The organism is Anaerosolibacter carboniphilus (assembly GCF_014205875.1).
Classification (GTDB): Bacteria; Bacillota; Clostridia; order Peptostreptococcales; family Thermotaleaceae; genus Anaerosolibacter; species Anaerosolibacter carboniphilus.
Genome location: NZ_JACHEN010000004.1, coordinates 115,343 through 172,683, shown reverse-complemented (window position 1 = coordinate 172,683; position 57,341 = coordinate 115,343). Strand labels below are relative to the sequence as shown.

Sequence of the window (57,341 nt, the reverse complement as noted above, 5' to 3'; positions counted from 1 at the left end):
GATTTCGATTCTGAGGTTGTAGAAAGGCCTGGTCCAGCGACTATAATCCTTAATACCTGGGACAAACGAGTACAGGCCATCATGGCAAAGATAGCCAGTGGCTTGAATTTTGAATTGAATGGGAATATGGTGGTGAACCTTTTAGGTAGGGATGGGGATTGTGAGGATATAAGTAAATGGGCAGTGGCTAATGCAACTAGAGCCTTGACTAGTGGAAGTAAGGTGTTCGGCACTTATGGTATTGAGGTAACCAGTGCCACAGCGAGCGCCACAGCTATTAGAGCGGCGTCACCATTTCAAATAAGTAATTCTAAATATTACTTCCTAAGTGCGTATGCAAAGAATGTAAATTATACTTCATTAGATTTATATGCTACTAAAGGTAGTGCAACGTCAACAGGAATAAAAAATGTTGGTTTCCAGTTAAGTACGACTGATTTTAAAAGGGCCGGATTAAAGTTATCACCTACAGATCTAGGAACAGAAACTTCAATTTATCCGTATATTCATGGAATCCCTGGTGCCATAGGTAACAAGCATATCATAGATGGCGTTATGTTAATTGAAATAACCGCAGACGAATACAACAATATGACGGTAGATCAACTATTAGAGAAATACCCTTACGTCAATTCTGCCCAACCAACGCTGAACCCTGTAATTGATATAGCAGGGAAAAATTTGATAGATATAAATGATATTCAGAATGGCGGGATAAGTACAGCAAATGGGGTAGAATTTAGTGATAGCACTTACGTACGTGGTCGTAGCTTTATTCCAGTAAAGCCTAATACTCAATATATAAAGAGCATCAACTCTGCTTATCGTTTTCCTGCTATATTTTACTATGACAAAGATAGAAACTATATAGGGTATTCGGTAGTAAGTGACCAAGTTTTTACAACACCGCAAAATTGCAGGCTTATACGCTACTGGGTGTCAAGATTAGATTCTGCCACCATAGACTTAACGGAGTTTAAATTAAATGCAAATCTTCAAATTGAAGAAGGAACAACCGCCACGACATACGAACCATTCCGAGGGACTAAGACAATCGTCCCCACGATGCTAGGGAAAATAGGCAGCTACGTTGACAAATTGAAGTATGAAAATGGTGTATTTAAGAAGATCAAGAAAGTCGAAAAATTGATTTTAGATGGTAGTCTTACATGGTCGTTCAGTGCTGATTATGCTGGATTTAAGCGAGTATCGATACCAAATACATTTAACTTATTCGATAATAATTTATTGATTACTAAGTATAACGGAGCGATTCTACTTGGTTTTACTTCGACATGGGATAAAGCTGATATGCACGGGTATGGGTCTTACTTAAATATTACCGTAGCAGACACAGACACAGGCTGGGGCGAATCTTATACCCCTACAGCCGACGAGATAAAGGCGTTTTTCATGGGTTGGAAGATGTATGATAGTGCAGCTAATCCTAATGGTACCGTACCGTATAACGGCACAGGTACAAAGGCATGGGCTTACAGAAGAGAATCAGATGGTGCATTAACAGGAGGAACCACTACTTTACCAACTACGCAAGCCCCTATAAATAATTATTGGCAACCTTACACCCTATACTACGCCCTAGCCCAACCAGTGGAAGAAATAATTAACATTCCTTCTATCTGTGAATTGCCGACGCTTTCAGAAGGTATTAACACGATAGCTGTATCTAGTGGGTTGGTGTATGAAAAAGTAAATCCTGCTTTAAATTCTGGATATTACCATATTAATTATGCAGGTTTATCTTCCCAGCTTAAAAATAAACCTAAAAATATATTAAAGGTTATTCGAGTAAAAGATGGAGTAATGACCGATGATACCCAAAATTGGATATTTCTATATGTATCCACGGCATATGGGGGAGTAGTAAGGTGCTATATTACACAAACAACCTATGATTCTTTAGATAGAGTCGGTGCAGAATACTGGGTACTATACGAAGTCCTACCCGAAGAATATAATTGCCAACTATTCGAAGGCACAGGCACACACGCCGAGAACCTTAGAACCGCCCACGAAATGGCACAGGAGACTGTTAAAAACCTACAGAAACAGGCTGTAAGGCAGATAGGGGACATACCTGCTATTGTTAAAAATATGAAGCATAAAGGGGCTAGAGTGAAATTATCTAGCAACCAAAGTATTCCGAATGATACGCTAACTATTCTATCGTTTGCTAGTGAAGGCTATGATACAAATGATTTTTGGAATATCTACAGCCCTACAAAACTTGTGATACCGCAAGGCGTATCAAAAATACGGGTGTCTGCTTGCGTTGTATGGGCAACAAGTACCGCAGGTTATAGATTATTAAGAGTATTAAAAAATGGTGTGTCTTTTGAAGGTATGCCATATAGTCAGTTTGGACCGTCTACAGATGTCGGAGATGTAAGACAAAATGTTGTTTCATCCATAGTAGACGTGGTAGCGGGTGATTATTTCGAAGTGCAAGTAAGACAAAGGTCTGGCGGGGCATTAAACGTGCTGAGTGATAGCGCCACGTGGTTTTCATTGGAGGTGACCGAATGATAAAACTAGAAATCACAAAAGAAGTAAATTCAAGTAAGTTAATGGACGAATTATTAGCACAAGGCTTGATCAATCCACTTTGTGAAGATGGGACCAGTACAATACGAGATAATAGTGTATTTATAGATGATGAGGAAAATATAGAAGCAGTACAACAGATCATAGATGCCCATGATCCTACACCATTACCTCAACCACTATCTGAGATAGAGCAATTAAAACTAGAGAAAAATATACTTGCTCAAAGTATATATGATTTGACAACAATCATAGAAGCAATCTTACTAGGGGGTATTGAATAATGACAAAAGAAGAGATGCTTCAAAAGCTTGCAGAAATTAAAAATAAAGCAAAGGAGATGATGGAGAATGGCAGCTCTACTGGAAATGTTGAAGAAAATTAGAGATGCAGTAGCGAAACTATTTACAGAATAGTTGTGACATAGACACCTGAGGGTGTTATTTTTATGTCTGAAAGGAGAGAGGAACCATGTCGACGATTATTATAGATCCTGGTCATGGCGGAGCAGATCCAGGAGGAGGCACAAACCAATACTGGAAAGAAAAAGATTTAGTATTACAGATATCACAGTATCAGGAGCGAAGATTCAAAGAACTAGGCATATCCGTCAGCCTCACAAGAGCAACAGATATCACCCTTACATCCGGACAGAGAACCAACCTTGTAAAAGCGTCAGGGGCAAAGTACTGTATCTCAAACCATATTAATGCTGGAGGCGGCGAAGGAGCAGAGACTATTTACAGTATTTATGGGGACGGAAAATTGGCGAATGGGATTTTAGATGCCATTGCTGCAGCTGGCCAGAAAAAGAGAAGGGTATTTACCAGAACCCTTCCTTCTAACCCGTCAAAGGATTATTATTTCATGCACCGAGAGACAGGCAACGTACAAACAGTAATTGTGGAGTATGGCTTCGCTGACAATGCGAATGATACACAACGGTTACTGGAGCATTGGCAAGAGTATGCAGAGGCCGTTGTAAAAGCTTTCTGTCAGCATATAGGGCATCCATATAAGGCACCTCAAAAGGAGAAAACGGCCTTAGAAAAGGCACTCGATGTTTTTATCCAGGAAGGAATCACCACAACACCCGACTATTGGTTACAAAATGCGGTGCCAGGTGAAGTTGTTAAAGGAGAATATGCAGCAATCATGATCGAAAAAGCGGCAGCAAGGATCAATCAATTAAGAAAGTAGGTGCTATATGGACCCTATACAGCAGCAAATATTAGAAAGACTGGTGAGGCTAGAAACCAAAATTGATGGCTATAACAGTGTGAGAGAAAAGCTTGAACAGACCCATAGTACAGCGATTCAAAATGAAAAAGATATTGCGGAGATTAAGGATAATCAAAAATGGCTCTGGCGGACAATCGCTGGAGCTATTATTGTGGGGCTAATCGCCGCATTAATACAATATAAATAGGAGGAGATAACATGCAAGAGTTAAATAATGTCATTATCATTTTACAGGAAGTACTTAAGAATCCATGGATGCTTATGTTTGCAGCTCTTTGGGTGTTGGGGTATATGTTGAAGGAGCATACAACCTTAAATAATAAGATCATCCCATGGGTGATATGGGTTGCAGCTGGGACCCTTGGGTGGGTCTTGATCGAGGCATCCATTGCAGGAGCAATCATCGGATTCGTGATAGGCTGGATCATCATAGGGTTTTATGAACACATCAAGAATACATTCGAGATATTCAAGAAAGATAATGCCGGGGCTTAGTGCTCCGGCTTTTTTTATTTTTTGACTTCTTTTACCACAGAAACTAAATCACCTATATCACAATTTAAATATGTGGCTATTTTTTCCAATGTCTTCAATGTCAAGTATTCGTTTTTATTGATCTTAGAGATGGTTGCCCACGCAATACCTAGATCATTTTCTAAATCTTGCAATTGTCTATCGTTTTTAACGAGCTGTATTTTAAGTCCTTTATATGATATTGACATAATAGCTAAACCCCCTTTATAACTACTATACATGAATATTATTCCGTATTCAAATAGAGATAACCTTTAAAAAAATGAAGAAAATTTTGTAGTGGACATGCAATAATCTAAAATTGGCAGCATAAGTTAGAAGTAAGTTAACCTATAAGTCAGATAGAAGTCAATAACTTACAAAAGAATAGCTATATTACTATGCTAGAGATACTTTTTGAGGAAAGTATAAGCGGAGCGGAACGAAGTGGAGCGAAGCAGGGGGATGGTAAAGGGGGTGAGCCAAACCAAAAACAGGAAGACGAGAGGGAAGATAGAATAAAGTGAAAATGTTGGAGGTGGTTAGGTGTTCACACTGACAATCGGTAGTATAGGTTTGGGATTAGGGTATTTGATGTTTTCTGGAATGGAATACGCTAACTGGAAAACTCTGTTTAAAAATTGTGGCTTGTACAAAGATGAGATGTATCCAAAATTGCAAGAGAAAAAAAGAACGCTCTATGGATACTGTTTGCGCTTTACGCTACCTCTAGGACTCGGTTGCGACGATTTCTTAAGGAAGCAGCAGGCCATAGAGCAATACTTGAATAGAAAAATTGATATCAAATATTCGAATAAGAATATTCTTATTGAAGTATATGAGACAGAATTAGAAATATGTGAATTTAAAGCGACTGAGACAAGAGGACCTGTAGATCTCGTAATTGGATATACCCACGGTGGGAAGTTATTAAAAATAGATCTAGCAGATGGCGCACCTCATGTATTAATAGCTGGGGAAACTGGAAGCGGAAAAAGTACTGTGCTGCGTAGCATTATCACAAACCTCATATTGACAAAGAAAAGAAGAGATATAAAGTTACACCTCATCGATTTGAAGAAGGGGGCAGAGTTTGGGATATTTCGAAAGTGCGGCATGGTAGAGAACTTCGCCAGGGATCGAGGAGAAGCAGAGAAACTACTGCATAAATTATCATGTGAAGTTGATCGAAGGTATGATTTATTCTTCAAGAACGATGTAGTAGACATTAAAGAATACAATCAGCGATTTAAAAATAAGAAGCTAGATTACCAGATAGTCTTCGTAGATGAATTTGCGGACCTTAGAAGAGAAAAGGAAAGTCAAAATATCTTATTAGAGTTGGCATCAAAAGCGCGGGCATGTGGCATTCATTTAGTAGTTTCAACCCAGCGGCCTAGCGCAAAGATAATTGACGGAGATATCCGAGCCAATATTCCAATTATTGTTGGACTAAAAACAGCTACCGAAATCAATAGTCGGATCATCATTGAAGAGAATGGGTTAGAGAAGTTAAGAGGGAAAGGACATGGATTTCTTAAGGCTGGTAAGCTGAAAGAGTTTCAGTCTATGAATCTTACGCCAGAGAGAGCCCGGGATTTACTAAAGTCTTTTTATGTTGAGCAGAATCAGGAACACATTGAAAAGGATGATATCAGCGGAGAAGTAAAAGACTTTTCATTCTTAGAGGTGATTAAATGATTACTTCAAGGGATTTAAGTGTTATAGATGCTATAGAAAAATATAAGATCATGCGTACAAGCACAATAGCAAAACTATACTTTCCATCTTTGTTGATGGCTCAAAAAAGATTGAAAACCATGGTCGAGAATAAAGAGGTAAAAAGGATGCGGGATCTAACGACAAAAGAGTACTGCTACTATATCAGGAAGCCTAAGCAGTGGCGGCATAGCCTATTGACAACAGATTTCTATGCAGCTGCTAGTGAACTTATAGACATTGTGAGCTTTCAAAGTGAAGTTACAATCGAGCATCTTAGGTGTGATGGATTGATCGCTTATAGGCATAGAGGGAAAGGTTATGTGGCCTTTCTGGAGGTGCAGATATCAAACACACCTCTTGATGTGGAGAAGTACAAGAAACTACTATACAGTGGAGCCTATAAACAGTATTTTGGAGGAGTGTTTCCTAGGATCATAGCTGTGACAAATCGAAACATACCCCAAATAAATGACCTAACGATTATCCAGGTCAAAGAGGATCTTAGTAATATCGAGGATATATTAAGAAAATAAGGGGGAAGATCCATGAAAGGTAAATTTATAATTACTATGACAGTGGCAGCAATGTTGGCCATGAATAGCGCAGCATATGGTGCAGATCAGGATGTGGTAGGTAAGCTCTGGAAGGAAACACAGATAGAGTATGCAGAAAAGAAAATAGATGAATACATGAGCAGCGGATGGGATCTATTGGGTTGGAGAGGAGAGAAAATATATTTTCAGCTCAGGGATGACTATTCTCGAGGCAGTATTATAAAGCAAATAGAATTTGAAATGCAGACTGCTGGGAAGCAATTCCGCATGATCGAAAAGAATTATAAAGACAATGATTTAATCTATGATGCATTCTTATTGACTTGCCTCGGTGGAAAGACGATATCTAAATACTTCAAGGTTGGTAAAGTTACACGCGCTAAAAATAAGGCTCAGGTGGTTAAAAACTTTAAGAAATCTAAAGGTGAAATAATTAAAAAGGTTATAAGTGGATTGAAATAAATGTCATAATAAAAGCCTAGCTATAAAACGTTAGGCTTTTATTATGTTCTCTATAAAGCTATTTTACAATCAAACTGTCGAATTTTGTCCCGATATTTCGGTGTAAATTTTTAAAGAATTTTGGTATTATCTAGATAAATAAAAATGTTGGGAGGATTTACATATGGAGATTATGCCATTAAAAGATATTATTTTCGCCATGGTGCCAGAGGTAATTTTTGCGATTGCTTTTCCGCTTGTTTTATTTGAAGGCAAAGAAATAAAAAAAATGTTCTCCATAAAGATGGCATTGAAGTTGATTATCTCTATAGCATTTATAACCTACACAGCTTTCAAAATCAGAACAATCACAAGCAATATTGTTTATATTAATCTTTCTAGTACATTTACAATAGCCCTGGTCTATGGATTTCTTGGTTTCAATATAAGGAGATCGTTATTTTCTGCCGGAATTACTATGATGCTCGTTATGGTTTTAGAGACATTTGTGGTCCCAGCTTTCACATTAATATTTAAGGAAGGCGTGCAACAAAACGGAATTTTATACTATCGGCTCCAGCTGTCAATTATTAATAGAACTATTTCATTCCTGATCATATGTTTTCTTTATCTAAAAGATATTAGGCTCAAGAGGAATGTGTTCTTTAGAAAAAAATGGGACGACCTTACCCCTGGATCTAAATATACGGCTTTCACTTTGATAACATTTCTACTATGCTCGTTGTTTATTAATACTAGATTTTCGGATATATACATTCGCCAAAAAGACTTCCAGAGCATCACCTTCACAGAAATGGATTTATTAATACTTTTTATAATCGTTATATATTTTTTATACTCCAATGTAAGTCTTTTACGTAGGACACTGAACTATGAGACTTTCATGGAGCTTTATGACAAGGAGCCAATAGACTTACATAAAGAAATGCTGTTGGTCAGCAGTAATGAAGAGATAGAAGAATATTACAATCAAATCATTGCTGAAAAACTCAAAAGGAAGGGAGTGAAGGAGGATGAAAAAGAACATAGCAGGTAAATTATTAGCTCATTTTTTTACTTTTTCGGCTATCGTTTTATTTGTAAGCGCATTAGCATCAAAAGCAGCTGAAGCATGTTTATCTGGATTATATCAAGAAGAAATGCCTGAGGAATTACTGTAGAGAGAGAGGGGATTTTTCCCTTTTCTCTAAAAAGAAGGTGATAAAACAAGATGATCTACATAGTTGATGATAACTTTCAATTTGCTGAAATTACAAAAGAATATCTCGAAAGTATATATAAAAATATCACAATAAAGGCATTTTATAATCCTAGAGTGGTACTTAAGAATGTGTTTATAGATAGACCAGAATTAATAATAACAGATAAAGGGCTTCCAATTGTTGATGGGATCGCATTATTGGAAAACATCAACCAAGTTTACAGACCTAAAGCCATCATGGTAAGCAGTATGGCAAATAATATTATGAGTGATCTAGTCGATGAGTACATGGTTAAACCTTGCGATTATAAGATCTTGGTCATGATCATTGACAAACTCCTTAAAATTGAAGTAGAAAATGAGATAACAATATCTGAACAAACTATCAATCATATACTTCAAAATCTAAAAGGTACTTTTGCAGACAGATTGCTGATAAAGCAAATTCTATATGCATATAAAGATATTAAGGATTTGAGTATAACTCAAGTGTATGATTATATGTCTGAGATTAATGGCAAAAGCCCATATGCAATCAAAGAACAGATTTCAAAAATAAGAAAAATGAATTTTAGCATAGTCAAAATAAACTCAATTGAAAGATCTGGTAATAAAGAATTTTTAGATAGCATTTTCAATTTATACTGTGGTAAGGAGGCATGGTAGGTGCAATGGGGAATGTAAAACTTTCAGATTATCTTCCTGAGAAATATAGGGGTGGGTATTCAGATGAATCGATAGAGCGAATTATTCAATTCGGCAAAGTGACAAGTTTTGAGAAGATAAAGTGGGTTGGAATCTCCGTTCTTCTGACCATTCCGATACATACATGGGATTTAACTTTAGCATTTGTATTTACTTATATGTTACTGAGAAGATGCTTTGGTGGGTTCCATTTTCAAAATAAAAATCTATGTTTTGCTGTTACAGTTGGCTTTACAGTTTTATTTAGTTTCTTGTCTGCTAAGATTCAACTGGACACCATAAATATTATATTAATTTATGTATTCGCCTTTGCCACTATAAAAACGCAGGGCGTAGTGGCGAACCCCAAGCGACCTATCAAGCCATCACTGGAGGCAAAACTTCTTAGACACGGGAAAGTTACAATCCTATTAATTATGATAATCCAGATCGTACTATATCGATATGGACGGATCGATGTTAGCAATGCAATACTGTTTGGAATTATTGCAGCTTTTGCCAATCTTTATATCAAAAACGAATAAGAAGCCGTTACCTGGAAGCGGCGGCCTCTTATTTGCAAACAACGACTAAATATATGGTAGTTGTTATATACAGTATATCAGTATATGCGGCCACCTGCAAGAAGATAAAAGGGGGGTGGAAGTAAATATGTCGAAAGAATTATACAACGATTTATTGACAAAACTCTTTAGTGATCAAGAGTATAAGAGATTATTTGACGCAAAGGCTGACGCTCAAAATTTACTTTTAGAAAAAATTGCAAATACTACTTCTAAAATAGATGAAAAAGATATTAGTAAATTGATAGATGCTGTTGAGAATCTTGAAAAATATAAATGCGCTTTTGTACATGATAGCTTTTATCAGATAGCAAACATAATAACTTTCGATATTTGATTATGTAATCTTACAATAAAAAACCTACCTAATTTCTTAGGTAGGTTTTTGTTAGGTTTTTGACCTTTTTAAATTGGTGCCGAAGGAGGGACTTGAACCCTCACGGGTGTTACCCCGCCGGATTTTGAGTCCGGTGCGTCTGCCATTCCACCACTTCGGCGCGTTACAAGTATTATATTACCATATAGAAATATAGAATGCAAGCACTTTTTTAATAGACATAATTATCTAAATATATTGATGTGCGCAGAACATTATGGTAAACTAAAGTGAACAAAATTTGATGTGGTGGTGAATAAAATGGATCCAGTTACCCATGGTGTTATCGGGTTAGCTATTTCAGCTTTTAGCGGAAACCCGGTAGCCCTAAGCAATCCAGTAAGCTTGGGTTGCGCCATCGGAGCCATGGCTCCTGATATTGATGTTATTGGAAAAGTTTGGGGAGATTATGTTTATTTAAAACACCATAGAGGAATCTCCCATTCGATACCAGCCTTAGTTGGATTAGCTGCAATCATTACTGGGGGATTATCTTTCTTCTATTACGATTTTCCAACCTTACAAGTGTTTTTATGGACGTTTATAGGCTGCTTGTCCCATACAATCTTCGATATTTTGAATTCCTATGGAGCGAAGCTTTTTATGCCTTTTACCAGGAAAAAGAGTAAGGTGAGCATTTTGATGCTGTATGATCCTGTGGTGACCCTATTGGCATTCTTATTAATATTTAATAAGCAAAGCACGACTTGGTTTTATTTACTGATTTCGATCGTTTTTATGGTGTATTTATATTCAAGGTGGCTAATGAAACAGCGAGCAATGCAATTGGTTGAAAAGCATTATTCTCATGGATATAAAATAATAAATATTGAAATATTGCCAGCCTTGATGGCATTTTATAAGTGGGATTTTATTGTTAATACAAACAGTCACAATATTGTTGGGCAGATTAACATGATAAATCAAAAAATTAGTGAAAGGAAGAAATTTAAAAGACCTGATCAAGAGACTGTTGAGTTATTTGAAGATACGAACATTGGTAAGTATTTTAAAGAGTTTTCAACGAACTATCATGTGTTACGTTTTAATGAAGGTGAACATATTGTTTTAAAATCCATAGATTTGAGATATTTCTTAAGAAATAATTTTATGCATCATGCTACCGCCGTTTATGATAGAGAGCAGAATATCATTCACTCTTTCTTTCATCCCTATAAAATTCATCGGAGAATACTTGTAACCGAAGTCGAATAATCATAGCAAATCTACTGGAAACAGTAGATTTGTTGCATATTTAACCCTGTTCCCTGTTTGAATATTTGAATGAACAGTATGAGATGCATTGGAAGCCATATGAGACAAATCTATTGTTAAATGAAACCGAAATTGTTCTAAGAAAGAAATGAGACGAACAAGGAGAAATACTAGGGAGATAGTGTTTCTCCTTATTTATTGTGTAAAAAAGAGGGCATATTATAATTAAATTCAGACAAATATTTAAAGGAAATGGAACTTTTTTAGAGAATATACGTCTAATGCATTGGTAATTTTTTAGGAAAGGAGTGAACGCAAATGGAAGAATTTGAAATCAATCTTATTGAAAAGAGCAAGCAGGGAGATGTTGAAAGCTTTGAAATGCTGATTAAATCGTATCAGACCCTTGCTTATAATATTGCCTTTAGAATGCTAGGAAATGTTGAAGATGCCAGTGATGCTACTCAAGAAGCCTTGGTTAAGGTTTTTAAATCAATACATTCTTTTCAAGGACAATCTAGTTTTTCTACCTGGTTGTATAGGATTGTAACAAATACTTGTTTAGATGAGTTGCGGAAAAGAAAACGGCAAAAAGTTTATTCATACCATAATCCAGTGGAAATGGAAGACGGAGAAATTGATAGAGATGTGGTTGATCCAAATAGCAGCACAGAAGAAATCTTTGAAAAGAAAGAAGAGATTAAAAGTATACAGGATGCAATTCAAGCATTGCCTGAACAACATAAAACAGTGATTATTCTCAGAGATATTAAAGGTTTAAGCTATGAACAGATTTCTGAAATATTAGACTGCCCTCAGGGAACGATTAAATCAAGAATAAGTCGAGCCAGGTTGGCTTTAAAGGATATTATAACAAATAGGGAACTTTATCAAAAACCGCACGTCTAAAACATAGAAAGGAGGGTTTATATGAACTGTACAGAAATTACTGAGTTAATATCTCTTTATATAGATGACCTATTGGATGAGCATACAGCAAATATGCTACAAAAGCATTTAAAAGAATGTGAAGTATGTAAACAGGAATATGAGGAGCTTTTAAGCATAAAAAATATGTGCAATGAACTACCTATGATAGAATTGCCTTCCAACTTTGAAGCGAGTTTGCATGAAAAATTGATTAGAGCGAAAGAAGATCATGCAAATGTGATCGAAATAGGGGATAGCAGCCCTAGCAAGAAGAAACATAATTGGAAAAATTGGAAAGTATATACATCCATCGCGGCATTATTTATTGTGTTGATTCTTTCTAATTCTATAAATGAAATGAGATTTAATAATAGTGAGATGCGAGAAAATAGGAGCATGGAATCTACTGACACGGAATTATCTAAAACTACCCCTGCTCCCGCCGCTCCTGAATTAAAAATGGATACCACCTCAGACGGTGGGGGGGATACCGTTGAAGAATATGGTTTAAAAGCACAGCAAAACAGAGGTTTTGTGGAAGAACGCATTGCTGATCAAAACGGTCAAAATATCCAAACGGCAGATATGCAAGCTGAATCAGATCGGAAAGTTATCAAGAGCGGATATGTTGATTTAAATGTTGATGAATATGATGAGAAATTTAGTCAGATCACGAGGATTGTTTCTGATAGTGGAGGTTTTATAGAAAGCAGTAATACCCAATATAAGCAATACAATGAGGCAAATCCTGAAGAATCTTTAAAGTTTGGAAGTGTATTGATCCGCATTCCTGAGAATCGCTTTGTCGAGGTGCTAGATCAAATCAAATCTTTAGGCGTTGTTACAAACATCAGTATTAGTGGACAGGATATAACAAAGGAATATAGAAGTACAGTGGATGAGATCGAAAACCTAAAGATTCAAGAAAAAAGCCTTAGAGGAATTATGGAAAAGGCATCCAATGTAAAGGATATTCTAGAAGTCGAAAGAGAGCTTTCTAGAGTTCGAGGTGAAATCAATCGAATGACAGGAGATGTGAAGCGTTGGGATGATTTGGTGAGTTTATCAACTATCCAGATCACTCTTAACGAGATGTCTCCAAAAGATAAAGAAATATATCCAATTCGAGATAATGTATGGCTAAAAGCGCAAAAAGGATTCATCAAAACAGTAAATGAAATTATACAGTTTGCGGAGAATGGTTTCATCAAAATCGTTAGCATACTGCCTGTGCTGCTAGTTTTCTTGGTGATCGGAATCCCCTTGGGTATCTATGTATTTAGACGAATCAAGGGGCAAAAGAATAAACAAAAATAAATAGATGAAACCTATTAAAAATAACTCTTCCATAGGGAAGAGTTATTTTTATGAAAAGATATTGTTTACAACAAAATTTAATCATGATTTTCTAATATCAACGACTTGTCCGCCATTGGCATCTAAAAGAACTTTGGGTGAGATTCGAACAAGTGAATTCTGGGAACCGCCACCTGTATAGACAATGGTATTTTCCATAACTCTTGTATCTATGAGAAAAGTCGCTTTGTAACCAAATGAGGGAACGCCACCGCAAATATATCCCGAATGTTCTAGGATCTCATCAGCAGTTGCAGTTCTGAGTTTCTTAACTCCTAATAGGGATTTGATTTTTGAAAGATCAGTTTTGTCTTCGCCTTTGATAATTGCGACAATCAGTTGGCCCTGCTCGTCGATAATACAAATATTTTTAACAATATCCTGAGCTGTTGCATTAGCTGCCATCGCAGCCTCTTCCACCGAATGGCAAGATTCTTTGAAAATAAGGTGTTCTGCTTCAACATTGTTTTCAGCCATGTAGGCTATTAATTTCTCATCAAAGATATTCAATTATAAAACCTCCATCCTTAGATATATTCAATATTATATCAAATGATCAGAATTTTGAGACAAAAAATCGCTGTTTTATTATTTAACTTGGAATATATGGATTCACATCATATGGGAGAAATGGATTAGGCATATTCCAGCATAAAAAGAGGATTTTTAAATTCGATTAAGAATATTGTTATATGGATTGATAAGGGAATAATCAGGGAAATATAATGATGAATCGTATTCGTGCGGTATTATAAAGGAGTGGGTACAAAATGACAAAGAAAATGGTTATCATAGATGGTAATAGTTTGATTAACAGAGCTTACTATGCTTTACCGTTACTATCAAGCAAAAGTGGGGATTATACAAATGCAGTATATGGCTTCGTGAATATGCTCTATAAAATTATGGATGACTATCGTCCAGATTATATTAGCGTGGCTTTTGATAGAAAAGCACCGACCTTTCGACATTTGGAATATGACGAATACAAGGCAGGTAGAAAAAAAATGCCAAGCGAGTTGGCACAGCAATTGCCAATTTTGAAGGATGTTTTGGATGCTTTAAAAATTCACAGGATTGAACTGGATGGATTTGAAGCGGACGATTTGATAGGAACTCTTGTGAAATACGCGGAGAATAAGGAACTTGAAGCTATCGTTGTTACAGGGGATAGGGATGCATTGCAATTAGCATCCAGCAAAACCAAGATATTGATCACAAAAAAAGGTATTAGTTCGTTAGAAGAATATGACGATAAAGGTGTAATGGAAAGATATGAGATAACGCCACAACAGTTTATAGATTTAAAAGGTCTGATGGGTGATCAATCTGACAATATTCCAGGAGTTCCTGGTGTAGGAGAAAAAACTGCTATAAAACTAATTAAGGAGTTTGGAAATATTGAGGAATTGATCCAACATACAGATAAAATATCAAGTGCAAAGCTTAGAGAAAAGATTGATGAATTTGCGCAACAAGCAATATTTAGTAAACGACTGGCCACCATTATGGTAGATGTTCCTGTAGAGATATCCCTAGATGAATTGAAAAGAGAAGACCCAGATTCAGAAAAGCTGATGGAGCTATTTAAAAGGCTTGAATTTCATAGCTTAATGGGAAGAGTCGCAGTGAAAAATAAAATGGAGACCACAGATAGTAATTTTTTAGATGTGAAACCGACAAGCGTTATTTTTGATTGGAAAAGTCTTAAGGATAAAATTAAAAATACAGGTGAGTTATGCATTAGAACATTTACGGATGGTCAAGACATCATCCAAGATGATATTATTGGAATTCATGTACGATGTGGTGAAGAACACTTTTTTATAAAAGGAGAAGATGTACCCCTGGCGTTACAGGATTTAAAGGAGATATTGGAAGATTCCAGAATCAGAAAGTATGGACATTATTTAAAAAGGGACAGAAATTCTTTAAAAAGATATAAGATCGTTCTGAAAGGGATGGCTTTTGATTCAGCCATTGCATTATACCTTATTGATCCTACTCGGTCCTCCTATGAAATCCAAGATATATCTTTAGAGTACTTAAACAGAAAAATCGAAAGTGAGGAAGATGTATTAGGAAAAGGAAAAAGTAAGACTAGCTTTAGTGAGCTTGCAGAAGAAAAGCTTATAGAATTTGGAATGAATTGGTGTAATACAGTGATGAGTGTAAAAGAATCCTTGATGGAACAAATGAAAGAGGCTGAATTAGGCGTGCTTTTCAGTGATGTGGAAATGCCTTTGGTGGAAGTGCTGAGTGATATGGAATTTAACGGCTTCATGGTTGATCAAAGCATATTAGATCAGTTGGGGACAGAATTGGATGAGAAAATTCAACATATTACCCAATCTATTTACAATGAAGCTGGGGAGAGTTTTAACATTAATTCACCAAAGCAATTGGGAGAAATTTTATTTGACAAATTGGAATTACCTGCTGTAAAAAAAACAAAGACAGGTTATTCAACCAATATAGAAGTACTTGAAAAGCTTCAAAAAAAACATCCTATCATCGCGATGATTATAGAGTATCGACAATTGGTAAAATTAAAATCCACCTATATTGATGGATTAAAAGCAGTAATCAACAAAGAAACTCATAAGATTCATTCTAGCTTCAACCAAACGGTTACTGCAACTGGTAGGATTAGTAGCACAGAGCCTAATCTGCAGAATATACCAATAAAATTAGCTTTAGGAAGGGAAATACGCAAAGTATTTATTCCTTCTGATGAGGACTATCTATTATTGGACGCAGATTATTCTCAGATTGAGCTCCGTGTGTTGGCTCATATTTCAAAGGATGACAATCTAATAGAGGCTTTTCATCAAGATTTAGATATACATACTTCCACAGCTTCAAAGGTGTTTGGCGTGCCTATGGAAGACGTTACTTCATTGCAGCGAAGTAGGGCTAAAGCCGTAAACTTTGGGATCGTTTATGGGATTAGTGATTATGGGTTATCAGAAAATCTTCAGATCACAAGGAAAGAGGCACAGCTGTATATAGATGAATACTTTAGCAGATTTACTGGTGTAAAGCGCTATATGGAAGAGATTGTTGAAGAAGGCAGAAAGCTTGGTTATGTTACAACCCTTTTAAAACGTAGACGATATATACCTGAGATTAGTGCTAGTAATTTTAATCTTCGCTCCTTTGGAGAAAGAACAGCAATGAATACTCCAATTCAAGGAAGTGCTGCGGATATTATTAAGCTGGCAATGATCAAAGTGGATCAAGAATTAAAGCGCAGAAAATTAAAGTCTAGACTTATTTTACAGGTTCATGATGAACTGATTGTTGAAGCCCATAAAAGTGAAATAGATGAAGTAAAGGAAATCGTGAAATTACAAATGGAGAATGCTTTAAATCTAGATGTACCGCTAAAGGTAGATATGAATGTTGGAGAAAGTTGGTACGATACTAAATAAGGAAGGATGCTATATTGGATGAATGTTATAGGACTTACAGGCGGCATCGCCTCGGGTAAGAGCACAGCCACAAATATTCTTAGAAAATATGGGTATCCTGTTGTTGATGCAGACGTTATCGCTAGAGAAATTGTTGCGGTTGGAGAGCCTGCTCTAAAAGAAATTGAAGAGTACTTTGGGAAAGAAATACTCAATTCTGATGGTTCTTTAAATAGAAAACATCTAGGTAGTATAGTTTTTAGTGATCCAAATAAATTAAAGGTGTTAAATGAAATAACGCATAAGCGCATAAACGATAAAATTATGAATAAAATTGAAGTATATGCCAAGGAAAAAGAGTATGACGTGGTTTTTCTAGATGCAGCTTTACTTATTGAAATGAATATGAGACAATTAGTAGATGAAATATGGCTTATCTCTGTAGACGAAGAAACACAATGCAAGAGGTTGATGGATAGAGATGGAATAGATTTGGAAGATGCCAAAAGGAGAATAAACTCACAAATGACACTTGAAGAGAAAAAGAACTTTGCAGATGTAATTATTGATAACAGTGGAACTTATTCAGAACTAGAAGAGAAATTAAAAATAGAACTAAAACGTTTCCATAGCTAACATTCCGGAGGGGTTGTATTGGTGGTTGTAAATCTCAAGAAATATAGAAGACTATTGGTTGTCATTATGGTTGTAATGGTTTTAGGAGTAGCAGCAAACAGCACCAATTGGTTTTTGAAGATACTATATCCAATTCATTATCGATCGCTTGTAGAAAAGTACTCGGATGAGTATGATTTAGATCCATTGCTGGTAGCTGCAATTATCAAGACAGAGAGTAAATTTAATGAGAAGGCCAAGTCTCATAAAGAAGCTAAGGGCTTAATGCAGATTGCACCTATAACGGGAGAATGGGCTGCAAAACAATTGGATATAAAGGATTACAATGAAGAAATGCTATACGTCCCAGAAATAAATGTCAGAATTGGTTGCTGGTATATTGATAGACTAAGTAGTGAGTTTGATGGAAGGCTACAGCTTATACTGGCAGCTTACAATGGCGGGAGTGGAAATGTGAATAAGTGGCTTGATAATCCAGAATATAGTCAGGATGGTATTACATTAAATAAAATTCCTTTTTTGGAAACTCGGGCATATATAGACAAAGTTTTAAAGAGTTATAAAATTTATAGCATTCTATATAGATAACAGTATAAATGCTGTTATCTATATATTTATTCAGTATTTTATTGAACAATTATCAGATGTTTTTTATAATAATAGGGCGAGGTTATATGTATATTTTCATTGATGGGAGGATATTTACTGTTTTGTTATAAATAGTGCTATGTTTTCCTTGAGATGTAATCGTAAGAAAAAGAAAGGAAAGTGAATGTATGGAACATATGAAAAGCCTTGAAGATATTAAGAATATAAAGGTTGATCAGGAACGATTAATACATGCTAGTACCCATGAGGAGATATTGAAGGGTACAACGACAGATGTGTATTTTCTAAGAACGATGGATATTTTAAGAGAAATGAATCTCGAATCAGAAATCGTTACTGCAGAGATATTTGCTAGAAAACCTGGCATTTTTGCTGGGGTTCAAGAGGTAATAAATATGCTGAAGGATAAAAATGTTGAAGTCTGGAGTGTTGATGAGGGAGAATCGTTTGATTCAAAAGAAACTCTGATTAGAATCAAAGGTCCTTATAGTGAATTTGGAATTTTTGAAACAGCAATTTTGGGAAGTTTGGCAAGTGCAAGTGGCTGGGCTACGGCATCAAGAGAAGTAAAAGAAGCATGTGGCGATAAAACATTTCTTTGCTTTGGTGCAAGACATGTGCACCCAGCGGTCGCTCCAGTAATGGAAAGAGCTGCTGTTATTGGTGGTGCAACAGGCGTGAGCTGTGTTCTGGCTTCAAAGCTTCTTGGAATTGAAGCTTCAGGAACACTGCCTCATGCAGCTATGCTAATTGCTGGAGATACCTTAGAGGTAGCCAAGGTATACGATAAAGTAATGCCAGAGAGTCATAAAAGGACAGTGCTGGTCGATACTTTTAAAGATGAAGTCGAGGAGAGCCTTAGAATTGCACAAGCCTTGGGAGAGCGCTTATATGGCGTGCGATTGGATACCCCTAGCGAAAGAGGAGGTGTTACACCCCAACTTGTAAATGAACTAAGACATAAGCTGAATTTTAGTGGATATGATCACGTGAAGATCTTTGTATCTGGTGGGTTGACTCCAGAGAAAATCAGAATACTTCGAGATGCCGGAGCTGATTCATTTGGAGTGGGTAGTTATATCTCTGGCGCATCCGCCATCGATATGACGATGGACATTAAGGAAGTGAATGATAAACCTGTGGCCAAAAGAGGCAGAATCCCAGGCTTGGTTGAAAATAAGAAATTGAAAAGGGTATTATAGGTGTATTCCTGAAGTATTGTGGGAAGAATAGATGGAGGTATTCCGTTGATTAACAAGAAAACAAATATATTCATCATATTATTATTACTATTGTCTTTTACAGTCTTTGGCTGTAGCAAACCTGTGAAAGATGGTGAAAATCCAGAGCAACCAGTTGAAGAAGTGAAAAAGCCATTGGCAGGGGGGGAATTAGTACTCCCAATAACACAGTTTGATACACTGAATCCAATTCTCAATAAAAATGAGAGTATATTCTATTTTAATCAACTGGTTTATGATGGATTGGTGTTCTTAGATAGTAAATTAGAAGCTCAGCCAGCATTGGCAACAGGCTGGACTGCCACTGAGAATGGAGACGGTTGGACTTTTCAACTAAGAGAGAATGTTTCATGGCACGATGGACAGCCATTCACTGCAGAAGACGTTAAATTTACCATCGATGCTTTAAGGACAAGTAACGGTAATGTTGAAAAGTCAATATTTAGTGGATTTGTCAAGAATATTAAAAATATAACAGTTCTTGGGTCACATAAAATTTTTATTGAAACAAATTCTGCTATAGGTAATCAAATTGAAAATTTTCAATTTCCAATTATTCCAAAGCATAAATATGGATCCCCAGAGGATGTTTTTAAATCACCAAAAGATCTATTGGTTGGTACAGGAAGATATAAAGTCGAAGCTTATACGAAACCTAACTACGTTCGACTAAAATCCAATGATAAATATTGGGATACAAGTGCTTTTGTACCTACGGTTATTGGGAAAATTGTACCAGATCCAGAAACCGCTCTTTCTTCTGTTGAAGCCAATGAAGCTTCTGTTGGAAAGGCAACGGATTTTGATTGGGAAAAGTATGGTGAGGATAAAACTTTAAAAACTTATGCATATACGGATTGGGATTATGAATTTATAGGTTTTAATTTTAATAGAGCAATTACAGCAGATAAAAGTATTCGAACTGCCATAGCCTATGGAATCGATAGACATCAGATTGTAAATGATGTTTATTTTGGACATGCTACCATTACAGATACCCCCATCCATCCAGATTCATGGTTGAATGATGCATCTGCACAAAAGTACGGTAAAGAACAAGAGCGTGCGAAGAAACTACTAGCAGATGCAAATTGGAGGGATGAGAATAAGGATGGCATCCTTGAAAATGAACTAAATCAAAAATTATCATTAACGCTGTTAGTAAATAATGATAATCCTCGTAGAGTAGAGGTTGCAGATATGGTTGTGACTCAGTTAAAGGAGATTGGAATTGAGGTAATCGCTGAAAAGGTGAATTGGGAAGAATATCAGTATCGACTCAATTCAGGCGGATTTGACATGGTTTTAGGTGGTTGGAAAATGTCGGTAAATCCAGATATTAGCTTTATCTTTCATTCATCTTATATGGGAAATAGCAATTTCATTGGTTATTCCAACCCTCAATTAGATCAACAGCTAATGGAAGCTGCTTTGGCGAAATCGGCAGAGGATAGGAAGCAAAAATATAGAGATGTGCAGAATACTATTTTAGAAGAGATACCTTATTATAGTTTATTTTTTGAAAATAACGCTTTAGTCGTTAAAGATTATGTAAAGGGGAATATTGATCCGAAGCCGTACAATATCTACAACAATATTGAACAATGGTATGTACTTGAAGAGAAAGAATGATAGATTATCACATGGGAGCTGACTGGCGCCGAATAAGATCGCTTCAGAAAATATTGTTGACAAAAATAAAGGAAAATGCTATTATATTTAAGTGACAAATTGCGGATGTGGTGGAACTGGCAGACACACTATCTTGAGGGGGTAGCGGTCCACGACCGTGCGGGTTCAAATCCCGCCATCCGCACCACTTGAATTTTTAGGGCAAACAAGCCCTTTTTATTTGCCCATTTTCTAAATATAAAGGGATTTGCTAACGGATTGTAAAAAAGAAATAAAACATACTAAAATTGCATAGTAAGGTATAAAAAATTAGAGGCTATTTAGCCTCTTTTTCATTATAAATATGAAGGGAAAAAACAGAAATAAATTGATTCATAAAGAAAAAAATGTTCTATTTAATATTTTGTATGTAAATAGAATCGGGAAAATTCTCGATTCTATTGGACTTATTAAAAAACGCCGCCTAGGAATCCACCGCCAAACAATACGATCAACAATAGGAAGAAGAATAACAAGCTTGAATCATCGCCTAAACCACCGAAGAATCCGCCTGATCCGCATCCGCAGCCAATGCCTCCACCGATACCTCCACCAAATAATACAACCAAAAGCAAGAAGAAGAACAGTAATGAAGAATTGTCACCAAATCCACCTAGAAAGCCCTTTTTTGCATCACTCATCGATTTACACCTCCATAAATTGGTATTCGAAACAGAATATGTTTCTTTATCTGTCTATACACAATATGTAAATAAGAGAGAATAGGTGACAAGAATAATAAGAAGACCATCTCTAATAATGAATTAGAAGTGGTCTTATCTGTTTAAGGCGCATATAAAAAAAGCTACATAAAAAGGAGTAAATAAACGATACTTTACTTTTTAAACGATTAAAAAGTCTCTAAATGATCCAGATTGTCAGATTCTTTACCATTTGGGTTGCTACGCAGATATTCACGGCCATTCTTTGCCTTACCCACATTAACTCCCTCAATCTTATGACCCTTTGCAAGCTCGATGGCATCAGTAATCGAATAAATATTTCCATCATTCAGCATTACATCTGTAATGTCTCCTTGGCTATTTTTTCTTACCTTCATAATTTTTCCTTGCTCTCTCATGGATATCCCTCCTTTGAACTAGTTTCTGTAGTCAGCTAAATAATATTCATAATACATTTTGTTTAGCGATGTATACTATGATCGAAAGAAAGATCATAATAAACTGTGTTCAAAAACCATTGAAATGCAGTGGTTTATTTATAATGACTTAGGTACATAATAAGTATATATAGAGAAGCGCTTGCTGTGTAACATCAAAAGGAATATATTATCAATAAGAATATGCTTCAAAGGAATGAAATGATGTGAATCTGTTAAAGCGATTGGATCAAAGGGTATGTCGACTTAATCAAGCAATTGAGGATTTTGAGAAAATACTTTGGCACCAAGACGCAAAGTGTCAGTTGGATATGATCGAATATGTAAGGCAAAAATTGAAGAGTATGCGAGAAAAAAGAGATGAGTATTTGATATGTATCCAGGCTATAGCATACTTAGAGGAACATCTCGGGAAAGATGAATTCGAAAAGATTGTTACGATTCATCAGGATGCTATTGACTAAGATTATCATATGATGTATCATAATAAAGTAATTAAATTACAAATTATATGCGAGATTAACTCAGCTGGTAGAGTACTTCCTTGACGTGGAAGGAGTCAGGGGTTCGAGTCCCTTATCTCGCACCAATTTTATACTTGATAAGTGGAATAAATAATGATTAAGGTGTAGTTATTCATATAACTATGCCTTTTCTTTTTGTGGTATATGTATGAATTATAACAATCTACTTGTTTCATTATGGCTATGTAACATGTAGTTTTTTTATGCTTTTAAAAACTGCCAATCATTTAATATTTGCAAATTAAACAATGAAATGAAGTGCTAAAAACAGTGCGTAATAAATTATACTAAAATTAAGAATGCAAATTCTAAACGACACACATCAGGTTACCTTTCAGGATTTGCAGTGAAAAATAGTTCGTTATAAACCGAACATTTACTAAACCGCTTTATCATAGCTGTCTTGTAATTATATTGATGAAAAAGGCGTAAATAATCTTGCTCACTACGAATAAATTCTCCCTTGTCGAAGAATGACATACACCAGTTCCGTAAGTGTGATCCTGGAAAGAAACATGGTTCAATGATAATAATTCTTCCTGTAGGTTTCAAAACTCTATGGAATTCGAGTAAATGTTCTCCTATTGTCTGAGAAGGGATATGATGTAAAACAGCCATAATTAAAACATAGTCAATACTGTTATCTTCTATGAATAATTTAGCACCTTGGGAAGCAAAGAAATTATAATTTTTATAAAGATTCCTTGCATATGCAATTCTCTTCTCGTCACAATCGATACCAATATAATATTCTGGTTGAAACATACAGCTGCTTGATCCAATACCACAACCAAAATCTAAAACAACTCTGTTATGAAAGTTAAACGGAAATAATAGTGACTTAATCCTTCTGTCGAAATATAGTTTTGTAAATAAAGGCGGGCGCACAAATAGTCGATACAACCTTGGTGATAGTTCCATGAGGTTTTTCAGTCACATCCTTTTATGCGAAATAAATTCAACTATCCATTAATATTATCTTTTTAATATAAATTTATTTAAATAGCCTCTGGATTGCTCAATGGGAAGTTTTGGTGGAACTATGAAGACTAATCTATGGAATTGTTCATCAATTCTGTTGGGAATATATGGAAATTTCTAATAGATATATAAGCTACTGATGCGTAAGGGGGGAAGATAATGAGAGATTGCCTTAGTGGATCACACGCACAAATACAAGGGAGTCACAACATATGATTTAATACGCTAGAGAATTTATTTGTAGGATAGATAGTTTATGGAGGGAGAAACTATAGATGAGTCACTGAAGTATCGTATGAAATAGGCGGTGAAATATAGTATGAAGGATAAGAGAAATAGGCAGTATAGATATAGGCAACTAATTATAATGATCTTTTTGTTATTTATTTTGTCTACCGCTAGTATGTCCTTTGTGTATTATAAAATCGGTGACGCATTAATACATAGAAAAAATGAAATATCAAAAGTAATGAAATTAGATTCAAAAGAATTTCCATGTGAAGAAGTTGTCTTTAAAAGTAAGCAAGGGAATATTACTTTAAGAGGTCTGTTTTTTACTGCACCATCAAAAAGTAATAAAACTTTGATTGTAGTTCATGGGCTTGGAGAGAATAGATTTATGTCTGGTCGAACGGAAATCTTAGTTAAATATTTAATACCTAAAGGATATAATCTGCTCGCATTTGATTTGAGAGGACATGGAGAATCGGAAGGGAACTTGATCACATTTGGGTATTATGAAAAATATGATGTTGCAGGAGCTATAGAATATTTAAAGCAGCGTGGTATAGAAGGCGAAAAAATTGGACTTATTGGTTTTTCTATGGGGGCAATCACTGCAATAGAAACTGCAGGAGAGGACGAAAGAATAAATGTTGTAATTGCTGATAGTGCTATTAGGGATTTAAAGTTATTTGTTTCAACAGACGTGAGAAATTTATCAAACGACGTAGATGTACTTCTAAACAATTTAGGAGGAACATCTTACAGTGCTATACTACGCTATTTACCTTTTAAAGATAAAATCATATCTATGACAGCGAATGTATATGGGCTAAAAATAAACGAAGTTTCTCCTATGAATACAGTGCGAAAGATAAGAAAAAAGCCCATTTTTCTTATACATAGTAAGAATGATCAGATTATTTCTTGTATGAATTCAAAAGAAATTTTAAAATCCTTGGAAGACAATCCTAATGCAACGTTATGGCTTACAGAAAAAGCAAGCCATATAGGCAGCCTAAAGATGTATCCTGAGGAATATTTGAGAAAATTAGAGGAATTTCTGGATGAAAACATGTGATGATGAAAATATCATATATGCATCTAGAACTGCAATAGACTATTTTTTATAATCCAAATAAGGCCGCCTGAAAAGTAATAAAGTTAGGAAATTAATTCAAAAAAGAATGACTATCCATGCGATAGTCAAGTTTTCCGCTCCATATATGTTATTTAGTCTAAGCTTCAGGCGAAGATCAGGGATATTGGTTTACCCAATACAAATTATTCAAAACAGATTTAAGATGTTACAAATACTTTTTCCATATTAGGTAGCCTAAGAAGCAGAAAACCTCCTTAAATCCGATCAGCACTGCTTTTAAAAGTAGATTTAGCAATATGTTCTTCATGATAGCGAATGTCAAACATTGGGGCAATTTATTATTTGAAACTGCTTGTATTATAAGCGGTTTTTTATATTATAGGGAAGTATACTTCCTTATAATATAAAAAAGAAAGGAAGGAAATAATTTCATACAACAAGAAGGATTTTTCTTTTTTTTGGAGAAAATATACAGAAAATTAAGAAAAAATAGGAGCGGGTAGCCATGAATGATAAATTAGAAAGATTTTGTCAAGAGCTTGAGGAGTTAAAAAAAATATTTGAACAACTTGATGAATTGAATCAGAAAAGATTGGAAGAAGTGATTATTATGTTAAAGACAAAGTTTTCAGAGCGATTATAATCTTCTGATTTTATGAGTCACATATTTAGGTTATGTATTTATGAAAAAAGTGAAAATAAATTTCTTTGCAGAAATGGGAAGGTTTTTTAGACTTTATGTAGAATTATACATTTAATGAGAGCTACAAATTATTGTTTCTGTTTAATCTGAGTCGCATTTTGTGAAGCTTTGAGGTTACAATTAGTGAATTAGATAATTTCAGAATACAGTATTTAGGAGCCAAAAAATAGTTTCAATAATATTTTATATAAAAAGAGTGGACATGTTTTCTGTAAATATTTTGGAACTATGATTGAGGGGGTTTATTGAATGGGGAAAGGCACCAAACAAATGATTATTTTATTGCTGGTTATGTTAAGTGTGTTTTCAATGGCGATAGTTGCAAATGCTGAAGAGTCAACAAAGGGAGTGGTTATTGCTAAAGATGTAAATGTTAGGAGTGGCGCAGATACCACTGCATCAGTTATAGCTACTTTATCCCTTGGAGAATATGTTCAGATTATAGACAGTGAAGACGATTGGTATTTGATCCAGCTAAGCAATGGTAATCAAGGTTGGGTGTATAATGATTTGGTTGTACCAATGTATGATAATAAGGATTTAATGAAAAAGGGCATTGTGAATGGGAATGGCGTGAATGTAAGGGAACTCCCTAATGTAAATGCTAATGTTATAAAATCCCTTAACAAGGGCTCAGAAGTGAAACTTGTTGGCGAAAATGCTGAATGGTATGAAATACTCATTGATGATCAATTGAAGGGTTGGATTCGCTCTGATTATATTGAATTGGCACCAAATTATGTTACTGGTAGAGTAACGGGTTCTAATGTTAATATAAGAAAAACCCCTGCGTTGAATGGTGAGGTTCTTGCTAGTCTTGGGATGGACAACTATGTTTCAATTAAAACCTTTGATAACGGTTGGTACAATGTAATCGCTCAAAGCGGCACGGAAGGTTGGATTCATCAAGACTATATAAGTGTCGTATTAGAAGGCAGCAGTGGCACTGATATATCTAGATCAGCTACTAGAACACCTGGTGTGAGTAAAATAGTTGACATCGCAAAAAACTATTTAGGCGTACCCTATAAATACGGTACAAATGGACCAAGCAGTTTTGACTGTTCAGGTTTTACATCCTATGTATTTAAAAGTGCTGGATATTCAATTTCTAGATCTTCTAAGGACCAAGCCCGTGATGGAGAAAAGGTCAGCAAAGCGGATTTAAAAGCTGGCGATTTGGTATTCTTTGATACTACTGGAAAGATTGATGGAAATATAACCCATGTAGGTATTTATATTGGTGATGGAAGATTTATTCATGCATCGTCAGGAAATAGTGCTAAGAAGGTAGTTATATCTGAATTAAATGAAGGATATTATCGAGATAGATTTGTTACTGCAAGAAGATTAATCTAATAAATGACCCCCTGCAAGCTGCAGGGGGTTTTCTATGTTATTCTTCAGAGTCTGATTTAAGATATAAGTTTTGCTTTGATAAAACCTTTTGAACATAACTCTGTGTTTCGGCAAAGGGCGGAACCCCATTATATTTATCAACATTGCCAGGCCCTGCATTGTATGCGGCCAAGGCAAGGGTTACATTTCCATTATAACGATTTAACATATCACGAAGATATTTTGTACCACCCTCAATATTTTGAACAGGATCCCATGGATTTGTAACACCGACTAAATTAGCAGTTTGAGGCATGAGCTGCATAAGACCTTGTGCACCGGCTTTCGAAAGGGCATTGGCATTAAAACTTGATTCCACATTCATTACGGCTTTAATTAAATGCTTATCTACATTATAACGATCAGCAGCACTTTCGATAAGCTGATCAACATCCTTTGTGCTGATCGTAGCTTCAGCATTCTTTTCAATTTCAGCACCTAAGATCTCTTGAAAATCCATACTAGGCTCTTCTTTCATAATTTTGACTCCCGCGGGTAATCTGCTCTGAATTTCAGATAGTTTTTGTTTAAAAAGATTATTGATATTTGTAGGATTCATAAAATTAACTCCTTTTAAATAAATAAGAATGTAATGAACGATACTATATAACAAATATCGGCAAAGTTAGCAGCTTTCTTTATGATATAATAAAAAAAGCTGGCGTTATTGTTATGGAATTTTAAACAAACAGAGGTGAACCATGAAGGAGAAACAAATAATTCATGTGGATATGGATGCTTTTTATGCCTCTATTGAACAAAAAGATCATCCGGAACTGAAGAATAAACCGATCGCTGTAGGTGGAGATCCTAAAAGAAGAGGTGTTGTGTGTACTGCATCCTATGAAGCAAGAAGATATGGAGTCCGGGCAGCTATGGCTTCTAAAAAAGCGCAGATGCTCTGCCCGAATCTAATTTTTATGCCCGTTCGCATGGAAAGGTATATGGAAGTATCTCGAAAAATATTAGAAATTTTTGAGGATTATGCGGAATGCATTGAGCCATTATCTATTGATGAGGCATTCCTAGATGTAACTGGTAAGGATGGCATTAAAATTGGAAGAGAAATAAAAGAGAGAATAAAGACAGAACTGGGTTTAACCGCATCGGTTGGAATCTCTCAGAATAAATATTTGGCTAAACTTGCCTCAGACTATCAGAAACCAAATGGATTTACGATAATTACCAAAGAAGAAGCAGAAGGGTTTTTACTACCTTTGCCGGTAAGAAAACTTTGGGGAGTAGGCCCCAAAACGGAAAATGAACTAAGAAAATTAGGCATATACTATATTAGAGATTTGGTAAACTATGATCAAAATATAATTATTGATAGATTCGGCAAAAAAGGATTTGAATTATTGAATTTCGCTAAAGGAAAAGATGATAGGGCTGTAGAAAATAAACATAGGCGAAAATCCATTGGTGAGGAAACGACATTTGAGACGGACATTGATGATATGAATATACTCATCCAATATACTGAAGATTGCTCAAAAATTCTTGCTTATAGGCTTAGAGAGAAAGGTCTTCAGGCAAGAACTGTTACTGTGAAGGTGAAATTCGAAGATTTCGAATGCATAACCAGAAGTACGACAATGCCAAACTTCACAGATATATACCAAGAGATTTATCTAAGTGCTTCAAATATGATACAGAACAAGATCAATATGATAAAAAAAGTTAGATTGCTAGGAATTCAAGTTTCAAACATAAGATATCCAGATGAACCTGTTCAACTACTTATGGATGTTGAAGGATTATTTAAGGGGGAAGGGAAATGAGAATTACAAGGAGCAAGCTAAGACAGGAGTATAAAAATAAGAGTTTTGGGCTTACGGTTGCATTTACTATCTTACTGCCAATACTATCGATCTATTTAGGATATACAGCTTTTAGATTAGTCATAGCACCTGGCATGCAATCAAAGGAAGTTCCTCAACAATCCACTAGTTTACCATCAGAAGAAGCAGAGTCTGACAATCAACAGAATAGCGAAACCATTTCAAAGCAAGAAGCAACAGAAGAAGCCTTTGTCACAACCTTCGAACTAGAAGGTTTTAATTTCTATAGTATTCAGATCGGTAAATTCACGACTATTGAAAATGCAGAAGCAATGAAAACAGAGCTGAAAGCTAAGGGTTATGAAGGCCATATCCATCAACAAGATGGGTTTAAAGTGATTGCCGTTTCGCTATTGAGCAGGACTGGGATAGATAGTGAACTTCAGAGGATTCGAAAAGAGTATCCTGATGCATATGTTACAACAATAAACATTCCTGCCCAATTAATAAAATATACAAAGGATGATAATAAGAATACGCTTAGTATTGAAGAGCAAAATAAGAAAACTATAAATACGCTATTAAAAATCTCAGAACAGGTGGAAAAATTGTCAAAAGAAAGTGCAGATGTTGAGAACATAAAAACTGTGGCTGACGAAAGTCTGAAAGAGTTTGAAAGTATTAAAAACGAATTAAGTAAGATTGCAACATCGTCAAATATTGGAAAAGTTGCCCAAGATCTCGTGAAAGTAATAGATTTGGCTATCCTTCATTTAAAGGAAGCAAAGCAAACAGGAGCTATTTCCGATTTGCAAAAGTCTCTAAACGAAGCTTTGTATGAATATGTAGGTTTTTCCGTGAATAATAAATATTAAAAAGACAATCTATAGGAATCCCGAGTAAAGAAAAGTCACGCCTGAAATGAAACGTCATAAGGATTTTGCATTGTTCTAGAAAGAGAGGTGGTTTAATATGGAAGATAAAGCACCAGGGGAAAGCCTTAAACTTGAGTTTGAAGTGGCTAAAGAAGACTTTGCCAGGGCAGGAGAAGCATCTAGTAATATCAAGAAGGTTCTTAGACAATTAGGCATTGATGCGCAGATTATCAGAAAAGTTGCGATTGCAACCTATGAAGCGGAAATAAATATCGTGATTCACTCTGATGGTGGTGAGATCACTTTATATATCTATCCAGAATTTATTAAGATTATTGCAAAAGATAAAGGACCAGGTATTGAGAATATTGAACTAGCTATGAAGGAAGGGTATTCTACAGCATCTAATAAAGTGAGAGAATTAGGTTTTGGCGCTGGAATGGGTCTGCCTAACATGAAGAGATGTAGTGACAAGTTTTCAATTGAGTCAGAGCGAGGTAAATCAACAATAGTGACAATGATTATTAATATGAACGAAGGTGGAGGTAACCATGATGATCATTAAAGATTTGATTGATAAATATGAGTTTCGTATAGTAACTGGAGAGGAGCACATAAGTCGAGAACTGAAAGGTTTGTATTGCTGTGACCTGTTAAGTTGGGTAATGTCTCATGGCAAACAGCATGATGCATGGATTACAGTACAAACCCATACCAATATTGTTGCAGTAGCATCTCTTTTGGATATTGGATGTATTATTGTACCAGAGAATATTTCCATAGACAAAGAGACGATTGACAAGGCGTCGGAAGAGCATGTTGCAATTTTGAGTACACCACTGAGTGCCTATAACATTTTTTGTTGTTTCTATGAATTAGGACTTCGTTAGTATGAAAATTGCAGTAGACCTTCATATCCATACTGCCCTCTCACCCTGTGGAGATGATGACATGACACCGAATAATATTATAGGCATGTGTTCTTTAAAAGGGCTTGACGCCATCGCTATCACGGATCATAATACGATGGAAAACTGTGGCGCCTGCATGGCGGTGGGGACGAAAAACAATCTTATTGTCATTCCTGGAATGGAGCTTCAGACGAAGGAAGAGGTACATCTTTTGTGCCTCTTCAAGGATTTAGAAACAGCAAAAGAATTTCAAAACAGAGTATATAAACAAATGAATACACAAGAAAATCTACCTGAATTATTTGGAAAACAAATAATATTTGATGAGAAGGATCAGCCAATCGGTGAAAACAGACGGATGCTAATTTCGTCCGTCAATATATCATTAAAAGAAGCTTTTCAAGAGGTGGGGTTCCTTGATGGGGTGGTGATTCCAGCTCATGTAGATAGAAGCTCCTATAGCATTATTGCAAACCTTGGATTTATACCCCAGGATTTGCCTATATCTGTGATTGAAATATCAAAACATACAAGTCAACGAGCTTGCATCGAGAAGTTTCATTATTTAAACAAATATAAGTCCATAAGAAGCTCAGATGCCCACTATTTATGGGATATCCTAGAAAGAGAGAGTTTTATTGAAGTCAAAGAAAAAAGTATTCGTGGTGTACTCGATGCGCTAAAAGTTGGAGAAGTTATTGGAGGCACTGAAAGATGAGAGAGCTGTCATTACATATTTTAGATATTGCTCAAAATAGTATTGCTGCCGAAGCGTCCTGTATTGAGATTGAAATTTCTGAAGATACAGTTCAGGATATACTTATCATAAGTATTATAGACAATGGAAAGGGTATGGATGAAAGTTTTTTACAAAAAGTAACAGATCCTTTTGTTACATCCAGGAATACCAGAAAGGTAGGTTTAGGAATTTCTTTGTTTAAAGTTGCTGCAGAGATGTGCAATGGCATATTTACGATACATTCAGCGATTGGCAAAGGGACGACTGTTACTGCTCAATTTCAGCGAAGTCATATTGACCGTGTACCATTGGGAAATATGGCAGAAACGGTGATGACTTTAATCATGTCTAATGAACAAATTGACTATATATACAAACATACTTTGAATGGAAAAAAGTTTGTTTTTGATACGAGAGAGGTAAAAAAGGTTCTAGAAAACGTGCCTCTAGGTACGTTCGAGGTATTAGATTGGATAAAGAATTATATTGAAGAGGGGCTTAGGGAGTTAAATGAAGCGGTAGTTGGATAGAAGGCAGAATGCAGAATACATATGGAAATGTATCAGATGGTATATGTTTCTTAAACTTCATCATTTGTTGACATATTTTGCAGTTAGTTATATCATATTATTATAATGCATACTCACATTATTTATATTTTTTTGCGTAAGCTTCTATATTTTTTTGAATATATCTAATTTATTTTTAAGGTCGTATGATGTATACAGTAGACAAAAAAATAGGTTAGTATTTTAACAATGAAGGATATTCAAAAAACTTATAGAACTATTTTTAGTTGTGGCAATTATTTGCTTTATAACTTTTTAATAATAAGGGGTGAAAAAAATGGGTTTCTTGTCCTTTAGGGGTGGAGTGCATCCACCACATTTTAAAGAAGCGACTACTCGCTTAAAGGTAGAGAAAGCTAAAGAACCAGCAGTCGTTACAATACCTCTTCAGCAGCATATCGGAGCACCATGTGAACCGATTGTTAACGTTGGAGATCAGGTGAAGGTAGGACAAAAAATTGGTGAAACATCAGCATTTGTATCTACACCAGTGCACAGTAGTGTATCCGGTACTGTAAAACAAATTGCTCGTATGCTCACACCGACTGGGGAAGCTGTCTGTATAGTTATTGAATCAGATGGATTAAACACAGTTCACGAAAACGTTATCCCAAAGGGTGACATTTCAAATTTATCCGGCAAAGAGATTCTTAGCATCATAAAAGAAGCTGGAATTGTTGGAATGGGTGGTGCTGCGTTTCCAACTCATGTAAAATTATCTCCACCACCAGAAAAGAAAATTGAAGAAATTATTCTTAATGGTGCCGAATGTGAACCTTATTTGACTGCTGACCACAGATTGATGCTTGAAAATCCAGATGATATTATTTATGGGTTAAAGGCAATGATGAAGGTGTTAAATGTTACAAAAGCGTATATCGGCATAGAAGATAATAAGCCAGATGCTATTGAAAGCATGAAAAAAGCAGTTGAAAAGGAAACTGGTATCCAAATTGTAGGACTTCATACCAAGTACCCTCAAGGTGCTGAAAAACAGTTAATCTATGCATGCACAAAAAAGGAGGTTCCTTCAGGCGGATTACCAATGGATGTTGGTGTTGTAGTCAATAATGTGGGTACTGCAGCAGCGATCGCCAATGCTATAAAAACTGGAATGCCTTTGATTGAAAGAATTGCAACAATCACAGGAAAGGGCATAAAAGAACCAAAAAATTTACTGATCAAAGTAGGAACTTCATTTAAGGAAATCATCGAACAATGCGACGGTTATAATGGTAATCCCGGGAAAGTGATCATGGGAGGACCTATGATGGGGTTAGCCCAATATACCGATGAAATTCCAGCTATTAAAGGTACCTCAGGAATATTGGTTTTGACCCAAGAGGAAGCTAGATTACCAGAACCAAAACCATGCATACGATGTGGAAAATGTGTTGAGATTTGCCCAGCATTTATTCAGCCATTATACATCAGTGCATACGCTTTGCAAAATATGCACGAAACAGCAGAGAAATACAATGCCCTTGACTGTATAGAATGTGGCTCTTGTTCTTTCATATGTCCTTCAAAAAGACCATTGCTACAGTCAATAAGAGTATCTAAGCGTGAAATTATCGCGAAGAAAAGAAAGACGAAGTAATGGAGGGGATTCGCATGGATAATAGATTGATTGTATCTTCATCTCCCCATTTGCGGGCAGATGAGTCAATTAGCCGCATAATGCGGGATGTTGTAATTGCACTACTTCCAGCCACATTGGCAGGTATTTATTTTTTCAGAATGGGAGCTGTGAAAGTAATTCTCGCGGCCGTGATTGCTGCCGTTGTTACAGAAGCTGTGATTCAAAAAATAAGAAAACAACCTGTTACCGTTAATGATTGGAGTGCAGTGGTCACTGGTCTTCTGTTAGCTTTTAATATTCCAGCGACAGCTCCTTGGTGGTTGCCAGTAATTGGTTCTATTTTCGCTATTGCCATTGTAAAGCATACATTTGGTGGCTTAGGCCATAATTTTATGAACCCAGCTTTAGCAGCTCGTGCAATGTTACTGGCATCTTGGCCAGTACCTATGACGAATTGGGTCACGCCAGGAGCGGATGCAGTAAGTACTGCAACACCTTTAGCTTTGATCAGTGGTACTGAGGCTGCGGGACAACCATTGCCTTCATTGGTAGATTTGCTTATAGGTAATGTGGGTGGATGTATTGGAGAAACTTCGGCCATTCTATTAATACTTGGTGGCTTATATTTAATTTATAGAGGTGTAATTACACCGAGAATTCCTGTAATCTATATTTCAACAGTTGCAGTGTTAACATTTATTTTAGGTGGAGGATTTAGTCTCCAGTATATGATCTATCAAGTATTGGCTGGAGGATTAATGCTTGGGGCTTTCTACATGGCGACTGATTATGCGTCATCACCAGTAACACCAAGAGGACAAGTGATTTATGCGTTGGGATGTGGTATCTTAACTAGTATCATTAGGCTTTACGGAGGATATCCGGAGGGGGTATCCTATTCAATACTATTAATGAATGTGGCTGCGCCACTTATTGATAAGTATACCAGCCCAAGAGTATTTGGGGAGGTGAAGTAAATGCGTGACGTTATTAAATTAGGATTAATCTTATTGCTTATAACAGCGGTTGCAGCTGCGGTACTTGCTTGGACCAATGATATTACAAAGGAACCCATTGCAAATCAAGTACTACAAGCAAATATCACTGCTCGTCAAAGTGTACTGCCTGATGCTAGTGAATTCGAAGAGATGCCAAAAGATCAATTTGCTAACTACGATAATATCTTAGAAGTATATAAAGGACTTAGGGATGGACAGGTAGTAGGATATACAATAAAAACGGATCCTAGTGGTTACGGAGGTCCAGTAGAAGTAATGATTGGTATTTCAGCAGATGGCTTGATACAAGGTGTTAGCATAGGCAATCACTCAGAAACTCCTGGATTGGGTGCAAAGGCATCCGATGATGCATTTAAGAGTCAATACAATAGTAAAAAAGCTGAAGGCCAGATTGATGTTATCAAAGCAGGTACACCTAAAGAGAACGAAATTATGGCGATTTCTGGTGCTACAATTACTTCAAGAGCTGTGACATCAGGCGTAAATACGGCCATTCAATTATACAATGAAGCACTGAAATAGAATGTGGGGTGGTAAAATGAAAATTGGCAATACATTTATAAGAGGAATTCTATATGACAATCCGACTTTTATACAGTTATTGGGTATGTGCCCGACCCTTGCCGTTACAACTTCTGCTATCAATGGAATTGGTATGGGTTTAGCAACATTGGCAGTATTATTAGGATCAAATGTAGTTATTGCAATGCTTAAAAAATTCATACCTGCTAAGATTCGTATACCTGCTTATGTAGTTGTTATTGCTACCTTCGTAACAGTTATTGGTTTGTTGATGAAAGCCTTTGTACCTGCGTTGGATAAGGCTCTAGGATTATTTATTCCATTAATTGTTGTAAATTGTATCATTTTAGCGAGAGCGGAGGCATTTGCTTCAAAAAATTCAGTACTCTTATCTGCTGTTGATGGAATCGGTATGGGTCTAGGATTTACGATTTCATTAACGATTTTAGGCTCAGTGAGAGAAATTCTTGGTGCAGGTTCTATATTCGGAAAAGCAATCCTTGGCGCGTCTTACCAGCCTGCGTTAATTATGATTTTGCCTCCCGGAGCATTCCTTGCTTTAGGATGCTTACTTGCGCTATACAACTGGACTGTTTCTAAAAAAGCAAATCAATTTTAGGGGGGGGATATAGATGTCTGCAAGTGGATTATTCATTATATTTGTAAGTGCTTTACTTGTTAATAACTTTGTATTATCAAGGTTCTTAGGGATTTGTCCCTTTCTAGGGGTTTCTAAACAGGTTGAGACAGCTGCTGGAATGGGAATGGCTGTAACTTTTGTTATGACCTTAGCATCTATTATTACCTATATCGTTCAAATTTTCATTTTGGATGCTTTAGGGCTTGGCTACCTTCAGACTATAGCTTTTATTCTTGTTATAGCAGCATTGGTTCAGTTTGTTGAGATGGTAATTCAGAAAACTAGCCCTACGCTTTATCAGGCTTTGGGTGTTTATTTACCGTTGATCACTACAAACTGTGCCGTTCTTGGGGTTGCATTATTAAATATTCAGTCTAATTTTAATTTAATTGAGACAATCGTGAATGCCATTGGCGCATCACTAGGATTTTCTCTTGCAATCATTCTGTTTGCAGGGATAAGAGAAAGATTAGAGATTGCAGACGTGCCGGCAATTTTCAAAGGCTTTCCTATTGCACTTATAACAGCGAGCCTAATGTCTATTGCTTTCTTAGGCTTTACTGGACTCGTTTAGACAGGAGGGATATGAGATGGATTTAAATACATTACTACTCCCGGTTGCTGGATTAGGAGGATTGGGATTGGTTTTTGGGGCTGGACTGGCTTATGCTTCTCAGAAATTTGCCGTTGAAATAGATCCAAGGGTTGTTGCGATTAGAGACGTACTTCCTGGAGCAAACTGTGGTGGATGTGGTTATCCAGGCTGTGATGGATTTGCCAATGCTGTTGTTGCTGGCAATGCACCAGTTACTGGTTGCCCAGTTGGTGGAGCCGATTGTGCTAAGAATGTTGCTGAAATCATGGGTGTTGAAGCAGGAGATGCCGCTAAAAAAGTTGCAAGAGTTATTTGTAGTGGAGATACCAAAAACTGTAAGGAAAAATTTGATTATTTTGGTATCCAGGATTGTAAAGCAGCAGCGATGGTATCGGGTGGAAGTAAAAGCTGCGCCTATGGATGCTTAGGTCTTGGTACTTGTGTAAATGCATGTCAATTTGATGCCATCGAAATTACTGATGGAAGAATAGCTAGAATCATCCCAGAGAGATGTACTGCATGCGGAAAGTGTATTGAAGTTTGTCCAAAATCAGTGATTCATTTTGTTCCTTTTGAACAGGATGTAGTCGTAGATTGTAATAATGAAGAAGTAGGTAAAGTTGTTCGTCAAAAATGTAATGTTGGTTGTATCGCATGTCAGATTTGTGTAAAAGCTTGTCCTTTTGATGCTATGGAGTTTTCAAATAATTTAGCAAAGATAAATTATGAAAAGTGTACAAATTGTATGATTTGTGCAGAAAAATGTCCGACTAAGGCAATTTATGCAGATTTTGAAAAAAGAAGAAAAGCTGAGATTATCGCTGAAAATTGCATTGGATGTACAATTTGTAAAAAGCAATGCCCAGTAGAAGCGATTGAAGGCGAATTGAAGCAAGTTCATAGAATTTTAGAAGACAAATGTATAGGATGTGGAGCGTGCGAAGCAAAGTGTCCTAAGAAAACGATTAAAATGAAATAAAAAATAGAGAATATACTCAAGCTGAGTATGTTCTCTATTTTTATATGAAAAAAATACTACTTGTCATTGAAATATCAAAATGTTAAACTTAAACTGTGTTTAAAGGAAAAATAGAGTTTCCCTAAAAATTTCTCACTATTCTCAATAAAATCGGTTATAGAGTATGCATATTTTGGAAAAATTATTAATAAATGCGAGTTGATGTGTGTGACAAAATGGGACAAGGTATTGATAGGCTGTATCATCATGGCCAGCATGTTCGGTCTATTTATTGTTAAGAAGATCAGCATAAATAGTGATAATTTATATTTGGTTATAGAGGTTGATGGAAAAGAATACAAAAAGGTTTCTCTTGAGGCAGCACAGGAGCAGCAATTGATCGAGGTTAATTCGAAAGAGGGTCATAACTTGATTGAAATCAACGGATTAAATGCTAGGATTGTAGAAGCTGATTGTAAGGATCAACTGTGTGTAAAGATGGGATGGCTGAATCGAGCCAATCAAACCAGTATTTGTTTGCCAAATAAGGTCTCAATAAAATTGATAACAAACAAATCGGATATTGATATTATAAGTTATTAGGGTGTGGGAAAACATATGAAAACTAAAAGACTATTATATTTGTCAATGATTGTTTCTATAGGAATAGCGCTTCACATTATTGAATCTACTATACCATTACCTTTCATCGCCCCAGGAGCAAAACTGGGACTAGCAAATATTGTAAACTTAATTACCCTTGTTGTATTTGGCTATAAGTATGCGTTTGCAGTTGCAATTATCAGATGTTTAGTAGCTACCCTTGGTACTGGTGCTGTAACAGGACTTTTATATAGTCTATCGGGTGCTTTATTAAGCACCTTGGTAATGTGGGTAGTATATAGGAATTTTTCAACACACTTTAGTTTAATAGGTGTAAGTGTATTTGGTGCTCTTGCCCATAATATTGCCCAGTTGGCTGTGGCTAGTATTATGATTCATAATATATTAATTTTTACTTATCTTCCTGTAATGATGTTAGTCAGTCTGTTTACAGGTTATTTCGTTGGACTTACATCAAACTATGCAACGCTTCATTTGAAAGCTATACTATCGAAGGGTGGCAATACGTCAAAGATTATTATGTAAGGGCAAGGGGGAAAGTACATGAAGGCAGTGGGTAGAAATCCATGGCTGCTGATACTGCTAGTAGCAGTTGGAGGAATCATTGGGGGTATTATAGGTGATATTTTTAGAGAGAGCATCAAAATATTAGGCTATGGGAAGACAATTGGCTTTAGTCCAGTGACTATAGATTTAAGCATTCTTAAGCTTACCTTGGGGTTTGTTCTGAGTTTAAATCTTGCTAGTGTCATTGGAATTATTCTAGCTATTCTTATTTTTAGCAAACTGTAGGTGATTTCATGTCAATGCTTTTTCTAGCTTCAGGTTCGCCAAGGCGGGCAGAAATACTGAAAAATTTTAATATTGCCTTTGAGATTATTCCTTCTACAATTGAGGAAAAGATTTATGAGGGAGAAACCCCAGAGCAAATTGTTATGGCCTTGGCTTTGGAAAAAGCCAATAGCATTGTAAGCCAGTGTAATGAAGATGATCTTATTATCGCGGCAGATACAGTGGTTGTTAAAGGCAGTATTCTTGGTAAGCCTCGAAATTATGATGAAGCATATAGCATGCTTAAGCATTTGGAAAATGATGTTCATGAGGTGATTACCGGTCTTGCTGTCATCCAGGTAGGGACCCTTAATAAGATAGTTACATTTGAAAGGACGAGAGTTAAGTTCAAGCCGCTGTCAGATGTTAAAATTCAAAGGTATATAGATTCAGGAGAAGTCTGGGATAAAGCTGGATCCTATGCAATTCAAGGAAAAGGATCTGCTATGATAGAATGGATATCAGGTGATTATTTTAATGTAGTCGGTTTACCAATTAATAAATTGGATGATATTCTGAGCAATCACTTTGATATTGAATTGATTTAGGGAGAATGTCTATTTGGAAATTGTCAAGAGAATTGTCGAAAGTCTGGGGATGAGGTTGAAATGCAAGGGAGTCAAGGCCATATACTTATTAAAGAAATGGTTGAGAGTGAACGACCTAGGGAGAAAATGATCCAGTTTGGAGTAGAAAATCTTTCGAATGCAGAGTTACTTGCAATATTAATCCACACAGGAACAAAAGAGGCATCGGCTATAGAATTAGCTCAGCGGATTCTTTCTTATGATCAAACAGGAATTCATTTTCTTACGAACTGTACTGTTGAGGAATTGAGCCAGATAAAAGGAATTGGCTCAGCCAAAGCATGTCAGCTTATTGCTGCAATTGAGTTAGGGAAGAGAATCGCTGCTGCAAAAGCAACTGTTAGACCATGCATTAAATCACCTGGAGATATCGTCAATATCTATATGGAAGAAATGAGGTATTATAAAAAAGAGTATTTTAAGATCGTTCTGCTGAATACAAAGAATGAAATTATTTCTTCAGAGAATGTGTCCATAGGAAGCTTGAATGCTTCTTTAGTACATCCTCGTGAAGTATTTATAACAGCTATAAAAAAAAGTGCTGCTTCGGTCGTACTTTTGCATAATCATCCAAGTGGGAATCCGCAGCCTAGCAAGGAAGATATATCTATTACAAAACGATTAGCTGAGGCTGGTAAGATTATTGGAATTGATGTAATCGATCATATTATTATTGGAAATGGAACATATACAAGCTTAAAGGAAAAAGATATTTTATAGTGGACAAGATAATATATAAGGCAATCAACAGGGAGGAGTATTTAAATAATGGGTGCATTTAATTTTCTTTCTAAAGATATGGGTATAGACTTAGGAACTGCAAATACATTGGTATATGTGAGAGGAAGAGGAATTGTAGTTAGGGAGCCTTCCGTCGTTGCAATTCAGGAAGATACGAGACAAGTGTTAGCTGTTGGACAAGAAGCAAAGCAAATGATAGGAAGAACACCAGGAAATATTGTTGCTATAAGACCTCTAAAGGATGGAGTGATCGCTGATTTTGATGTTACACAGAGCATGTTAAAGTATTTTATCAAAAGAGCTTATCCAAAGAAGTCCTTATTTTTTCAGCCACGGGTTGTTGTAGGGGTACCATCAGGAGTTACAGAAGTTGAAAAGAGAGCTGTCGAAGAAGCCGCCCTGCAAGCAGGAGCGAAAGAAGCTTATTTAATTGAAGAACCGATGGCTGCTGCCATTGGGGCAGGACTACCAGTAGAAGAGCCTACGGGCAGCATGGTAGTAGACATCGGTGGTGGAACAACAGAGATTGCCATCATTTCGCTTGGTGGGATTGTAACCAGCAAGTCTGTCAGAATTGGTGGGGATGAATTAGATGAATCCATCGTGCAATATATTAAGAAAGAATATAGCTTAATGATCGGTGAAAGAACTGCTGAAGAAATAAAACTTAACATAGGTTCTGCCTATCCCAAAAGCAATGAGCCTAAGATGGCAATCAGAGGAAGGGATTTAGTGTCGGGTCTTCCAAAGACGTTGGAAATAACATCATCTGAAATTCTTGATGCATTGCATGAGCCAGTGAATTCCATTATTGATGCTATAAAATATACCCTCGAAAAAACACCACCAGAATTGGCAGCCGATATCATGGAATATGGAATCGTATTAACAGGTGGTGGGGCTCTTCTTGATGGATTGGATAAATTGGTTCGTCGGGAGACCGGGATGCCCGTACGGATCGCCGAAGAACCCTTGGATTGTGTTGCTTTGGGTACAGGAAAAACGATTGAGGAAATAGAAACGCTAAAAAGAGTATTGATTTCTCCAAAAAGATTGAGATAAAGTGGTGAGCTTGGATGGGAAAATGGCTAAAAAGGGGAGCTTTAATGATAGTAACTACGGTTACTATCATTCTCATTATATTAATGGGGATTAGTCTAGGTGGGAGAATGAAACTTTCTCCACCGGAAAATGTGATTGGAAATATTTTCACGCCTATACAAAAAGCATTTTATAGAGTAGGTCAGGCCGTTGAGAATACAATAACACCAATCTTTCGTTTTAAAGCAATAGATCGTGAAAATAAAGATCTCAAGCAGGAAGTTGAAAAGCTCCAAAAAGAGGTTGTTCAATACAAACTTATGGAAGATGAGCTTATCGAACTTAGAGAACTTTCGAAGGCATTGGATTATACAAGTGGATATGGACAGTCAAGTTATACTTCAGCCAGTGTTTCTGCAAAAGATCCTGGCAACTGGTTTAATACATTTACGATTGATAAAGGTAGTAATCAAGGTATAGAAAAGGAGAACACTGTAGTAAATGGTAACGGACTTATCGGGAAGGTATATGAAGTAGGTGAAAATTGGTCAAAAGTCATTACCATCATCGATAATAAAAGCTCGGTAAGCTTCGAAGTCTTGCGAAATAATGAATATATCGGTGTTATTAGAGGAAGTGTACAAGCAGATCTATCAGGATATCTTATAGATCCAGAAGCAGAGATTTTAGTTGGTGATAAATTAATTACGTCTGGACTAAGTACCTATCCAAAAGGAATTTTGATTGGTGAAGTAAAAGAAGTGGTAAAGAAAAAGGATGAATTATTAAAGACGATTATAGTTGAGCCAGTGGTGAACTTTAAAAAGATTGACAAGGTAATGGTTATCTTGTCAAACAAATAATGGAGAAGGTGTATTCTAATGAACCAACTATCGATTGCAATTGTTTTAGTCTTTAATATCATATTTCAGACCACACTGTTACAACACTTCAGAATATTTGGAATCATCCCAAATACCACTTTGATTTTAGTAGTCATTTTGGCAATTTTGTTTGGTAGGAAAAAGGGTGCTGTTATTGGACTTATCGCAGGCTTACTTCAAGATATCCTCATAGGAACACTTCTAGGAGCTAATGCCTTAATATACATGTTAATTGGCCTTGGCGTGGGATCCTTTGAGAATAAAATATTTAAAGACCATGCCATAACACCTATTTTCTTTGCAGTTTTAGGTACTGTAGTCTATCATTTCGTGTATTACTTCATTATGTATACGGTCAATGAAAAAATCGATATATCGTTGCTCTTTACAAAGATTATACTCATAGAAGCTATTTACAATAGCATTATTGCTGGTTTTGCCTATGGTTGGATATATAATTTCCTTTATCATTCTAAGACAAAAATAAAAACTAGGTGATCGTATGTTTGAAAAACTAAAAAGTCGATACAATCAGATTCTTTTGTTTTTTGGAATTTTCATTACTATACTCTTTATCAGGTTATTTACGCTGACAATTGTGGAAGGTGAAAAATACAAGGAGTTGTCGGACAATATCAGAATTAAAAAGATTCCCATTTCTGCGCCACGGGGCGAGCTGAGGGATCGATATGGAAGGCTTCTAGCTGGGAATAGACCTAGCTTTACTGTGCAAATAATGAAAAATGAATTGATCAACAGCGACATCAATGAAATCGCTATAAAATTACTCAATATACTCAACACCAATGGAGATAAGCATGTAGATAATTTCCCCATAGCTATCGAAAATGGGAAGTATTATTTTTCCTATGATAAGGAAATAGAGAATTGGCTTTTGTCACAAGGATTAGAAGGTTTATCTACTGCTGAAGATGTATTCAAAACTTTGAGGGAAAGATTAGAGATTGATCAGAGTATGGATGAGTATGAAGCACAAACGGTCATGCAGCAGGATTATGGAATATATCCACCAATTTCTGTAAAAACCATGAAGTTTATTCCTCAAATGCAAAAGGAGAACTTTTTGCAAAAATATAAACTAGAGGAAAACCTAAATGCAGAGGAAGCTTTCCAAGCGTTACGGGATAAGTTTAAAATACCTGAAGCCATTTCAAATGAAGATGCCAGAAAAATCTTAATCATTCGCCATGAACTGCAAGAACAAGGCTATCGTCAGTATCAGCCCGTAACCATCGCCTTTGACGTTTCTGCCAAGACGGTGTCCGAGGTGGAAGAGCGGATCATGGAAATGCCAGGTGTCAGTGTAGAGGTAGAGCCTATAAGGTATTATCCAGGTGGAAATTTGGCGTCTCATATAATAGGTTATTTGAGTAAAATTTCCGATAGTGAAAGAGAAAGATATGTAAAAGAATTGGGCTATGACCCCAATGACTTGATTGGCAAAGATGGGATCGAGCGGGTTTTTGAAAAGGACTTAAAAGGTAAAGATGGTGCCAAATATGTAGAAGTAGATGTGTATGGTCGTTTAATTAATGTACTAAGAGAAGAGGAACCGCAAAAAGGTGAAACCATGTATCTAACCATTGATGCAAAGCTGCAAAAGGTTGCAGAGGATGCTCTTGCCCAAGCTTTGGAGCAAATACAAGTAGGGGGCACTTTTAAGAGTAAATGGGGAGATTACAAGTATGGTGAAGTGTTTCGAAATGCCACCACCGGTACAGTTGTAGCCCTGGATGCCAAAACCATGGAAGTACTGGCTTTAGCTAACTATCCAAGCTTTAATCCAAACCTATTTGCTACTGGGATTTCTTCAAAGGATTGGAATGAACTGCAGGATAAAAATCCGCGAGACCCTTTATCTCCCATTCCTCTGTATAACCTAGCTACTAGAGCGGCGATCCAGCCTGGTTCTACTTTCAAAATGATTACAGGCCTTGCTGCAATTGAGAGCGGGTTAAATCCAAATACGAAATTATTCGATAACGGATTTATACCCTATGGCGGAAGAAACTTTGGGTGCTGGTTATGGAACACCAAAAAACAAAAACATGGGTATGTAGATTTGTATAAAGCCTTAGAAGTATCCTGCAACTATTATTTCTATAATGTTTCTACAGGTTGGGATCATTTCAAACAGCAATCTTTAGGAATTTCCATGAATGTCAATAAATTATTAGAATATACGAAATTGCTAGGACTCGATGAACGTACTGGTATTGAAATCAGTGAAAATGCTTATGGGGTGCCTAATCCTCAGAAAAAGACTGCTACCATTAAGTCCATGTTGAAAAATCATATTAAGGATCGTGCAAAGGACTATTTTGAGCCTGAGATTTATGAGGATAAAGAAACCTTAGAAAAAAATATTGCTGAGATTGTCAGCTGGGCAGATGAAAATCCATCTAGAGGAGAACTGATTAATCGTACGGGGAAATTGGGTGTCAAAAAGGACAAGATTGAGACATTGGTTGATACGGCTAAATTCACGTACTTCAACCAAGCGAAATGGTCAAAGGGAGATACATTCAACTTATCTATCGGACAAGGTGAGCATGCTTATACGCCATTACAAATGGCACGATACATTGCAGCAATCGCCAATGATGGATATTTGAATAAGGTGAGTGTCGTTAAAAAAGTCGGCACAGAAACGCCAAATGTAGAAAAAGAAAAAGGTCCAAGAATTGAATTAAATGATTATAAAAACTTGAGTTATATCAGGCAGGGGATGTCCAACGTAACCCAAGAAGAAGGCGGTACTGCAAGAGCTGTCTTTGGAAGATTTCCAATAAAGGTTGGTGGTAAAACAGGTACTGCGGAAAGATCAGGTAAAATTCAGCCAAGAGATGAGGCCGAATATCTAAGAAAATATTGGAAATGGATCGCCCCATCTTTAAGCTTGACTGATGTTGAAGCAAAGGCGAAGGCGCTGATGACAGCCAATAAAGACAAATATCGCGATGAGGGCGATGCGATGCGTGAAGCCATACGGTTATTAAGTAACAATAAAATTAGCAATGAACAAATGGATCAGTTTAAAGAGCCATTTGATAATTTTGCGTGGTTCGTCTCCTATGCACCTTTAGATGATCCGCAGATTGTCGTTGTAAGCTTGATTTTCCAAGGCGGGCATGGAGGTTATGCTGGACCGATCGTAAGAGAAATCATCGCAGAATATTTAGGATTAAACAAAGAAGCAAATGATTTAAGCTTAGAAAAAGCACTCACTAGATAGGAAGTACTGTGAGTGCTTTTTTACTAGTTTGTAGCAGGGTATAGTCATTATTTACATGAATAGTTAACAATTAATACCTTTACATATAATGTTTTCATGCTACTTTTTTGAGAAAAAAAAAGGATTTAGTTTTCATATGAAGAATAAATATAACGTTGTAGTTTATTTGTAAGTAGCGGAGGTAATTCTATAATGCCTAGAAATAGCACTGTATCCTTCAAAGGAAACAAGGATGGTATATCCATATATTTGAGCCCTCATATGGATTACCATGATGTGAAAGAGCAGCTTGTGAAGAAATTAGAATCTACGAAGCAATTTTTTGCAGGTGCAAAAGTAATTGGGTTTGAGGGGAAGGAATTATCAAAAGACGAGAAAGACGAGATAAAAGAGATTATTCAGCTAAGGTACAATATGACTATAGATGAAGAAGAGCGGTTAAAAGAGCATTGTACCGAAACAAAAAAACATTTAGTTTTTGAAGGAATTGAAGAAGGACATACAAAATTTATAAGAGCAACGGTTAGATCCGGTCAAAGAATTATCTTTGAAGGGAATGTGGTGGTTTTAGGTGATGTAAACCCGGGAGCAGAGATTATCGCTGAGGGCAATATTATTGTGATGGGTATTCTTCGTGGTTTAGCCCATGCTGGAGCGAGTGGAAATCATAGAGCTTATGTTGCGGCAATATGTTTGCAGCCAACACAATTAAGAATTGCTGACACGATAACCCGATCACCAGACAATGAAAAGACAAGGCCAATGATTCCGGAATTGGCTTTAATAAAAGACAATATGCTTGTGATTGAACCATACTTACCAAGTAGATAATAAAATGAATCCTATGATAGGGGGAGTAATAATGGGTGAAGTAATTGTAGTGACTTCTGGAAAAGGTGGCGTTGGAAAAACAACGACTACTGCGAATATAGGGACTGGTTTGGCACTTTCTGGTAAAAAGGTAGTTGTTGTGGATGCCGATATTGGACTTAGAAATCTGGATGTAGTCATGGGACTTGAAAATCGGATTGTATATGACATTGTGGATGTGGTAGAAGGAGTCTGTCGATTAAGACAAGCCTTGATCAAGGATAAAAGATATGAAAATTTATTCCTTCTTCCAGCTGCTCAGACAAAAGATAAAAATGCAATCAATCCTCAACAGATGCAAGACCTGTGTAATGAGCTAAAGGAAACGTTTGATTTTGTAATTGTGGATTGCCCTGCAGGTATCGAACAAGGATTTAAAAATGCCATTGCTGGGGCTGATCGTGCCATTGTTGTTACAACGCCTGAAATTTCTGCTGTTCGAGATGCAGATAGAATCATTGGTCTATTAGAAGCTGCTGAATTAAGAAATCCACAATTGATCATCAATAGAATTCGTGTAGAGATGGTCAAAAGAGGCGATATGATGAACATAGAAGATATGATTGATATTTTAGCAATCGATCTTTTGGGCATTGTGCCTGATGATGAGTTCATTGTTATTTCCACGAATAAAGGAGAGCCTGCTGTGACAGATGATAAGTCTCTGGCAGGACGTGCTTATAAAAATATTACCAAAAGAATTATGGGAGAAGACGTGCCTTTCTTGCAATTAGAAGGTGAGGATAGTTTCATGACGAAACTAAGAAAGCTATTTGGAATCGGTAAATAATTCTGAAAGGGGGATAAGTAATGATGGATCTATTTAAGTTATTTAGCAGAGAAGACGCCTCCAGTAAGAACGTAGCAAAAGAAAGATTGAAGTTGGTACTTGTTCATGACAGGACAAATTGTTCTTCAAACTTTCTTGAGATGCTTAAAGGTGATTTGTTAAGCGTAATTTCTGATTATGTAGAAATCGATGAGGATGGATTAGATATACGAATCACGAAAACGAAAAAAAATACTGATGATTCAATGGTGCCAGCCTTAATTGCGAATATTCCAATAAAAAAAATGAAATCTAGATAGAGAAAAAGCGAGAAACCAGTAAACTGGTTTTTCGTTTTTTCTTTGTATTATTATAGATGGAAATTATGTTTTGTTGAGACATCCTATTTAATTATGATATAATTTCATATAGAACAATTAGAAGAGGTGCTTTAATGATTGATAAAAAACTATTAAAAAACATTGACTTTACCCTGATCATAACGATCATTGCTATATTTTGTATTGGATTGATTATGATCAGTAGTGCGACCCATGTTACACAAGATGGATTAACACGGCAGGTAAAAGTGCAGGCAGTTGCTTTTGCGTTAGGATTTATAGCTATCCTAGTTGTTTTGCTGATAGATTATAATGTTTATGCTGGTTTTGATAAGGGTATTTACGCTATTTCTATTTTATTGCTGCTTGCAGTTTATATTCCTGGGGTAGGTAAGACTTTAGGCGGCGCTCGAAGCTGGATAGACCTTGGTCCTATTGATTTTCAGCCTGTTGAAATTGTGAAAATCGGATTTATATTGTCATTCGCTAAATATCTAGAATCAAGGCAAAATCAACTCAACACAATAAAAGATCTAGTACCAATCGCAATTTATGGGGGAATTCCCATACTATTGCTTCTAAAACAGCCTGACCTTGGAAGTGCCTTGGTTTTTATTATCATTATTCTTGGAATGACATTCGCCTCTGGATTGAGTTACAAAGTTCTCGGATTAGGTTTCTTAACAGGCGTTGTATCATTACCAATCGCCTATAAACTGATGGCGCCCCACCAGAGAGTCAGAATAGATGCCTTTTTAAATCCTTCTGATATGAGTTTACCAGGGAATTATCATGTAATGCAGTCCAAAATTGCCATTGGTTCAGGACAGGCAATAGGCAAGGGTTTGTATCAAGGTACTCAAAATAATTTTGATTTTCTTCCAGTACAAGAAACAGATTTTATATTTGCAGTGCTAGGTGAAGAATTTGGGTTTTTAGGTGGTGTTATCGTTGTATTATTATATTTTATTTTCCTATATAGAATGATGAAAATTGCAAGTGCGTCAAAAGATGTGTACGGTTCATTGGTAGTTGTTGGTATTACGTCGATGTTTGCCTTTCAAATATTTGAGAATATCGGGATGACTATGGGTGTTATGCCAGTTACAGGGCTTACTTTACCATTTATTAGTTATGGAGGCAGCTCATTGCTTACGAGTATGCTTGCTTTAGGTATAGTTTTGAATGTTGGAATGAGAAGACAAAAGATTAAATTTTAGTGAGGAGGTTTTACAGTGAACGTAGCCCTAATAGCCCATGATAGAAAAAAAGATACAATTATTAACTTTGCAATTGCATACAAGCATATTCTTGAACATCATCACATTACTGCAACGGGCACGACTGGTAGACTTATTCAAGAGGCTACTGGTTTACCGATTCATAGAGTTCAGTCTGGTCCTTTAGGGGGTGACCAGCAAATTGGTGCAGAAATAGCTCAGAATAATATGGATTTGGTTATTTTTCTAAGAGATCCTTTAACAGCTCAACCTCATGAACCTGACATATTAGCACTTTTAAGGTTATGTGATGTATATAAGATTCCAGTTGCAACGAATATTGCCACTGCGGAAATATTGATTCGTGCCATGGAAAAGGGAGAATTTCATTGGCGCGAGATTGTTAAAGAGAGATAAAAAAATGGAGGAATTATTCCTCCATTTTTTATTTACTATAGATTTATTTTTATACTCTTATTTCTAACAAAATGTCTCCAGTTCTTCATGAACCATGGCATTAAATAGTGATCTACGCCAAAGGCACGACCAGCACCACCTAAGCAAGCGATGGAAGTTACAATATACCAATAATCGTATAGACCTGTAGAAAGTAGGAAGTTTATATTCATTCCAATCGAAACAATTGCAGCAATAAAAGTGAAAGTACCTGTTAAGAATGCAATACCAAGGCCCAACTCTGTTAAAACAATTATCTTCTGGAAGAGCATGGCGTTTGGAACAATAATTGTTTCACACATCCATGCATACCAGGCAGGCGTATTCTGTCCAATAAGGTTCATACCTTGAACAACGACTTCTGCAGCGCCTTCAGCGGCAGCAGTTGAAGCTGAAGCCGTAGCATCTGCAGCAGCTGCTACCTTTTGAGCATAGATGGATACTTTGGAAAACCATCCATCATTATATTTGTGGATTCCTTGCATTAACCACATATAACCTAAATACATACGCATAATGACCATCCAGAAAGTAAATGTTTCAGTGGTTAAATGCTTTTTAATGATATTGTCATCTTTGCGCTTATGCACAAATTGATGTTTTAGATATCGAATAACTTGCTCAAAACCTGCAACTTCAAACTGATAGTGAATATTTACCATATGCTTGATAGCCATAGCCATCAAACCAGAAGTTTTCATACCCATGGTCTCTGCAACAGCATATTTACGACCAATGGATACCATCGTACCATGAAGCTTAGGTTTACATTTTTCAAGTGGCTTATTATGAATAAGGTTGGCAATATTTTTACCGGCGCCCTTACCAGTCTGCATAGCTGATTCTACAAGCAAAGGTAATGGTTTTCCATCTTCTTCAACAAAGAAGGAATTGTCACCAACTAAGAATACATTAGGATAAGCAGTAGATTGAGTATATTCATTCACCTCAACTCTTCCTCTTCCCCTTTGAGCTGCTGGAAGTCCAACTTTTTCAACAAAGCTGGCTACTTTTACGCCTCCAGTCCAAATTAAGGTATTTGTAGGAACTACAGTTCCGTCCTTTATATCTAAACGGTTAGGTGTAACCTTTGTAATAGGTGAGTTTGCTAATACTTCAACACCATTTGATTTGAGGTAGTTCATAGCCTTATCGATTAGATTTTGTGGGTAAACGGCCAATATTTTATCCATTGCTTCTACGACAACAAGTCGTACTTCATTTTTTGCAATATTATATTCTTTGCATAGGACATCTCGCCATTGAATAAGCTCGCCAACCATTTCAATACCCGTAAATCCGCCGCCGCCAACAACAAGGGTTAAATATTCCTTGCGTCTCTCAGCATTTTGTTCTTTAGAAGCCAATTGGAACATCGTACGGATATGTTTATTAATCTTTTTGGCATCTTCTAAAGACCAAAGAGTGAAAGCGTTTTCTTCCATTCCTTCAATTCCAAAGAAAGCAGGCTCGCTGCCACAGCCAACTACAAGATAATCATAGGCATAAGTATTCTTTTCAGAAGTTAAGGTCTGTCCTTCAAAATCAATGGATGTAATCTCATCCTGAATGATGTTTACCTTTGTGTACTTAAATATATCATTGAGATATATTTTTACACTCTCTTCGTCAACTCTGTTGCCTGCGACCTCATGAAGCTCAGTCAATAAAGTGTGTCGATCATTTTTGTCAATAATTGAAATTGAAACATCATCATTTTTCAATTTCTTGTGCAGTGTAAGTGCTGCGTCTACACCTGCGTATCCAGCACCAAGTACTACAACACGTTTCATAATGAACCCCCCTTTAAATAATAATTCTTGAATCTTAAACTTGGTTAAATATTATTTTAACATTGCTGCTAAAGGTATTATACCAAAAATGACAACAGTTGTATAATAAAAAAATTAAAAGTGAGAAAAAGAATGAAGGTAATTTCACTAGATCGTGCATGTAAAGGATAAGAAATGGGTAATGATAGTGAGTTTTGTTCATAAATTATTCGAATGAAAAAATTGACAATCATTAAATTTAATTATAAAATAATATCTGAAAGCGATTTCAAAACTATTTAATTGAAGGGGGCAATATCGTGAAAAAAGTTTTATCAGTTGTTTTAGTTACAGTTCTAGTGTTAGCTTTAGGCGTTGGATGCGCAAAGCCTGCACAACCAGCACAGCAGCCTGAACCGGCACCAGCTCCAGCTGAACAGCCAGCAGCGCCAGCGGAAGATACTGTTAAAGATGGTACTTTTACAGCATCTGATGCAGATTTTGATGATCGTGGCTGGAAAGCAGAAATCAGTATTACATATACAGATGGCAAGATTTCAGAAGTTGTATTTGACGAAGTAAATAAAGATGGTGCGAAGAAGAGAGATGATGCAGGTTACAATGAGCCATTCAAAGCAAAGTCTGGCGTAACTGTAGGAGAAGTATCTGATGCATTGGCAAAAGCATTGGTTGAAAAGCAAGATCCAAATGCGGTAGATACTGTTGCAGGTGCTACAGGAACTTCTACGAAGTTTAAAGAATTAGCTGTTAAAGCAATCGAATCTGCAAAATAGAAACTGGTAAGTCCCAATACATATGTATTGGGACTTATAATTATGAACATAATTATTTAATATTCAAATGCTTAGATGGAGGATTGAGATGAAAAACAAGACCCTTAAGTATTTCATCCTAATGGTTACGATACTTCTTACCACTTTCCAAGTAGGATGTAAATCAGAGGAGAAAATGGTAAGTGATTCTACCTATATGCTGGGGACATATTTGCAGTTAAGTGTTTGGACCAGTAATGAAGCAAAAGGAATGGATATCATTAAAACTGCCTTTGAAAGAATAAAAGAAATTGAAGATAAGATGAGCGCTAATATAGATGAAAGTGAGATCGGTCAGATTAACCAGAATGCTGGAAGGGACTATGTTGAAGTTAGTGAGGAAACCAGTGAGCTCATAAAGAAGGCTGTTCATTATGCGCAGGTGACCGATGGAGCTTTTGATCCTGCTATTGGAAAGCTAGTAAAGCTGTGGGGCATAGGAACTGAAAATGAACGGATACCTAGTGAAGATGAAATTCGAGATGCCTTAAGTTTTGTGGACTATAGAAAGATTGAATTTCAAGGTGAAAATAAGGTTAAGCTCAGTGAACCAGAGATGAGAATTGACCTTGGTGGAATTGCCAAGGGATATGCAGCTGATGAAGTAACAAAAATTATGAGAGAAAAAGGTATAAAACATGCTATAATAAATCTCGGAGGGAATGTGGTGACTCTCGGGAAAAAGACAGACGGATCATCTTGGAAAATAGGTATACAGGATCCATTTGAGCCTACAGGAACCCACATGGGCATAATTGAAGCTCATGATCAAACGGTAGTAACTTCTGGTAACTATGAAAGATATTTTATACAAGACGATAAGAGATATCATCATATTATTGATCCTAAGTCGGGTTATCCAGCTGAAAATGGCATTGTCAGCGCCTCCATCATTACAAATAGTTCAACAGACGCAGATGGACTATCCACTAGCGTTTATGTGCTGGGCCTTGATAAGGGGATGAAGCTTATAGAAAGCCTAGATGGCGTAGAATGTATTATCATTACAGAAGATAAAAAAGTATATCTCTCTTCAGGATTAACAGGAAGATTTCAGATAATAAATAATTCATTTCAAATTGTAAATTAAGCCGTAGGATGAAGAAGGTGATAAATTGAGTTATTGGAGCAAATATCCAGACATAGAAAAAGAAATGGAAAAGGTCGAGGAGCTTCTAGAACAATCTGTGAAGTCCAGAAGAAAAATTGCTGAAGATGCCTCCCTTGATTTGCTAAAGGCTGGTGGGAAGAGAATACGCCCTGCCTTAACCATCATTTCTGCTCAATATGGTAATTACGATAGTAATAAAATTGTGCCTATGGCAGCAGCTTTGGAGCTATTCCATATGGCAACTTTAATTCATGATGATATTATTGATAATGCAAAGTCTAGAAGGGGTATCGAAACTGCGCAATCAAAGTATGGCAAAGATATTGCTGTATATACAGGAGATTATTTATTTAGCAAAGCCTTCTTATTGGCTGCAAAGGTCAGCAATGGTGAAAAGATTATTCATCTATCTAAATTTATCAAGGCGATCTGTGAAGGGGAAATAGAACAATACGCATCTAAGTTTGATCATTCTACATCTATTAGTACGTATTTGAAAAGAATTAAATATAAAACTGCATTGCTTTTTGCCCTATGTTGTCAGATTGGGGCAGAGACAGCGGAATGTGATGTAAAAACCTCTAGAAATTTACGTAGATTTGGAATGTCTTTAGGAACTGCATTCCAATTAAAAGACGACTTACTAGATGTTACTTCTGAGGATGCTATCGTAGGAAAACCTACGGGAAATGATATCCTTGAAGGAATCTATACGCTGCCGCTTTTGTATACGATCAAACAAAGTGAGTATCATAAAGAAGTTCTAGCATTGTTAAACAAAAATAATTTTACTAAGAAAGATATTACAGAAATCATATACTTTATTCATAAGTCCAATGGTATTGATCGTACTAGGAAGATGGAAGAAAGATATTACCAAAAAGCTTTAGATAGTTTAGATGGACTAGCCTGCTATCCGAATACACAGATTCTAATCGATCTCGTCTCTTCGATGAGAGATAGAATAAAGTAAAAAAAGACAAAACATTTTTAGTGTTTTGTCTTTTTCATTTGAAAAGAACTATTTATTCTAGTAATTCTTAACAAGCATTTCTTGTGCATTGAATAAATGGTAAAATCGCACATAGGAAATACTGTCATAAATAATGAGTACCATTCATAGATTGTTATCATAAAAAGACATTCTTAATTGATAGGATTTGCTTGACAATTATTAAACATAATTATATTCTATATGTAAATAATATTATATTGTCGGAATATTTTTAATAAATAAAATAGTAAAATGATATTAGGTTGTATCGATATGCGTCAGATTTTGTTTTGCAGTACGTATGTTTTAATATTTAGTAATAGATATTTCGTCCTCAAAGAAAAGAATGAGGGTTGGATGTTTTATCTCTGAAACGGAGTGCTCTTTTATAAAAATTAAAATGATCGTCTTCCAATACTACTAACTATATATTTAATATAATCTTATAATGGATATGTCAAGGAAGTAGGTCTCAATATATAAATGTGTTGATGCCTGCTATTTTTATGCATATGAATAAGGGGCAGTATTCATATGATATTAAGCAGTGAGTTTTTATCATAGCTTGTTTGACATCTATCAAACGATGTTAAATATATTTTGTTTTAAGGGGGAGTGTATGAATGTCTCAAGATGAAAGGAAAGGGTTTCTTGAAAGGGAAACGACGAGACGTGAATTTTTGAAGCTAGCTGGCAAAGGTATGGCTGGGGCCGCCATATCTGTCTCTTTTTTGAGTATGCTAGGCTTCACGCATGAATCAGAGGCAGTGGCTGCATTTGCACTGTCGAAAGGTGTACTGATTGCAGATAGAAATCGGTGCACTGGTTGTCAGCGGTGCGAGATTAACTGTACGTCCTTAAATGACGGGAAAGTACAACCATTCATTTCAAGAGTGAAGGTAAGTAGAAACTATAACTTTGGCGTGGATGGTCCTAAGATCTCTTATTGGAAAGAAGATGGACAATACGGTAATCTACTGATGACTCCTGAAACATGTAAGCAATGTAAGGATCCAGCCTGTGGCAATGCATGTCCAAAGGGAGCTATTATTGCTGACCCAAAAACAGGCGCGAGAGTAGTGGTGAAAGAAGAGTGTATCGGTTGTGGTAGCTGTACAAAAGCATGCCCATGGCATCTGCCAACTGTTGATCCTGAAACAATGAAATCATCTAAGTGCGTACTGTGTGGCATGTGTGCGACAAATTGTCCAACAGGTGCTTTAAACATCATTCCTTGGGAAGATGTGAAAGTGGCAATGATTCGTCGTGGCTACATGCTGGGGTAAGTTCTGCAAATGTTGAGTATGAAAAATATAGTTTGGGGGGACAGTAAATGGCTAAAGTAGGTGGATGGGCAGGTAAGATTTTAAGAGTGAATCTCACAAGTGGAAAAATTTCAACGGAAGATACCTTGATATATAAAGATTTTATAGGTGGTATGGGTATAGGCTATAAGGTCATGTTTAACGAAGTATCAATAGGAACAAAACCTTTTGATGAAAAAAACAAAATTATATTTGGGGCAGGACCATTGACAGGTACAGGTGCTCCATGTAGTTCTAGAACAAATATTACATCTTTGCTTCCTAGTAATCCGTACCATGCAGTGTCTGATAGCCATATGGGGGGAAATTTCGCTGCCATGATGAAATACGCAGGATGGGATGCAATCATTGTTGAAGGTGCTTCTTCTAAACCGGTTTGGTTACGCATAGAAGATGATGAGGTATCCTTAGAGGATGCTTCCTTTGTATGGGGAAAAGGAATTTTCAAAACTACAGCTGAAATCGCAAGTGTTATTGGAAAAGAAGCTTCTATTGCTGCCATCGGTCAAGCTGGTGAAAATATGGTAAACCTTTCTGTTATCATGAACGGGACTTCCCATTCAGCCGGTGGGCATGGTGGGGTTATGGGATCCAAAAAATTAAAAGCTATTGCTATTAAAGGTACTGGTGCTGTCCATATTGCAGCCCACAAATATGATTTATTAACTTTAAATGAATATATGATGAAGGAAATTATTGGCGCTAACAATCAGCACGTAGTACCTAGGACACCACAGCCTTGGGCAGAATATCACAACAGTGGCAGTCGATGGCTTTCAAGAAAAGGTTTATTCTGGGGCGGTGCAGAGACACCGATTGAAACGGGTGAGAATCCTCCTGGAGACATGAAAAAAATAGGCTTCAGAACCATGAAAGCGGTAATGGACTTGGGACCTGTTGCCGAAAAATATACAGTTCGAATGGGTGGTTGTCAATCTTGTCCAATCAGATGCCATTCTCAGCTAAAAGTACCCCAGTTGGAGAAGTATGGTCTGTCACCTTATGTTGCCAATACCTGTATGGGCTATAGCTCGCCAAATGGTGTTATGATTAAGGGCGTGACGGATCAGTTTGAAAAAGACGATAACACGATGATCGGTAAGGTTGTGGGCGCTCAAGTGGCTGATGATTACGGTGTATGGTGTAATTATGGCATGATTGGAAAAGATTTTAAATACGCCTATGATCATGAAATCTTAAAGAAAGTATTGCCTGAGGAAGAATATAAGAGCATACCATGGGATAAGCTTGAAGCTGGAGACCCAGCCTTCTTAATTGATTTCTATAGGCGAATTGCTTTCAAAGAAGGTGAATTTAGCCATCTCGGTGATGGTACATATTGGATTGCACAACGTTGGCATTTTGAAGATGATTTCTGGAATGGCAATGCCTATGGTGTATGGTCACCACTAGGATTCCCAAAACACCACAGCAATGAAGCAGGAGGTCAGGTAGGTGCCATCATATCATGTATGTTCAATCGGGATGCCCAATGCCACTCTCATATGAACTTTATTGGATCTGGGCTGCCGATTGCTATACAAAAAGAAATTGCAGCAGAAGTTTGGGGATCTCCAGATGCTATTGATGCACCTGCGAACTATACACCAATGAATAAATACAAAGCAAAGTTTGCAAAATGGAGCATTATTAGAAATTGCCTTCATGACTCACTAACGCTATGCAACTGGATGTGGCCTATGACCGTATCACCAGTGCAATCAAGAAACTATAGAGGAGATACTGCATTAGAAGCGAAATACCTCAGTATTGTTACTGGACAAGAAATTAGTGAGGAAGAACTGGACTTAGCTGGTGAAAGAATCTTTACCCTTCATAGGGCCCTTACTGTAAAGCAAATGGGAACAGTAGATATGAGAAATAAACATGACTTGATGTGTGATTGGATATTTGACGTGGATCCTGATAAGAAGCCGTTTACACCGGGAACCATTAAAATGGATAGAGATGATATGCAGCTTGCACTAACCATGTTCTATAAGGAAATGGGCTGGGACGAGAAAACTGGAGCACCTACAAAGGAAACGTTAATTCGATTAGATCTACACGATGTAGCAAATCAGCTTGAACGATTAAAGCTTCTACCTTAATAATTATGATGTGGAATAAGGGGATATTTTCCCCTTATCCAAATATTTATGGAAACTGTAGGGGGGGAAGCTAACGTGGAAGATGACAGAAAAGATGAGCTGGTGGTCACAGCGGATTTTATCAGAAGAGTAACAAAGGAAGCAAGACTTGTGAAATTGGAAGAGTTGTATGAAGAACCTACATCCCTGTCGCAAGAACGATTAAATGATATGCTAGAACAAATAACGATTAACCCAGATTTTGCTGATATCAAAAGCATCAGGGGTTCAGAGCGCTTATACTTTTACTCTTCCAAAGACATGACAGAAAACTATGCCAAGATATTGGTTCGTATTGAAGACAAAGACTTACTAAAAATG

At 36.4% G+C, this 57,341-nt stretch carries 65 protein-coding genes and 3 tRNA genes (2 of these 68 running past the window's edge); 60 read left to right on the top strand and 8 right to left on the bottom strand.

The genetic code is table 11. The annotated features are described in order from the left end of the window. The 5 genes from HNQ80_RS05085 to HNQ80_RS05065 form a co-directional block, all read left to right on the top strand. On the top strand, positions 1–2,547 hold the 3' portion of the coding sequence (locus HNQ80_RS05085) for a hypothetical protein (RefSeq protein WP_184308796.1). The gene continues 147 nt to the left of window position 1, outside the view; 2,547 of the gene's 2,694 nt are visible here — the last part of the coding sequence; the start codon falls outside the window, past its left edge; its stop codon occupies positions 2,545–2,547. Further along, positions 2,544–2,849, top strand: a complete 306-nt coding sequence (locus HNQ80_RS05080) for a hypothetical protein (RefSeq protein WP_184308794.1) — start codon at positions 2,544–2,546, stop codon at positions 2,847–2,849. The genes HNQ80_RS05085 and HNQ80_RS05080 overlap by 4 nt, the downstream gene beginning before the upstream one ends. A gap of 187 nt (positions 2,850–3,036) precedes the next feature. Next, positions 3,037–3,765, top strand: a complete 729-nt coding sequence (locus tag HNQ80_RS05075; protein WP_184308792.1) for an N-acetylmuramoyl-L-alanine amidase family protein — start codon at positions 3,037–3,039, stop codon at positions 3,763–3,765. A 7-nt stretch (positions 3,766–3,772) separates the two neighbouring features. Next, positions 3,773–3,994, top strand: a complete 222-nt coding sequence (locus tag HNQ80_RS05070) for a hemolysin XhlA family protein (protein WP_184308790.1) — start codon at positions 3,773–3,775, stop codon at positions 3,992–3,994. Between the two features lie 11 nt (positions 3,995–4,005). Beyond that, positions 4,006–4,302, top strand: coding sequence for a phage holin family protein (locus HNQ80_RS05065; protein WP_184308787.1), 297 nt, complete (start codon positions 4,006–4,008; stop codon positions 4,300–4,302). Between the two features lie 14 nt (positions 4,303–4,316). Here HNQ80_RS05065 and HNQ80_RS05060 read toward each other — a convergent pair whose 3' ends face one another. Then, a complete protein-coding gene (locus tag HNQ80_RS05060; protein WP_184308785.1) occupies positions 4,317–4,529 on the bottom strand; it encodes a helix-turn-helix domain-containing protein in 213 nt (70 codons plus the stop codon). A gap of 192 nt (positions 4,530–4,721) precedes the next feature. On the opposite strand from HNQ80_RS05060, the gene HNQ80_RS26215 reads away from it, so the two are divergent. From HNQ80_RS26215 to HNQ80_RS05020, 9 genes are all read left to right on the top strand, one after another. After that, positions 4,722–4,847 carry a hypothetical protein gene (locus HNQ80_RS26215; RefSeq protein ID WP_279288957.1) on the top strand — a complete coding sequence of 42 codons (126 nt, stop codon included), beginning with the start codon at positions 4,722–4,724 and terminating at the stop codon, positions 4,845–4,847. A 19-nt stretch (positions 4,848–4,866) separates the two neighbouring features. Beyond that, positions 4,867–6,021, top strand: a complete 1,155-nt coding sequence (locus HNQ80_RS05055) for an FtsK/SpoIIIE domain-containing protein (RefSeq protein WP_184308783.1) — start codon at positions 4,867–4,869, stop codon at positions 6,019–6,021. Then, a complete protein-coding gene (locus HNQ80_RS05050) occupies positions 6,018–6,575 on the top strand; it encodes a hypothetical protein (RefSeq protein ID WP_184308781.1) in 558 nt (185 codons plus the stop codon). The genes HNQ80_RS05055 and HNQ80_RS05050 overlap by 4 nt, the downstream gene beginning before the upstream one ends. 12 nt (positions 6,576–6,587) lie before the next feature. Next, a complete protein-coding gene (locus HNQ80_RS05045; RefSeq protein WP_184308779.1) occupies positions 6,588–7,058 on the top strand; it encodes a hypothetical protein in 471 nt (156 codons plus the stop codon). Between the two features lie 163 nt (positions 7,059–7,221). Beyond that, entirely contained in the window at positions 7,222–8,094 is an 873-nt protein-coding gene (locus HNQ80_RS05040; protein WP_184308777.1) for a hypothetical protein, read from the top strand. Further along, on the top strand, positions 8,072–8,218 hold the full coding sequence (locus HNQ80_RS05035; RefSeq protein ID WP_184308775.1) for an AgrD family cyclic lactone autoinducer peptide: 147 nt from the start codon (positions 8,072–8,074) through the stop codon (positions 8,216–8,218). Before HNQ80_RS05040 ends, HNQ80_RS05035 begins: the two co-directional genes overlap by 23 nt. 50 nt (positions 8,219–8,268) lie before the next feature. Then, the gene (locus HNQ80_RS05030) at positions 8,269–8,925 is read left to right on the top strand and encodes a response regulator (protein ID WP_184308773.1); all 657 of its coding nucleotides are present in this window, start codon (positions 8,269–8,271) and stop codon (positions 8,923–8,925) included. 5 nt (positions 8,926–8,930) lie between these two features. Beyond that, a complete protein-coding gene (locus HNQ80_RS05025; RefSeq protein ID WP_184308771.1) occupies positions 8,931–9,488 on the top strand; it encodes an accessory gene regulator B family protein in 558 nt (185 codons plus the stop codon). Positions 9,489–9,615: 127 nt separating this feature from the next. Further along, positions 9,616–9,864: a hypothetical protein gene (locus tag HNQ80_RS05020; protein ID WP_184308770.1), complete on the top strand. Its 249-nt coding sequence runs from the start codon at positions 9,616–9,618 to the stop codon at positions 9,862–9,864. Positions 9,865–9,938: 74 nt separating this feature from the next. On the opposite strand, the gene HNQ80_RS05015 is transcribed toward HNQ80_RS05020, so the two are convergent. Beyond that, positions 9,939–10,024, bottom strand: a tRNA-Leu gene (locus HNQ80_RS05015). A gap of 140 nt (positions 10,025–10,164) precedes the next feature. On the opposite strand from HNQ80_RS05015, the gene HNQ80_RS05010 reads away from it, so the two are divergent. The 3 genes from HNQ80_RS05010 (at position 10,165) to HNQ80_RS05000 (ending at position 13,365) form a co-directional block, all read left to right on the top strand. Then, positions 10,165–11,118 (top strand): metal-dependent hydrolase, encoded by a 954-nt coding sequence (locus HNQ80_RS05010; RefSeq protein WP_184308768.1) that lies wholly within the window; start codon positions 10,165–10,167, stop codon positions 11,116–11,118. Between the two features lie 318 nt (positions 11,119–11,436). Then, entirely contained in the window at positions 11,437–12,027 is a 591-nt protein-coding gene (locus HNQ80_RS05005; RefSeq protein ID WP_184308765.1) for an RNA polymerase sigma factor, read from the top strand. A 21-nt stretch (positions 12,028–12,048) separates the two neighbouring features. Beyond that, a complete protein-coding gene (locus HNQ80_RS05000; RefSeq protein ID WP_184308853.1) occupies positions 12,049–13,365 on the top strand; it encodes a DUF4349 domain-containing protein in 1,317 nt (438 codons plus the stop codon). A gap of 81 nt (positions 13,366–13,446) precedes the next feature. On the opposite strand, the gene HNQ80_RS04995 is transcribed toward HNQ80_RS05000, so the two are convergent. Continuing rightward, a complete protein-coding gene (locus HNQ80_RS04995; RefSeq protein WP_243182986.1) occupies positions 13,447–13,914 on the bottom strand; it encodes an aminoacyl-tRNA deacylase in 468 nt (155 codons plus the stop codon). A 260-nt stretch (positions 13,915–14,174) separates the two neighbouring features. Between HNQ80_RS04995 and polA the strand changes: the two genes are divergently transcribed. From polA to HNQ80_RS04965, 6 genes are all read left to right on the top strand, one after another. Further along, complete coding sequence (polA, locus tag HNQ80_RS04990; RefSeq protein ID WP_184308763.1) at positions 14,175–16,838, top strand: DNA polymerase I; 2,664 nt, start codon at positions 14,175–14,177, stop codon at positions 16,836–16,838. An 18-nt stretch (positions 16,839–16,856) separates the two neighbouring features. Continuing rightward, positions 16,857–17,453: a dephospho-CoA kinase gene (gene coaE, locus HNQ80_RS04985; RefSeq protein WP_184308761.1), complete on the top strand. Its 597-nt coding sequence runs from the start codon at positions 16,857–16,859 to the stop codon at positions 17,451–17,453. 21 nt (positions 17,454–17,474) lie between these two features. Then, positions 17,475–18,041, top strand: a complete 567-nt coding sequence (locus HNQ80_RS04980; RefSeq protein WP_330602763.1) for a lytic transglycosylase domain-containing protein — start codon at positions 17,475–17,477, stop codon at positions 18,039–18,041. Between the two features lie 188 nt (positions 18,042–18,229). Then, a complete protein-coding gene (locus HNQ80_RS04975) occupies positions 18,230–19,264 on the top strand; it encodes a nicotinate phosphoribosyltransferase (protein ID WP_184308759.1) in 1,035 nt (344 codons plus the stop codon). Positions 19,265–19,309: 45 nt separating this feature from the next. Beyond that, positions 19,310–20,935: a peptide ABC transporter substrate-binding protein gene (locus HNQ80_RS04970; protein WP_184308757.1), complete on the top strand. Its 1,626-nt coding sequence runs from the start codon at positions 19,310–19,312 to the stop codon at positions 20,933–20,935. Positions 20,936–21,036: 101 nt separating this feature from the next. Then, positions 21,037–21,122: transfer RNA gene (locus HNQ80_RS04965), tRNA-Leu, on the top strand. Between the two features lie 262 nt (positions 21,123–21,384). Here the strand turns inward: HNQ80_RS04965 and HNQ80_RS04960 are convergent. Then, complete coding sequence (locus HNQ80_RS04960) at positions 21,385–21,615, bottom strand: hypothetical protein (RefSeq protein WP_184308755.1); 231 nt, start codon at positions 21,613–21,615, stop codon at positions 21,385–21,387. 209 nt (positions 21,616–21,824) lie between these two features. After that, positions 21,825–22,055: a DUF3892 domain-containing protein gene (locus HNQ80_RS04955; protein ID WP_184308754.1), complete on the bottom strand. Its 231-nt coding sequence runs from the start codon at positions 22,053–22,055 to the stop codon at positions 21,825–21,827. A 245-nt stretch (positions 22,056–22,300) separates the two neighbouring features. Between HNQ80_RS04955 and HNQ80_RS04950 the strand changes: the two genes are divergently transcribed. Both HNQ80_RS04950 and HNQ80_RS04945 read left to right on the top strand, forming a co-directional pair. Next, complete coding sequence (locus HNQ80_RS04950) at positions 22,301–22,558, top strand: hypothetical protein (protein WP_184308752.1); 258 nt, start codon at positions 22,301–22,303, stop codon at positions 22,556–22,558. 49 nt (positions 22,559–22,607) lie between these two features. Continuing rightward, positions 22,608–22,683, top strand: a tRNA-Val gene (locus HNQ80_RS04945). 262 nt (positions 22,684–22,945) lie between these two features. Here the strand turns inward: HNQ80_RS04945 and HNQ80_RS04940 are convergent. Beyond that, positions 22,946–23,539 carry a class I SAM-dependent methyltransferase gene (locus tag HNQ80_RS04940; protein WP_184308750.1) on the bottom strand — a complete coding sequence of 198 codons (594 nt, stop codon included), beginning with the start codon at positions 23,537–23,539 and terminating at the stop codon, positions 22,946–22,948. 379 nt (positions 23,540–23,918) lie between these two features. On the opposite strand from HNQ80_RS04940, the gene HNQ80_RS04935 reads away from it, so the two are divergent. The 3 genes from HNQ80_RS04935 (at position 23,919) to HNQ80_RS04925 (ending at position 26,985) form a co-directional block, all read left to right on the top strand. After that, the gene (locus tag HNQ80_RS04935; RefSeq protein ID WP_184308748.1) at positions 23,919–24,902 is read left to right on the top strand and encodes an alpha/beta hydrolase; all 984 of its coding nucleotides are present in this window, start codon (positions 23,919–23,921) and stop codon (positions 24,900–24,902) included. Between the two features lie 526 nt (positions 24,903–25,428). Next, positions 25,429–25,566: a hypothetical protein gene (locus tag HNQ80_RS04930; RefSeq protein ID WP_184308746.1), complete on the top strand. Its 138-nt coding sequence runs from the start codon at positions 25,429–25,431 to the stop codon at positions 25,564–25,566. A 309-nt stretch (positions 25,567–25,875) separates the two neighbouring features. Further along, positions 25,876–26,985: a C40 family peptidase gene (locus tag HNQ80_RS04925; protein ID WP_184308744.1), complete on the top strand. Its 1,110-nt coding sequence runs from the start codon at positions 25,876–25,878 to the stop codon at positions 26,983–26,985. 37 nt (positions 26,986–27,022) lie between these two features. Here the strand turns inward: HNQ80_RS04925 and HNQ80_RS04920 are convergent, their stop codons facing one another. Continuing rightward, entirely contained in the window at positions 27,023–27,583 is a 561-nt protein-coding gene (locus tag HNQ80_RS04920; protein WP_184308742.1) for a lytic transglycosylase domain-containing protein, read from the bottom strand. 142 nt (positions 27,584–27,725) lie between these two features. On the opposite strand from HNQ80_RS04920, the gene dinB reads away from it, so the two are divergent. The 26 genes from dinB to mgsA all read left to right on the top strand — a co-directional run bounded on the left by dinB (position 27,726) and on the right by mgsA (position 48,796). Then, the gene (gene dinB, locus HNQ80_RS04915) at positions 27,726–28,805 is read left to right on the top strand and encodes a DNA polymerase IV (protein ID WP_184308740.1); all 1,080 of its coding nucleotides are present in this window, start codon (positions 27,726–27,728) and stop codon (positions 28,803–28,805) included. Further along, entirely contained in the window at positions 28,802–29,680 is an 879-nt protein-coding gene (locus HNQ80_RS04910) for an SPOR domain-containing protein (RefSeq protein ID WP_184308738.1), read from the top strand. Before dinB ends, HNQ80_RS04910 begins: the two co-directional genes overlap by 4 nt. 97 nt (positions 29,681–29,777) lie before the next feature. Then, a complete protein-coding gene (locus HNQ80_RS04905; protein WP_184308736.1) occupies positions 29,778–30,245 on the top strand; it encodes an ATP-binding protein in 468 nt (155 codons plus the stop codon). Next, positions 30,232–30,570, top strand: coding sequence for an AraC family transcriptional regulator (locus HNQ80_RS04900; RefSeq protein ID WP_184308734.1), 339 nt, complete (start codon positions 30,232–30,234; stop codon positions 30,568–30,570). The genes HNQ80_RS04905 and HNQ80_RS04900 overlap by 14 nt, the downstream gene beginning before the upstream one ends. Position 30,571: 1 nt before the next feature. Continuing rightward, complete coding sequence (locus tag HNQ80_RS04895; protein ID WP_184308732.1) at positions 30,572–31,309, top strand: PHP domain-containing protein; 738 nt, start codon at positions 30,572–30,574, stop codon at positions 31,307–31,309. Then, complete coding sequence (locus HNQ80_RS04890) at positions 31,306–31,860, top strand: ATP-binding protein (protein WP_184308730.1); 555 nt, start codon at positions 31,306–31,308, stop codon at positions 31,858–31,860. Before HNQ80_RS04895 ends, HNQ80_RS04890 begins: the two co-directional genes overlap by 4 nt. Positions 31,861–32,176: 316 nt before the next feature. Continuing rightward, positions 32,177–33,499: an electron transport complex subunit RsxC gene (rsxC, locus tag HNQ80_RS04885; RefSeq protein ID WP_184308728.1), complete on the top strand. Its 1,323-nt coding sequence runs from the start codon at positions 32,177–32,179 to the stop codon at positions 33,497–33,499. A 14-nt stretch (positions 33,500–33,513) separates the two neighbouring features. Further along, a complete protein-coding gene (locus tag HNQ80_RS04880; RefSeq protein WP_184308726.1) occupies positions 33,514–34,458 on the top strand; it encodes an RnfABCDGE type electron transport complex subunit D in 945 nt (314 codons plus the stop codon). Next, positions 34,459–35,022, top strand: coding sequence for an RnfABCDGE type electron transport complex subunit G (locus tag HNQ80_RS04875; RefSeq protein WP_184308724.1), 564 nt, complete (start codon positions 34,459–34,461; stop codon positions 35,020–35,022). Between the two features lie 16 nt (positions 35,023–35,038). Continuing rightward, entirely contained in the window at positions 35,039–35,641 is a 603-nt protein-coding gene (gene rsxE / locus HNQ80_RS04870) for an electron transport complex subunit RsxE (protein WP_184308722.1), read from the top strand. A 13-nt stretch (positions 35,642–35,654) separates the two neighbouring features. Further along, the gene (gene rsxA, locus HNQ80_RS04865; RefSeq protein ID WP_184308720.1) at positions 35,655–36,236 is read left to right on the top strand and encodes an electron transport complex subunit RsxA; all 582 of its coding nucleotides are present in this window, start codon (positions 35,655–35,657) and stop codon (positions 36,234–36,236) included. Positions 36,237–36,252: 16 nt separating this feature from the next. After that, the gene (locus HNQ80_RS04860; RefSeq protein ID WP_184308718.1) at positions 36,253–37,236 is read left to right on the top strand and encodes an RnfABCDGE type electron transport complex subunit B; all 984 of its coding nucleotides are present in this window, start codon (positions 36,253–36,255) and stop codon (positions 37,234–37,236) included. A 201-nt stretch (positions 37,237–37,437) separates the two neighbouring features. Beyond that, a complete protein-coding gene (locus tag HNQ80_RS04855; protein ID WP_207726860.1) occupies positions 37,438–37,818 on the top strand; it encodes a NusG domain II-containing protein in 381 nt (126 codons plus the stop codon). A gap of 15 nt (positions 37,819–37,833) precedes the next feature. Further along, complete coding sequence (locus HNQ80_RS04850; protein ID WP_184308714.1) at positions 37,834–38,364, top strand: Gx transporter family protein; 531 nt, start codon at positions 37,834–37,836, stop codon at positions 38,362–38,364. 18 nt (positions 38,365–38,382) lie between these two features. After that, positions 38,383–38,631, top strand: coding sequence for a DUF4321 domain-containing protein (locus tag HNQ80_RS04845; RefSeq protein WP_184308712.1), 249 nt, complete (start codon positions 38,383–38,385; stop codon positions 38,629–38,631). Positions 38,632–38,639: 8 nt separating this feature from the next. Further along, positions 38,640–39,218, top strand: coding sequence for a nucleoside triphosphate pyrophosphatase (locus tag HNQ80_RS04840; RefSeq protein ID WP_184308710.1), 579 nt, complete (start codon positions 38,640–38,642; stop codon positions 39,216–39,218). Between the two features lie 60 nt (positions 39,219–39,278). Then, positions 39,279–39,977: a RadC family protein gene (radC, locus tag HNQ80_RS04835; RefSeq protein ID WP_184308708.1), complete on the top strand. Its 699-nt coding sequence runs from the start codon at positions 39,279–39,281 to the stop codon at positions 39,975–39,977. Positions 39,978–40,025: 48 nt separating this feature from the next. Beyond that, positions 40,026–41,060, top strand: a complete 1,035-nt coding sequence (locus tag HNQ80_RS04830) for a rod shape-determining protein (protein ID WP_184308706.1) — start codon at positions 40,026–40,028, stop codon at positions 41,058–41,060. A gap of 44 nt (positions 41,061–41,104) precedes the next feature. After that, a complete protein-coding gene (gene mreC, locus HNQ80_RS04825) occupies positions 41,105–41,902 on the top strand; it encodes a rod shape-determining protein MreC (RefSeq protein WP_184308704.1) in 798 nt (265 codons plus the stop codon). Between the two features lie 18 nt (positions 41,903–41,920). Beyond that, entirely contained in the window at positions 41,921–42,421 is a 501-nt protein-coding gene (mreD, locus tag HNQ80_RS04820) for a rod shape-determining protein MreD (protein WP_184308702.1), read from the top strand. Between the two features lie 4 nt (positions 42,422–42,425). Next, positions 42,426–45,179, top strand: a complete 2,754-nt coding sequence (locus HNQ80_RS04815; RefSeq protein WP_184308700.1) for a penicillin-binding transpeptidase domain-containing protein — start codon at positions 42,426–42,428, stop codon at positions 45,177–45,179. A gap of 192 nt (positions 45,180–45,371) precedes the next feature. Beyond that, positions 45,372–46,010 (top strand): septum site-determining protein MinC, encoded by a 639-nt coding sequence (minC, locus tag HNQ80_RS04810; protein WP_184308698.1) that lies wholly within the window; start codon positions 45,372–45,374, stop codon positions 46,008–46,010. Between the two features lie 31 nt (positions 46,011–46,041). Next, positions 46,042–46,839 carry a septum site-determining protein MinD gene (gene minD, locus HNQ80_RS04805; RefSeq protein WP_184308696.1) on the top strand — a complete coding sequence of 266 codons (798 nt, stop codon included), beginning with the start codon at positions 46,042–46,044 and terminating at the stop codon, positions 46,837–46,839. A gap of 20 nt (positions 46,840–46,859) precedes the next feature. Further along, positions 46,860–47,138 carry a cell division topological specificity factor MinE gene (gene minE, locus HNQ80_RS04800; protein ID WP_207726859.1) on the top strand — a complete coding sequence of 93 codons (279 nt, stop codon included), beginning with the start codon at positions 46,860–46,862 and terminating at the stop codon, positions 47,136–47,138. Positions 47,139–47,272: 134 nt separating this feature from the next. Further along, positions 47,273–48,379: a rod shape-determining protein RodA gene (rodA, locus tag HNQ80_RS04795; RefSeq protein WP_184308694.1), complete on the top strand. Its 1,107-nt coding sequence runs from the start codon at positions 47,273–47,275 to the stop codon at positions 48,377–48,379. 15 nt (positions 48,380–48,394) lie between these two features. After that, positions 48,395–48,796 carry a methylglyoxal synthase gene (mgsA, locus tag HNQ80_RS04790; RefSeq protein WP_184308692.1) on the top strand — a complete coding sequence of 134 codons (402 nt, stop codon included), beginning with the start codon at positions 48,395–48,397 and terminating at the stop codon, positions 48,794–48,796. A 35-nt stretch (positions 48,797–48,831) separates the two neighbouring features. Here mgsA and HNQ80_RS04785 read toward each other — a convergent pair whose 3' ends face one another. Then, positions 48,832–50,628 (bottom strand): NAD(P)/FAD-dependent oxidoreductase, encoded by a 1,797-nt coding sequence (locus tag HNQ80_RS04785; RefSeq protein WP_207726858.1) that lies wholly within the window; start codon positions 50,626–50,628, stop codon positions 48,832–48,834. A 299-nt stretch (positions 50,629–50,927) separates the two neighbouring features. Here HNQ80_RS04785 and HNQ80_RS26400 point away from each other — a divergent pair, with 299 nt between their 5' ends. From HNQ80_RS26400 to HNQ80_RS04755, 6 genes are all read left to right on the top strand, one after another. Then, positions 50,928–51,401 (top strand): FMN-binding protein, encoded by a 474-nt coding sequence (locus HNQ80_RS26400; protein ID WP_184308690.1) that lies wholly within the window; start codon positions 50,928–50,930, stop codon positions 51,399–51,401. Positions 51,402–51,489: 88 nt separating this feature from the next. Further along, the gene (locus tag HNQ80_RS04775) at positions 51,490–52,530 is read left to right on the top strand and encodes an FAD:protein FMN transferase (protein WP_184308688.1); all 1,041 of its coding nucleotides are present in this window, start codon (positions 51,490–51,492) and stop codon (positions 52,528–52,530) included. Between the two features lie 25 nt (positions 52,531–52,555). Next, the gene (locus tag HNQ80_RS04770; protein ID WP_184308686.1) at positions 52,556–53,524 is read left to right on the top strand and encodes a polyprenyl synthetase family protein; all 969 of its coding nucleotides are present in this window, start codon (positions 52,556–52,558) and stop codon (positions 53,522–53,524) included. A 644-nt stretch (positions 53,525–54,168) separates the two neighbouring features. Beyond that, positions 54,169–54,831, top strand: a complete 663-nt coding sequence (locus tag HNQ80_RS04765) for a ferredoxin-like protein (RefSeq protein ID WP_184308684.1) — start codon at positions 54,169–54,171, stop codon at positions 54,829–54,831. Between the two features lie 47 nt (positions 54,832–54,878). Then, on the top strand, positions 54,879–56,981 hold the full coding sequence (locus tag HNQ80_RS04760) for an aldehyde ferredoxin oxidoreductase (RefSeq protein WP_184308682.1): 2,103 nt from the start codon (positions 54,879–54,881) through the stop codon (positions 56,979–56,981). Positions 56,982–57,056: 75 nt separating this feature from the next. After that, positions 57,057–57,341, top strand: partial view of a hypothetical protein gene (locus HNQ80_RS04755; protein ID WP_184308680.1) — the 5' portion only. 264 nt of this gene lie beyond the right edge of the window; 285 of the gene's 549 nt are visible here — the first part of the coding sequence; its start codon is at positions 57,057–57,059; the stop codon falls past the right edge of the window.

Excerpts from the sequence above, each read along its gene's own strand:
- HNQ80_RS05050 (WP_184308781.1), top strand. The coding sequence starts at position 6,018 with ATGATTACTTCAAGGGATTTAAGTGTTATAGATGCTATAGAAAAATAT.
- HNQ80_RS04775 (WP_184308688.1), top strand. The coding sequence starts at position 51,490 with ATGAAAAACAAGACCCTTAAGTATTTCATCCTAATGGTTACGATACTT.
- HNQ80_RS05080 (WP_184308794.1), top strand. The coding sequence starts at position 2,544 with ATGATAAAACTAGAAATCACAAAAGAAGTAAATTCAAGTAAGTTAATG.
- radC (WP_184308708.1), top strand. The coding sequence starts at position 39,279 with ATGCAAGGGAGTCAAGGCCATATACTTATTAAAGAAATGGTTGAGAGT.
- HNQ80_RS05025 (WP_184308771.1), top strand. The coding sequence starts at position 8,931 with ATGGGGAATGTAAAACTTTCAGATTATCTTCCTGAGAAATATAGGGGT.
- HNQ80_RS04930 (WP_184308746.1), top strand. The coding sequence starts at position 25,429 with ATGAATGATAAATTAGAAAGATTTTGTCAAGAGCTTGAGGAGTTAAAA.
- minE (WP_207726859.1), top strand. The coding sequence starts at position 46,860 with ATGATGGATCTATTTAAGTTATTTAGCAGAGAAGACGCCTCCAGTAAG.
- HNQ80_RS05030 (WP_184308773.1), top strand. The coding sequence starts at position 8,269 with ATGATCTACATAGTTGATGATAACTTTCAATTTGCTGAAATTACAAAA.
- HNQ80_RS04900 (WP_184308734.1), top strand. The coding sequence starts at position 30,232 with ATGATGATCATTAAAGATTTGATTGATAAATATGAGTTTCGTATAGTA.
- rsxA (WP_184308720.1), top strand. The coding sequence starts at position 35,655 with ATGTCTGCAAGTGGATTATTCATTATATTTGTAAGTGCTTTACTTGTT.
- HNQ80_RS04815 (WP_184308700.1), top strand. The coding sequence starts at position 42,426 with ATGTTTGAAAAACTAAAAAGTCGATACAATCAGATTCTTTTGTTTTTT.
- mreD (WP_184308702.1), top strand. The coding sequence starts at position 41,921 with ATGAACCAACTATCGATTGCAATTGTTTTAGTCTTTAATATCATATTT.
- HNQ80_RS04910 (WP_184308738.1), top strand. The coding sequence starts at position 28,802 with ATGAGAATTACAAGGAGCAAGCTAAGACAGGAGTATAAAAATAAGAGT.
- polA (WP_184308763.1), top strand. The coding sequence starts at position 14,175 with ATGACAAAGAAAATGGTTATCATAGATGGTAATAGTTTGATTAACAGA.
- HNQ80_RS04850 (WP_184308714.1), top strand. The coding sequence starts at position 37,834 with ATGAAAACTAAAAGACTATTATATTTGTCAATGATTGTTTCTATAGGA.
- HNQ80_RS26215 (WP_279288957.1), top strand. The coding sequence starts at position 4,722 with ATGCTAGAGATACTTTTTGAGGAAAGTATAAGCGGAGCGGAACGAAGT.
- HNQ80_RS04955 (WP_184308754.1), bottom strand. The coding sequence starts at position 22,055 with ATGAGAGAGCAAGGAAAAATTATGAAGGTAAGAAAAAATAGCCAAGGA.
- HNQ80_RS05020 (WP_184308770.1), top strand. The coding sequence starts at position 9,616 with ATGTCGAAAGAATTATACAACGATTTATTGACAAAACTCTTTAGTGAT.
- HNQ80_RS05035 (WP_184308775.1), top strand. The coding sequence starts at position 8,072 with ATGAAAAAGAACATAGCAGGTAAATTATTAGCTCATTTTTTTACTTTT.
- HNQ80_RS04860 (WP_184308718.1), top strand. The coding sequence starts at position 36,253 with ATGGATTTAAATACATTACTACTCCCGGTTGCTGGATTAGGAGGATTG.
- coaE (WP_184308761.1), top strand. The coding sequence starts at position 16,857 with ATGAATGTTATAGGACTTACAGGCGGCATCGCCTCGGGTAAGAGCACA.
- HNQ80_RS04760 (WP_184308682.1), top strand. The coding sequence starts at position 54,879 with ATGGCTAAAGTAGGTGGATGGGCAGGTAAGATTTTAAGAGTGAATCTC.
- HNQ80_RS04890 (WP_184308730.1), top strand. The coding sequence starts at position 31,306 with ATGAGAGAGCTGTCATTACATATTTTAGATATTGCTCAAAATAGTATT.
- HNQ80_RS05065 (WP_184308787.1), top strand. The coding sequence starts at position 4,006 with ATGCAAGAGTTAAATAATGTCATTATCATTTTACAGGAAGTACTTAAG.
- dinB (WP_184308740.1), top strand. The coding sequence starts at position 27,726 with ATGAAGGAGAAACAAATAATTCATGTGGATATGGATGCTTTTTATGCC.
- HNQ80_RS04785 (WP_207726858.1), bottom strand. The coding sequence starts at position 50,628 with ATGAAACGTGTTGTAGTACTTGGTGCTGGATACGCAGGTGTAGACGCA.
- mreC (WP_184308704.1), top strand. The coding sequence starts at position 41,105 with ATGATAGTAACTACGGTTACTATCATTCTCATTATATTAATGGGGATT.
- HNQ80_RS04895 (WP_184308732.1), top strand. The coding sequence starts at position 30,572 with ATGAAAATTGCAGTAGACCTTCATATCCATACTGCCCTCTCACCCTGT.
- HNQ80_RS05005 (WP_184308765.1), top strand. The coding sequence starts at position 11,437 with ATGGAAGAATTTGAAATCAATCTTATTGAAAAGAGCAAGCAGGGAGAT.
- HNQ80_RS05075 (WP_184308792.1), top strand. The coding sequence starts at position 3,037 with ATGTCGACGATTATTATAGATCCTGGTCATGGCGGAGCAGATCCAGGA.
- HNQ80_RS04920 (WP_184308742.1), bottom strand. The coding sequence starts at position 27,583 with ATGAATCCTACAAATATCAATAATCTTTTTAAACAAAAACTATCTGAA.
- HNQ80_RS04765 (WP_184308684.1), top strand. The coding sequence starts at position 54,169 with ATGTCTCAAGATGAAAGGAAAGGGTTTCTTGAAAGGGAAACGACGAGA.
- HNQ80_RS04975 (WP_184308759.1), top strand. The coding sequence starts at position 18,230 with ATGGAACATATGAAAAGCCTTGAAGATATTAAGAATATAAAGGTTGAT.
- HNQ80_RS04925 (WP_184308744.1), top strand. The coding sequence starts at position 25,876 with ATGGGGAAAGGCACCAAACAAATGATTATTTTATTGCTGGTTATGTTA.
- HNQ80_RS05000 (WP_184308853.1), top strand. The coding sequence starts at position 12,049 with ATGAACTGTACAGAAATTACTGAGTTAATATCTCTTTATATAGATGAC.
- minC (WP_184308698.1), top strand. The coding sequence starts at position 45,372 with ATGCCTAGAAATAGCACTGTATCCTTCAAAGGAAACAAGGATGGTATA.
- minD (WP_184308696.1), top strand. The coding sequence starts at position 46,042 with ATGGGTGAAGTAATTGTAGTGACTTCTGGAAAAGGTGGCGTTGGAAAA.
- HNQ80_RS04840 (WP_184308710.1), top strand. The coding sequence starts at position 38,640 with ATGTCAATGCTTTTTCTAGCTTCAGGTTCGCCAAGGCGGGCAGAAATA.
- HNQ80_RS05060 (WP_184308785.1), bottom strand. The coding sequence starts at position 4,529 with ATGTCAATATCATATAAAGGACTTAAAATACAGCTCGTTAAAAACGAT.
- HNQ80_RS04940 (WP_184308750.1), bottom strand. The coding sequence starts at position 23,539 with ATGGAACTATCACCAAGGTTGTATCGACTATTTGTGCGCCCGCCTTTA.
- HNQ80_RS05040 (WP_184308777.1), top strand. The coding sequence starts at position 7,222 with ATGGAGATTATGCCATTAAAAGATATTATTTTCGCCATGGTGCCAGAG.
- HNQ80_RS05010 (WP_184308768.1), top strand. The coding sequence starts at position 10,165 with ATGGATCCAGTTACCCATGGTGTTATCGGGTTAGCTATTTCAGCTTTT.
- HNQ80_RS04845 (WP_184308712.1), top strand. The coding sequence starts at position 38,383 with ATGAAGGCAGTGGGTAGAAATCCATGGCTGCTGATACTGCTAGTAGCA.
- HNQ80_RS05045 (WP_184308779.1), top strand. The coding sequence starts at position 6,588 with ATGAAAGGTAAATTTATAATTACTATGACAGTGGCAGCAATGTTGGCC.
- HNQ80_RS04935 (WP_184308748.1), top strand. The coding sequence starts at position 23,919 with ATGAAGGATAAGAGAAATAGGCAGTATAGATATAGGCAACTAATTATA.
- HNQ80_RS04875 (WP_184308724.1), top strand. The coding sequence starts at position 34,459 with ATGCGTGACGTTATTAAATTAGGATTAATCTTATTGCTTATAACAGCG.
- HNQ80_RS04855 (WP_207726860.1), top strand. The coding sequence starts at position 37,438 with ATGTGTGTGACAAAATGGGACAAGGTATTGATAGGCTGTATCATCATG.
- rsxC (WP_184308728.1), top strand. The coding sequence starts at position 32,177 with ATGGGTTTCTTGTCCTTTAGGGGTGGAGTGCATCCACCACATTTTAAA.
- HNQ80_RS04880 (WP_184308726.1), top strand. The coding sequence starts at position 33,514 with ATGGATAATAGATTGATTGTATCTTCATCTCCCCATTTGCGGGCAGAT.
- HNQ80_RS04830 (WP_184308706.1), top strand. The coding sequence starts at position 40,026 with ATGGGTGCATTTAATTTTCTTTCTAAAGATATGGGTATAGACTTAGGA.
- rsxE (WP_184308722.1), top strand. The coding sequence starts at position 35,039 with ATGAAAATTGGCAATACATTTATAAGAGGAATTCTATATGACAATCCG.
- HNQ80_RS05070 (WP_184308790.1), top strand. The coding sequence starts at position 3,773 with ATGGACCCTATACAGCAGCAAATATTAGAAAGACTGGTGAGGCTAGAA.
- rodA (WP_184308694.1), top strand. The coding sequence starts at position 47,273 with ATGATTGATAAAAAACTATTAAAAAACATTGACTTTACCCTGATCATA.
- HNQ80_RS04960 (WP_184308755.1), bottom strand. The coding sequence starts at position 21,615 with ATGAGTGATGCAAAAAAGGGCTTTCTAGGTGGATTTGGTGACAATTCT.
- HNQ80_RS04905 (WP_184308736.1), top strand. The coding sequence starts at position 29,778 with ATGGAAGATAAAGCACCAGGGGAAAGCCTTAAACTTGAGTTTGAAGTG.